Raw genomic sequence first — 56,382 nt, forward strand, 5'->3', positions numbered from 1 at the left:
ATCGAGCAGGCGCACCCCGTCAAGTTCCGCAGCTATTTCGCCGCCGAGCTGGAAAAGCTGCGCGAACTGGCGCGCGACGGCTTGCTCGTCATCGAGGAAGACTGGCTGACGGTGACGCCGAAAGGACGCTTGCTGATCCGCAATATCTGCATGGTCTTCGACCGCTACCTGACCCTGGCCCGGGCCAACGCCACGCCGGATGCGCCGCAGCCGCTGCGCTACTCGAAAACGGTGTAACGCCGCCCGATGAACGCCCTGAGCCTCCTGCCGCTGTTCATGGTCGGCCTGGCCGGCAGCGTGCACTGCATCGGCATGTGCGGCGGCATCGTCGGCGCCCTGTCGATCAGCGGCGGTGCACCGGCAGCGCCAGCGCGCCCCGTGATCGCCATCGCCGTGGCGCGCCCCGCATTGCAGACAACCTTGCAGGCGAACGTGCTGCGCGTGCTCGCCTACAACGGCGGGCGCATCGCCAGCTACATGCTGGCCGGCGCACTGGCCGGCAGCCTGGCGGGCGCGGGCATGCTGCACCTGGCTTCCCTGCAAGTGGCCGGCTACTGGCTGGCGAATCTGATGCTGGTGGCTTTGGGCCTGTACCTGATGGATGCCTGGCGCGGCCTGGCCCACCTGGAAGCGGCCGGCAACGTCGTCTGGCGCCGCGTGCGGCCCCTGCTGAAACCGCTGATGCCGATGGATACCCCGCTAAAAGCGCTGGCCGTGGGCGGCCTGTGGGGCTGGGTGCCGTGCGGCATGGTCTACAGCGCGCTGCTGACGGCCATGATGCAAGGCTCGGCCCTGAGCGGCGCGGCCGCCATGGGCGCCTTCGGCCTGGGCACCCTGCCCACCCTGCTGGGCATGGGCTTGCTGGGCACGCGGCTGCGCGCGCAGATGCAGCGCCGCCCCGTGCGCATCGCCAGCGGCTTGCTGGTGCTGGGTTTTGGCTTGCTGGGCCTGCTGCGCGCCGCGAATGGCGTCTCGCTGGGCTGGCTCGACGCCCTGTGCGTGACGGGCCATCCATGAAAAGACGCATGAAAACAAACCTATGAATGCTGTTCTACAACCATCCGCCTGCTTCCATTGCGGCTTGCCCGTGCCAGGCGGGTCGAACTGGAACGTCACCATCGACGACGTGCCGCGCGCCATGTGCTGCCCCGGCTGCGAAGCGGTGGCGCAAACCATCGTCGACATCGGCCAGAGCGCCTACTACCGCGACCGCGACGAATATGCCGTCAACGCGGCCGGCGCCGCCATGGTGCCGCCCGAACTGCGTTTGTACAGCAATGACGATGCGCAATTCGCGCGCGACGCCAGCAGTTGCGAAGCAACGCTCTCCGTCGAAGGCATCCGCTGCGCCGCCTGCGTCTGGCTGATCGAGCGCCAGCTGACGCGCCTGCCCGGCGTGCAGGCGGCCAGCCTGAACGTCGCCACGGAGCGCCTGTACGTGCGCTGGAGCCGCGCCGAGTGCGAGCCGGGCGACATCTTGCAAGCCGTGCGGCAAGTCGGCTACACGGCCTATCCGTACGACGCCGTGCGCCATGGCGAACGGCTGCAAAAGGCCAGCAAGACGCTGGGCCGCCAGCTGTTCGTGGCGGGCCTGTCGATGATGCAGGTCATGATGTACGTGGCGCCGTCCTACCTGGCGGCCGAAGACGGCACGCTGGACGAGAATATGGCCAGCCTGATGCGCTGGGCCAGCCTGCTCTTGACCTTGCCGGCCATCTGCTATTCGGCCATGCCGTTCTTCCAGGGCGCCTGGGCCAGCCTGCGCGCGCGCACCCTGGGCATGGACGTGCCCGTGGCGCTGGGCATCCTGGCAGCCTTCTTCGGCAGCCTGGTGGCGACGTTTACGGGCCGCGGCGAGGTGTATTACGACTCGGCCACGATGTTCATCTTCCTGCTGCTGTGCAGCCGCTATTTCGAGCTGCAGGCGCGCCGCAAGGCGGCCTCGGCGCTGGAACGGCTGCAGCACGCCTTGCCCGCGTCTGCCTCGCTGATGGCGGGCTTCCCAGACAACCGCGCCACCACCCTGGTGCCGGCCGGCAGCCTGGCCATCGGTGACGTGATTCTCGTCAAACCGGGCGAGGCGATCGCCGCCGACAGCGTCATCATCGAAGGCAACAGCGCGCTCGATTTATCGCTGCTGACGGGCGAGAGCGCGGCCCAGCGCAGGAAAATGGGCGAGCGGGTGCCGGGCGGGGCCATCAACGCCAGCGCGGCATTGATATTGCGCGTGCTCAAGCCGGCGCGCGAAAGTACCTTGTCCGATCTGCTGAAACTGATCGAGCGGGCCGGCAGCGGCAAGCCGCAGATCGCGCAGTGGGCCGACAAGGTCGCCGCCTGGTTCGTGCTGGGACTGCTGCTGTTCGCCGTCGCCGTGTTCGCCTTCTGGAGCTGGCATGATGCGGCGCAAGCGTGGCCCGTGGCGATTGCCGTGCTGGTCGTGTCCTGCCCCTGCGCGCTGTCTCTCGCCACGCCGACGGCGCTGGCGGCCGCCACCGACAGCCTGCTGCGGCGCGGCGTGCTGATCGTCCAGCCGCACGTGCTGGAAACCCTGCACCGCGCCACCCACATCGTCTTCGACAAGACGGGGACATTGACGCTGGGCCGGCCCGTGCTCAAGCAGATCGAGGGCCTGGACGGCATGACGGAAGACGCTTGCCTGCAGGTGGCCGCCGCGCTGGAAGCGGGCAGCGCCCATCCGCTGGCGCAGGCGATCCTGGCAGCAGCGGGAGAAACACCGCGCATGCTTGCGGAACAATTACAGGAAGTGCAGGGCCAGGGCCTGGAGGGTATCGTCGACGGCGTGCGCTACCGCCTGGGCAATGCGGCCTTTGTCGCCGCCGTTGCCGGCCCGCCGCTGGGCGACACGGCCGTCGGCATGCAGAGCATGACGCCGCTGTACCTGGGCACGCAGGGCCGGTGGCTGACGCGTTTCCTGCTCAGCGACGCGCTGCGCCCGGAAGCGCGCGACGTCGTCGCGTATTTCCACCGGCGCGGCAAGCAGGTCGTGCTGCTGAGCGGCGACCAGGAAGCGCTGACGCAAAGCGTGGCGGCGGAGCTGGGCATCGCCACGGCCTGCGGCGAGTGCCTGCCCGATGAAAAGCTCGACTTCGTGCAGCAATTGCAGGCGACGGGCGCCGTCGTGGCGATGGTCGGCGACGGCATCAACGACGCCGCCGTGCTGAGCGGCGCCGACGTCTCCTTCGCCATGGGTTCCGGCGCCGCGCTGGCGCAGGCGCACGCGGATACGGTGCTGCTGTCGAGCCAATTGGTTTCCGTGCTCGACACGGCGAAAACGGCGGCGCGCAGCATGCGCATCATCCGCGAAAACCTGGGCTGGGCCACGCTGTACAATCTGACGGCCATCCCGGCCGCCGCGCTGGGCTTTTTAAACCCCTGGCTGTCCGGCGTCGGCATGGCTGCCAGCTCGGCCGTCGTCATCGCCAACGCCCTGCGCCTGCGGAAAGCCTGAACATGGAAGCACTGTATCTCCTCATCCCCTTGAGCGTCGTGGTCGTCTTCATCGCGCTGTGGGTGTATTTCACGGCCTCGGACAGCGGCCAGTTCGACGACCTCGTCGGACCGGGCCTGCGCGTGCTGCAGGACGACGACACGCCGCCGGAAGCGGCCGCCCCGCCCGCGCCTCAGCGCGAATAGCCTTGCGACCCCGGCCGCGCATCGAAGCGCCGGCCCCACCACGGCAAGAACACGGTATTGCCGCCGCGCGCGCGGAACCACGGCTGTTCGTGGTCGACGGGCCGCACGACGGCCGGCGGCGCCACCACCACGGCAGTCGCGCTCTCGCTGTCGCTGCTGCCCGCCACCAGCACGGGCCGGCCCACGTGGTTCGCATGGGCGATGGCCAGTGCCACGTTCGTCAGCGCCGTGCCGGCGCCCGTCTCGCCCAGCAAGGCTGGCATGTTGAAAGTCTGCTTGTTGAAATCGAAGTCGGGCAATTGCTGCGTCAGGCTTTGCGCCAGCGGACCGAGGCGCTCCGACGAGGCAGGATAGCTGCTGCCCGCATCGTGGATGACGTAGCCGATGGCGTCGTCGTTCAATTGCGCGTTCCGGGCGGCAGCGTCGATGGCAGCGCTCCACGCCTGCACGGCGCGCGGGGACTGTCCCTTGCCGGCGGTGAAATCGGCGACCTTGCGTGTGGCGGGAAAGCCCAGCCAGGCCAGCGGCGCGCGCTCCGTCTTGTAGCCGGGACCGGCCAGCACAAGCAAGACCATGTTTTCATTGATCTGCTCATCCCTGGGCGGATAACTGGGCGCATCCCAGTTCATCACCCACACCGTCTTGTCGGGATTGGCCTGCAGGTAAGCCAGGCCCGCCGCCAGGGACGTAAAGCCCGCATTGGCGCCGCCCAGGGTCACGCGCACGTCGGGCGGCGTGGCCGTGGTCCAGGAATCGGGGAAATGGGAGTTGCCGATACTGAAGGTATCGACAATCTCCTCGCGCAAATATTCCGCCGCTTCCACGGGATCAAGCCGCCCGGCCGGTAGGGCATATTCAACATGGATGCCGGCCAATTCACGGCGCGTGGATTTATCAGTCAATGAATGGGCGTTGTAAAAATATTCTTCGTTCGAGAAATAAATATCATGAAACAACGTGATCAATTCCTCTACATACTTTTCATGATATCCATTGAATGTTTCCCGCCCCTTGTTGCCAGAAGCAATCATGCCGATCGATTGCACTTTACCAAAACGCACAGGATTCTCTTTCACTTTGCTATCGTCCTTGTTCGGCTTGGCCAGGCCCAGCGTCCACAGCAATTGCCATTCGGTCGGATAATCGCGCCGCTGCAGGGGATTGAGCCACTGCACACCCACCACCTGCGCCATGTACGGCTGCGCGGGCGCAGCAGGGATGACGGCGGCAACCGGTGCCGCGACCGGAACCTTGCTGGCGCAGGCCGAGGTCAGAAAAAGCACGCCAAGCGCCAGCAGGGCTGGCATCAACAATAATCGTTTCATCAGCAATCCTTCTTCAAGAGGAACGTCGACTGGCGGGGCCTGCAATACAGACCAGAGTGCAATACCAGACGCAAGACTGAAAACAAATATGCTCCAGCCCAGCCTGCGCGGAAGAGTAGCAATCAAGTTGCGCATCAGGAGGTCTCCGGGCGCTTGTACATGCGTTCATCCACAATTTCGTAAGGCATGGCGCCTGCGCTGCCATCGCTCTTAACCCAATCCAATAGTGGTATTTCCTTAAACTGCCCTGTATAAAAATACTCACCAAACAATTTGTTTGGATGGCTTTCATCCAGCCCCTTAGACAAACGCCAATCTGCCGCGATGCGCAGGTGTAGCATCGCCTCCTCACCGATATGACCCACCCCAATCGCCACGTCATATGCCAGCGCCTTTTCAGCGTGCCCAGGATTAGTCAGGATGGTGGAGTGGTCGGTCGCATGCGTGTCGCAGGTGGCCGCCAGCTGCCCCTGGATTTCCTGCTTGCGCCATTGCAAGTATTCCGGCGTGGCGGTGGACAGGTCGTCTTCCATCATCGCCTTGCCGTCAAGGCCGTCGAGCTTCCCGCGGCGGGCCTTCATGCGCAGGCGGGCGTGGTCTTCGTAGCGCAGTGCCGCCTCGGTATTGCGGTCGCCCTGCGGCGTGCCGCCCACGCTTGTATCGGCATACGGCTCGCCTTTCTGACGTGCCTTGCCCGCATGGCGATGCGTGCCGGGCGGATCGAGATTCTGGTCGAACTGCGGACTAGGTACGCCAAAGCGCACGGCCTGCGGTGTAAACACTTCCGGCAAGGCGGGCGCCGTCACGGGGATGCGCCAGTCGTCCGGCGGCACGGCATTGATGGGCGTCTTCAGCATCTTCATGAGGGCCGACATGGCGGAGGCCGTGCGCACGGTCCCCGCCTTTCCGGCCGCGCTGGTACTGGCGCGCACGCCCTTGTCCGGGTCGTATCTGGAGATCGGCGAACGGGGATGCCAGAAATCGGCGCTGCCCCGCGCGGGCTGGCGATAGTGATTGCTCCAATAGTCATAATCGCCGTGCTGGCCAACGGGAAAGCCTTGCGCAAACACCCGCTGGGTAAACACGCCGGCGCCGCGCGTGGCCTTGATCTCTTCGGCGCTCAGACCCAACCAGCCGATGCCCTGGATGGGCGTGGCGGAAATCACCTGGTCGTGCGGATTGCAATACAGGGTGACGCGGCCGCGCGTCGTGGGCTGCGGGCCGCAGGCATAGGCGGCCCGGTCTTTCTCCAGCGTGAAATCATGGCGCACGTTGGCGGCCATGTCCGCCAGCGCGGCAGACATGGGCGGCTCCGTGGCCTGGCCGCGCACGATGTCGAAAAACGCCGCCAGGGTCTTGCGGCGCGCCTCGCCGCTTTGCCGGCCCACATTGCCATCGACATCCCTGACCTGCCCCTGCAGCCAGCCTTCCGTGTCGTTTCTGCGCAACAGGCTGTAGGGCGGGTTGCACAAGACATAAGTATCGGCCACGCAACGGCCGCTTTTGCCCGCCGCATCCTGCACGTCGGCCATCTTATTGCCCAGAAACGCGGCCGCCATGCCCACCATATTGCCCTGGCTGTGGCAGACCAGGGTAATCGGCACGTCGGCCTGCTGCCGGCGGATGGCCGCCACCAGGTGCGCCAGGCGCAGCGCGGCCAGCACGAAGTAGGGACGCGGCGGGCAGGCATACACGATGCGGTCGTTGACGGGATTCAGATGCTCGATGTGGATGAACAGGAAGAGGGCGTCCGACAGACCCTCGCCCCACAGGTCAGGCAGGGAGGAGCAGCCATTGGCGAACGGGCCGCCGCCCCAGTAAGCGTGTTCGTTCAGGTAGACCGAATCGCCATATTGCTGCAATTCCCTGTCGCTGGCCTTGTAGCCCCAGCGGAACTGGATCACGGGCGAGAAATGCGCTTGCGGCCCGATGAAGGTGGCGGCCGTGTAGTCGGGATCGACATAGCCGTCATCGCTCAGTTCGCTCCGATAGCCCACCGGCGTCAGTTGCCCCGCCTGCGCCGTGGCATGCGCCATGTGCTCGTCGCAGCGCTTCATGCGCGTGTTCAGGCCCTTGCACAAGCCGGCTTCGGCGGCGCCGTACCACTCACCGTCGGAATTGACGCCATGCACGAAGATGACGATGCCCGGCGATGGCGCCTGCACCAGGCAAGCGAGCTTGCCGTGATCGAACAGTGTCGTGCCCTCGGCCTTGCCGACGACCAGGTCCACCGGGGCATCAAACGGGTCGCGGCGTTCGGGGTCTTCCATGGCGGGCCTTGGGCGTGTCTGGACAAGCCACTGTAAGTCATTGCTTCCATGCACGTTTTACGCCATGTCAAGCCAGCTGTTGCAGGGATCTTGCATGGCTTTTTTGACCGGAATATCACTTTATTTCGATGCCAGTTCGCTACGCTTATTTCATCCGGGGAATTTTGATCCACATCAAAGTTTTTTCGCGGTCAAACACTTACTCTCTGGCCACCATCATAAATAGTAATTCCAGGGAGAGTCTTTGTGGATCAATCGCTGAACTATAACTACAAGATCGTGAAGCAATTCGCGGTCGCTACTGTGGTATGGGGCATCATCGGCATGCTGGTAGGCGTTATCATCGCCGCTCAGCTGGCCTGGCCTGCCCTGAACCTCGACATACCATGGCTGACATACGGACGCTTGCGTCCGCTGCACACGAATGCGGTGATTTTCGCCTTCGGCATCTGCGGCCTGTTCGCCACCTCGTACTACGTGGTGCAACGCACCTGCCAGGTACGCCTGTTTTCCGACAAGCTGGCCGCCTTCACGTTCTGGGGCTGGCAAGCCGTGATCCTGTGCGCGGTCGTCAGCCTGCCCATGGGCCTGACCCGCGGCAAGGAATACGCCGAACTGGAATGGCCTATCGCCATCCTCATCGCCGTCGTCTGGATCGCCTACGCCATCGTCTTCTTCGGCACCTTGATCAAGCGCAAGGTCAAGCACATCTACGTGGCCAACTGGTTCTTCGGCGCCTACATCCTGGCCGTGACGATTTTGCACGTGGTCAATGGCGCCGTCATGCCAGCCTCGTTCACCAAGTCGTATTCCGCCTACGCGGGCGTGCAGGACGCCATGATCCAGTGGTGGTACGGCCATAACGCGGTGGGCTTCATCCTGACCGCCGGCTACCTGGGCATGGTCTACTACTTCATCCCGAAACAGGCCGAGCGCCCCGTGTACTCGTACCGTCTGTCGATCGTCCACTTCTGGGCGCTGATCTTCACCTACATGTGGGCGGGCCCGCATCACCTGCACTACACGGCCTTGCCTGACTGGACGCAATCGATCGGCATGGTCTTCTCGCTGGTCCTGCTGGCACCAAGCTGGGGCGGCATGATCAACGGCATCATGACCCTGTCGGGCGCCTGGCACAAGCTGCGCACCGACCCGATCCTGAAATTCATGATCGTTTCGCTGTCGTTCTACGGCATCGCCACCTTCGAAGGTCCGATGATGTCGATCAAAACCATCAACTCGCTGTCGCACTACACCGACTGGACCGTTGCCCACGTGCATGCGGGCGCCCTGGGCTGGGTGGGCTTCATCACCATGGGTTCGATCTATTATCTGCTGCCACGCCTGGCGGGCCGCACGCAGATGCACAGCACGCGCCTGGTCGACGTGCACTTCTGGGTGGCCACCATCGGCATCGTGCTGTACATCGCCGCAATGTGGATCGCCGGCGTGATGCAGGGCCTGATGTGGCGCGCGGTCAATCCGGACGGCACCCTGACCTACACCTTTGTCGAGAGCGTGAAAGCAACGTATCCGTACTACGTGGTGCGCGTGGCCGGTGGCCTGCTGTACCTGTCGGGTATGTGCATCATGGGCTACAACACCTGGATGACCTTGCGCGGCAGCAAACTCCCCGTCGCCCGCATTCCAGAACTGAACGCGGCGCACGCCTGATAGGAGCATAAGCAAATGAAATTTTCACATGCATGGATTGAGAGAAACCCCTGGCTGCTGATCGCCCTGGTCACGGTGGTGATCAGCATCGGCGGCGCCGTCGAGATCGTTCCCCTGTTCTTCCAGAAGAGCACGACGGAGCCGGTCGCCGGCCTGAAGCCGTACTCGCCGCTGCGCCTGGCGGGCCGCGACATCTACGTGCGCGAAGGCTGCTACAACTGCCACTCGCAGATGGTGCGTCCGCTGCGCGCGGAAACGGAACGCTATGGCCACTATTCGGTCGCCGGCGAGTTCGTGTATGACCGTCCGTTCCAGTGGGGTTCCAAGCGCACGGGGCCCGATCTGGCCCGCGTGGGCGCCCGCTACAGCGATGAATGGCACCGCACGCACTTGAACAACCCGCGCGACGTGGTGCCCGAGTCGAACATGCCGTCCTACCCCTGGCTGGCGAAGACCAAGCTGGTGCCTGACGACATCATGCCGAAGATGCGCGCCCTGAAACGCCTGGGCCAGCCGTACAGCGATGAAGAGATCGCCGCCGGCCCCGCGCAGCTGCAGGACAAGACGGAAGAAGACGCCCTGGTCGCCTATCTGCAGGGCCTCGGTACATTAATCAAAACAAGGAATTAGCATGGCAATCGAAAACCTGTTTGACAGCGCCAGCAGCGTCATGACGGTGGTTTCCTTTACGACGTTCGTGGGCATCCTGTGGTGGACTTTCAGCCGCAGCAATGGCGACTTCGACGCGGCGGCGCGCCTGCCGTTCGCCGACGACGCGCTCGACTATCCGGCCGAGGCCGAGATGAACCTGGCGAAGGAGCATAACCATGGCTGACTTTACCAATGGCTTCTGGAATATCTACGTCATCGTGCTGTCCCTGCTGGGCATCATCGGCTGCGGCGTGCTGCTGTACTCGCAGTCGAAAGTGAAAGTGGCCGCCGGCGCCCCCGCCGACGGCACCACGGGCCACGTGTGGGACGAGGACTTGAAGGAACTCAATACGCCGATGCCGCGTTGGTGGATGTGGTTGTTCTACATCACCATCGTCTTCGCGCTGGCCTACCTGTTTCTGTATCCGGGCCTGGGCAACTACGCCGGCAGCCTGGGCTGGAAATCCACGGGCCAGTACGAGGAAGAGCTGAAAAAGGCGGAAGCCGACTACGGTCCCCTGTTCAACAAGTACCTGAGCCAGGACTTGAAGACGGTGGCCGCCGATCCGCAGGCGCAAGCCATCGGCCAGCGCCTGTTCCTGACCTACTGCGCGCAATGCCACGGTTCGGATGCGCGCGGCAACAAGGGCTTCCCCAACCTGACGGACAAGGACTGGCTGTATGGCGGCGATCCCGACATCATCAAGACCACCATCATGCACGGCCGTAATGGGCAAATGCCGCCGATGGGCGCCGCGCTCGGTTCCGAAAAGGATGTCGAGAACGTGGCCCATTACGTGCTGAGCCTGTCCGGTTCCACCTCGGACCCCGTCAAATCCGTGCTGGGCAAAGCCAAGTTCGGCGCCTGCATGGCCTGTCACGGCGCCGATGCGAAGGGCAACCAGATGCTCGGTTCGCCTAACCTGACGGACAAGATCTGGCTGTACGGCGGCAGCGCCGATACCATCATGGAAACCGTGCGCAAGGGTCGCTCCAACACCATGCCGGCCTTCAGCGATTTCCTCGGCGAATCCAAGGTACACGTGCTGTCGGCGTATGTCTGGAGCCTGTCGAATCCCCAGACGCCCGTGAAATGATGTAATGGAACCTCAAGTCATCAAGATGTATGCGGCCCGCGAGCAAATCTACCCTCGCGAGGCCAAAGGACGCTACGCTACCTGGCGATGGGTATGCGTATGGCTTACCCAGCTCGCGTTCTACGGCTTGCCGTGGTTGACCTGGAATGGCAGGCAAGCCCTGCTGTTCGATTTGACCACGCGCAAGTTCTACATTTTCGGCGTCGTGCTGTGGCCCCAGGATTTCATCTATCTGGCGGCCCTGCTGATCATCTGTGCGTATTTGTTGTTCCTCGTCACGGCCATTGCCGGGCGGGTGTGGTGCGGGTTCTCTTGCCCGCAAACGGTATACACGGAAATCTTCCTGTGGGTCGAACGCCGCATCGAGGGCACGCGCAGCGCGCGCATGGCCCTCGACAAGCAGGGCCCCTCCGTGCGCAAGGCGTTCAAGAAGACGGCCAAGCACCTGGTATGGGGCGCCATCGCCCTGTGGACGGGCTTTACCTTTGTCGGCTACTTCACGCCGATCAAGGAACTGGCGCACGCGGTGACCACGCTCAATTTCGGTCCCTGGGAGTGGTTCTGGGTCTTGTTCTACAGCCTGGCAACCTACGGCAACGCGGGCTGGCTGCGCGAGCAGGTGTGCAAATACATGTGCCCCTACGCGCGCTTCCAGAGCGCCATGTTCGACCAGGACACCCTGATCATCACCTACGATGCCAAGCGCGGCGAACCACGCGGCGCCATGAGCAAGAAGGCCGGCAACAACGACAAGCTGGGCGATTGCATCGACTGCACCCTGTGCGTGCAGGTGTGTCCGACCGGCATCGATATCCGCAACGGCCTGCAGTATGAATGCATCGGCTGCGCCGCCTGCGTCGATGCCTGCAATACCGTGATGGACAAGGTCGACCGGCCGCGGGGACTGGTACGCTACAGTACCGACCATGCGATGGAAAACAACTTCAATTCGAAGCAGATACGCCAGCGCGCCATGCGCCCGCGCGTCTTGATCTACACTTCCATCCTGGCCCTGATCATCATCGCCGTGTGTACTTCGCTGGCGCTGCGCACGCCGCTGAAGATGGACGTGATCCGCGACCGCGGTTCGATGGGACGCGAAGTGGAAGACGGCATGATCGAAAACGTCTACCGCCTGCAGATCATGAACACCTCGGAGCAAAGCCAGCATTTCAAAATCAGCGCATCCGGCTTGCCGGGCCTGACCTTGCTGACGCGCGAAGAAGTGACCTTGCAGCCGACGGAAACGCTGGGCTGGCCGATCCGCCTGCGCGTGCCGCACGGCATCGGCGAGAAAGGCTCGAACAAGATTGCGATCGAATTGCAATCGCTGGACGACCCGTCGCTGCATGTGCGTGAAAGCGCGGTATTCATCGTGCCACGTTAACAAGGAAAGGCGGACGGGGACCGGGTGCCCTCGCCGCCGCCACGAAGTTGCAGGAAGGCCGGTCCCCGCATGGGGACTGGCCGTTTAAACAGGAGAAATAGCATGTCCGACAGTCTGAAACTGCAACCTCCCGTTGCCCCGTGGTACAAGCACCGCTGGCCATGGCTGCTGATGATCGGTCCCGGCCTGTCCGTGGTCGTCGGCAGTTTCATGGGCTATATTGCGTTTACGCAACCCGATGCGCTGGTGGTGGGCGATTATTACAAGCAGGGCAAGGCCATCAACCAGGATTTGAAGCGCGACACGATCGCCAGCGACCTGGCGATGGATACCAGCCTGGCGTATGACGTCGCTGCAGCGCGCCTCAGCGGTTCCGTGCACAGCTTCGGCAAGGCGTACCAGGGTCCGCTGCAGCTGCACCTGGCGCATGCGACGTTGCCGGAAAAGGATATCAAGCTGCTGGTGCAGCCCGATGCGGCCGGCAATTTTTCCGTGACGCTGCCGATGCTCGAGCGCAGCCGCTGGCAGGTGCTGGTGGAAAACGACAAGCGCGAGTGGCGCCTGTCCGGCATCTGGACCTGGCCGTTGCAGCGCAGCATCGCGCTGCACGCCGATGAAGAGCTGTAAGCCTTATTTGCAGACGTCGGTGCCGGCCGTAATAGCTTTTAACTTGGCCGGCTGCAAGATCTCGATCTCACGGTTGGAGACGCGCAGCCAGCCTTCCTTCTTGAATTTCGACAATAAGCGGCTGACGCTCTCGATGGTCAGGCCCAGGTAGTTGCCGATTTCCTCGCGCGACATGCGCAGCTGGAATTTGCTGCTCGAATAGCCGCGCGCCTCGTAGCGCGACGCCAGGTTGACGATGAAAGCGGCAAAACGCTGCGTCGCCTGCATATTGCCCAGCAACAGCATCACGCTTTGCTCGCGCGTGATTTCCTGGCTCATCATGCGGTGGAAATGACGCAGCAGGGTCGGCATGTTGCCCAGCAATTGTTCCAGGCTGGAAAACGGGATTTCACACACTTCACTATCTTCCAGGGCCACCGCATTACAGTGGTGGCGGTCGGCGCTGATGGCGTCCATGCCCAGCAGTTCACCCGCCATCTGGAAACCCGTCACCTGCTCTTCGCCGCCGGGATTGATCTGGTACGTCTTGAAGTGGCCCAGACGGATCGCGTACAGGTTCTGGAACGAGTCGCCGATGCGGAACAGCGAGGCGCCGCGCACGATCTTGCGGCGGCGGCCGATGATCTGGTCCAGTCTGTCCATGTCGCCCACATCGAGGCCCATCGGCAGGCACAATTGATGCATGCTGCAAGTCGAGCATCGCGCACGCAACGCCTCCACGTTCACGGTGGGCAAGGTTGGAGTGAGTAGCGCTTCAGTCATGTCGGTACCTTTTAGAAAATGCAACAACAAGTTTACTGCATACAGGGTTGCCGTGTGCCAATTTCACCGCAATTTCGCTGAATAAACGACGTTCCGACTTTAATTATATGGCAACATCGTCAAAAGGCCGTACGGGGCGGGCAATTTGCGCGGTGGCGCTTGCCAAGCTGGGGCATTGATAGGAAAATTCCTGACAGCATTATCTGCCGCCTGTGCCGCCCGGTACTGAAAAGGAAATCATGAAGCCTCTCGGCATCAAAGCAAAAGTCGCGCTGGCCACCAGCCTGACCTCGATCGCCATGATCGCGCTGGTCACGATGATCCAGGTGCAGCACATGCGCGACGATTTCACCCGAGTACTGCTGAGCCAGCAGTCGTCCCTGATCACCCGCACCGCCGCCGAACTCGACGACAAGCTGGCCATGCTGCTGCAGATCGTCACCCTGACGGCCAGGCAGCAGCCGCCGGAACTGATCGCCCAGCCCGCCCAGTTGCGCCAATACTATTCGCGCCGCTCGATGCTGGTGCTGTTCGACGACGTGCTGGTGCTCGACGCGCATGGCGCCGTCGTGGCCGACATGCCGGAAGTGGCGGGGCGCGCCGGCATCAATGTTGCCGAGCGCGAATACTTCCAGACCGTCCTGCGCACGCGCCAGCCCATGATCACGGAACCGATGCTGGGCAAATCGAGCGGCATGCCCATCGTGCAGATGGTAGCGCCCGTGCTGGCCGCCGATGGCCAGGTGGCCGGCGTGGTGATCGGCGTATTGCGCCTGTACAAGGACAACCTGCTGGGCCGTTTGCGCTCGGAAAAGATCGGCAAGAGCGGCTATTACTTCATCCTCACGCGCGGCGCCGTGCCGCGCTACGTGCTGCACCCGGACACCAGCCGTTTGCTGCAGCCGCGCCTGCCGAACGCCAACCTGACGACGACCCAGCTGCTGAAGGACGATGGCGAAGGCAGCATGGTCAGCACCAACAGCCGCGGCATTACGGCCGTCAACAGCTTCAAGCGCCTGAAATCGGTGAACTGGCTGCTGGCCGCCTCGCTGCCCATCGACGACGCCTTCGAACCGTTCGATGGCGTGCTGTACCGGCTGGTGCTGTGGAGCATCCTCGCCTCGCTGCTGGCCGCGGCAGTGCTGGGCTGGGTTACCGTGCGCCTGCTGTCGCCCCTGGTGCGCCTGCGCGATACCCTGCAGGCGCTGCGCACCAGCGGCAGCCGCTTCACCCCCGTACCCGTGCAGCAGCGCGACGAGATCGGCCAGCTGACGGAAGCCTTCAACGGCCTGATGAGCGAACGCGACCGGCTGCAGCAGGAGCTCGAAGCGCGCGCGGCGGAGCTGGAGCAGGAGCGCGACCGGGCCGAGGCGGCCAACCGCGCGAAGAGCGATTTCGTGGCCAACATGAGCCATGAAATCCGCACGCCCCTCAATGCCGTGCTGGGCATGGTGTATCTGCTGGGAAATACCAAGCTCGATACGGAACAGCGCAAGTATCTGACCATGGTGCGCGTGGCGGGCCAGTCGCTGCTGGGCATCCTCAACGACGTGCTCGATTATTCGAAGATCGAGGCGCGCCGCATGGAATTGTCGCCCGTCGAATTCGACCTCGACGAAGTCATGAACACGCTGGCCACGACGATGACGATGAATGCGGGCGAAAAGGAGCTGGAACTGGCCATTGCCGTCGAGCCCGACGTGCCGCGGCGCCTCGTGGGCGACGCCCAGCGGCTGCAGCAGATCCTCGTCAACCTGGCCGGCAACGCCATCAAGTTCACGGAGCAAGGCGAAGTGGTGGTGGCCGTCAGTCTGGCCGAGAAGGACAACGGCCGCGCCTGGCTGCGCTTTGAAGTGCGCGACACGGGCATCGGCATGACGGAACTGCAGCAACAGCAGCTGTTCGCCGCGTTTTCGCAGGGCGACCAGAGCATCACGCGGCGCTTCGGCGGCACGGGCCTGGGCCTGGCCATCAGCAAGCAGCTGATCCACATGATGGGCGGCGACATCGCCGTCGCCAGCAGCGAAGGCAAGGGCAGCCGCTTCTGGTTCAGCGTGCCGTTCGACATGCTGGCGCAGCCGGCCGAAACGCGGCGCACGCCCACCCTGGGCCAGCTGCGCCTGCTGGTGGCCGACGACAACCGCACCACGCGCGAGCTGATCGTCAAGCTGATCGAGGCATGGGGCTGGCTGGCCGACGAAGTGGATTCCGGCTTTGCCGCCATCGAGCTGTACCGCGAGCGCCTGGCGCAGCAGCAACCGTACGACGTGGTGCTGGCCGACTGGCACATGCCCGTGATGGACGGCCTGGCCACGGCCAAGGCCATCCGCCAGGCGGCGGCCGGCCAGCGCCAGCCCATCGTGGTGATGGTCAACGCCTTCGCCCGCAACCACCTGGAGGAAATCTCCAGCGCGGCCGAGGCCGACGTGGTGCTGATGAAGCCGATTACGGGCTCGAGCCTGTTCGATGCCCTGCACCAGGCGCTGATTGCCAAGCACGACGGCGGCGAGCAGCGCATCCTGCACCAGCCGCTGGGCACGGAACTGGCCGGCGTGCATTTCCTGCTGGTGGAAGACAATCATCTGAACCAGGCCGTGGCGCGCGGCATCCTCGAACACATGGGCGCCACCCTCGACGTGGTGGGCGACGGCTTGCAGGCGGTGGAACGGCTGCGCACGGAGGCGCTGCGCTACGACATCGTGCTGATGGACATGCAGATGCCCGTCATGGACGGCTTCAGCGCCACCCACATCATCCGCACGGAACTGCGCTTGAGCCTGCCCGTGATCGCCATGACGGCCGGCGTGCTGGCGTCCGAACGCGAACGCTGCATGACGGCCGGCATCAGCGACTTCATCGCCAAGCCCGTCGTGGTGGAAGAGATGATGGAAGTCATCCTGCGCCACCTGCCCAAGCGCCCGCCAGTGCAGGCGGCGGGGCCGGCGCCCGTCGCCGATGAGGAGGTCTTTTCCATGGCGCCGCTGATGCGCGTGATGGGGCGCGACGCGAAAGGGCGCGGCGTGCTGCGGCGCATGGTGGAAGATGCGTTGAACAAGGGCATGGCGCCCGTGCGCGACGCCGAAACGGCCTTGCAGGCGGGCCGCCACAGCGACGTGGCGCGCATCCTGCACAGCGTGCGCGGCTCCGTCGGCACCCTGGGCACGAAGCGCCTGATCCGCGCCGCCTTCGCCACCGAGGAAGCCATCGACGCGGGCCGCCTGGACGAGGTGCCGGCACTGCTGGCGCAGACGGCGCAGGAACTGGAACAGGCGCTGGCGGCGGCGGCGGATTGGTTGTCGCGCCTAAAAGATTAATTTATGCGGGTACGCCCAAAATCACGCTGGACGCCTTGAAAATCGCCGTCACATTGCTGCCGATCTCGATGCCCAGGTCGGTGCTGCTCTGGTTCGTGATGATGGCGGCAATCGTGCCGCCACGGGGCAAGTCCAGCACCACTTCCGTGTTGACGGCGCCCGTCTGCACGCGCGTCACCACACCGGTCAATTGATTGCGCGCCGAAAAGCGCGCGCCTGCGCTATCGGCCACGAGGATGATGGACGAGGCCTTGATCAGCGCAAACGCTTCCGCGCCCGGCACCAGGCCCAGGCTGGCGCTGCTGCCCTGCGTGACGATGGCCACGATATGCTGTCCGCCCGGCAATTCCAAGGTGACTTCGTCGTTGACGGCGCCCTGTTTCAGTTCAGCAACTTTACCGAGGAATTGATTGCGTGCCGTGGTTTTCATGGCCATTCTCCGTATGAGTAAAAGATCGTCGGCGATGCCTTCGGCCTGGCTGCCCAGCTGGCGCAGGTAGCGGGCATGCTCGCGCTCGATGATGCGGAAATTGTCGACTAGTTGGCGTCCCCGTGGCGTCAGCCGCGTGCCGCCGCCGCCCTTGCCGCCCGTCAAACGCTCGACCAGCGGTTCGCCGGCCAGGTTGTTCATGGCGTCGATGGCATCCCAGGCCGCCTTGTAGCTCATCTTGACGAGTTTGGCCGCCTGCGTGATGGAGCCGCACTCGGCGATGGCGCCCAGCAATTCCACCCTGCCGGCGCCGCCCAGGTTTTCTCCGCCCACCGTCATCCATACCGAGCCTTGCAGGCCGATGGCCGCTGCTTTATCCAATGCGTTCACCTAATGCCTTATTTTCTTCCATGCTGTCAATTTGTCCGTCACGCAAGTAAAGCACATGTTCGCCCAGGATGCGCGCATCTTCGGGATCATGTGTGATCAGGATCATGGGCACGTCCAGGCGCTGCTGCCACTGGCTCAGTTCCAGCCGCATTTTGACACGCAGGGCCGGATCGAGGGCGGCAAACGGCTCGTCGAGCAGCAACGCGGCCGGCTCAGCCACGAGCGCCCTCGCCAGCGCCACCCTTTGGCGCTGGCCACCGGACAACTCGTCGGGGAACTGGTGCGCCAGTTCCTGCAAGTGGAATGCATCGAGCCAATGCTCGACCTTCTGCAATTTTTCGCGCGCGCGCGGGTTGAACCAGCCGCGCGCCAGGCCGAAGCCCACGTTCTGGCGCACCGTCAGGTGCGGGAACAGGGCGTAATCCTGGAACAGGTAGGCGACATTGCGCTGCTGCGGCGGCAAGTTGATGCCGGCGGCCGAATCGAACAGGGTGCGCCCGTTCAGGCGGATATGCCCCGCGTCCGGTGTAAACAGTCCGGCAATGGCTTTCAGGGTCATGCTCTTGCCGGCGCCGGAGGGGCCATACACGGCGATGCGCTGGCTGCTGGACGTGCATTGCACATGCATGTCGAAGCGGCGTTTGCCGGAGCGCAAGGTGGCGCGGAGGTCGAGGTCGAGTTGCATGGGCGTCATCATCAGCGTCATTTGTGCGCGATGCGCCCGGGCGCCAGGCGGCCGGCCGACAGCAGCACCACGATACAGACCAGGGAGATAATCACGACCAGCGTATTGGCCACGTCGTCCTGGCCCGCCTGCACGGCTTCATACACGGCCACCGACAGGGTCTGCGTCTTGCCGGGAATGCTGCCGGCCACCATCAAGGTGGCGCCGAATTCACCGAGCGCGCGCACGAATCCCAGCAGTACGCCGGCCAGGATGCCGCGCCAGGCCAGCGGCAAGGTGACGCGGAAGAAAATCGCCATTTCCGGGATGCCCAGCACGCGGGCGGCCTGCTCCAGCTGGCCGTCGACCGCTTCGAAGGCGGCGCGCGCGGGCTTGAAGACGAGGGGAAAGGCGACGACTGTGGAGGCGATCACGGCGCCCTGCCACGTAAAGATCAGGTTGATGCCGAAGTTGTCCTGCAGCCAGATGCCCAGGGTGCCGCGCCGGCCCAGCAGCACCAGCAGGTAATAGCCGAGCACGGTAGGCGGCATCACCATCGGCAGGGTCAAGAGGGCATCGAGCAGTTCGCGCCCGGGAAAACGCGTGCGCGCCAGCAGATAGCCCGTTCCGATGCCGAGCAGCAAATTGAGCGCCGTGGCCCACGCCGCTACTTTGAGCGACAGGGCCAGCGCGGTCCAGGCGATATCCATGTGCAGTCGTTTTACTTTATGGCTTTTTAAACCCGTACTTGGCCAGGATGGCTTGCGCCGGCGCCGTTTGCAAATAGCTGACGAAGCGCTTCGCTTCGGCGGCATTGCCGCTGCCCTTGATGGTGGCGATCGGGTACAGCACGGGCGAGGCCAAAGGCACCTCCAGCACCACGCTGACCTTGTCTTTCATGATGGCCGCGTCGGTGGCGTAGACAAAGCCCGCATCGACTTCGCCGCGCGCCACGTAATCGAGCGACTGGCGCACGTTTTGCGTGCCGATGGCCTTGGGCTGCACGGCATCCCACAATTTCGCCTTCTTCAGCGCGCCTTCGGAATAGCGGCCGACGGGCACGCTGGCCGGGTTGGCGATGGCCACGCGGGTCACGCCCTTGTGCGTCAGGTCGGCCAGGCTCTTGATGCCCAGCTTGCTATCGTGCGGCACGATCAGCACCAGGCTGTTGCCGACGAAATCCATGCGGTCGGCCGGCAATACCAGGCCCTGCTTTTGCGCCGCATCCATGGTTTCCTGGTCGGCCGAGGCAAACACGTCCACGGGCGCGCCCTTGACGATCTGCTGCAGCAGCACGCCCGAGGCGGCGAAGTTCAGGGACACCTTGCTGCCAGGATACTGCGCCTCGTAGCCTTGCGCCGCATCCTTGAACGCGTTCGTCAGGCTGGCCGCGGCCGACACCACCACTTCGCCGGCAAAGGCGGAAGTGGCGGCGGTGGCGAGAAGAGCGGTGCCAAGCAGGCGGGCGAGGGAGGTGAGGCGCATGATCGTATCCTTGTAAAGTGAACGGTGAACAAGGAGCGTAATATACACTTATATATAGCGTTCTGCCACGGCACAGGTCAAGACAGCTGAACTTGCTTCACGCGAATCCTGGTGCAGGCTCAGGCGGCCACTTTCCCGCTGTCCAGCTCGTCGTCCTTGCGCCGCGCATAGCGCTGCGCGATCACGGCGCAGATCATCAGCTGGATCTGGTGGAACAGCATCAGCGGCAAAATCACCATGCCCAGCGAGTGCGTGGCAAACAAGACCTTGGCCATCGGCACGCCGCTGGCCAGGCTTTTCTTCGAGCCGCAGAAAACGATGGCGATCTCATCTTCCTTGTTAAAACCCAGGCGGCGGCTGATGAACGTCATCAGGCCCAGGACCAGCGCCAGCAGCACGATGCTGAACAGGCTCAGGGCGACCAGGGTTTCCACCGAGATCGTGTGCCACAGGCCTTCGCTGACGGCTTCGCTGAAGGCCGTGTAGACCACCAGCAAAATGGAACCCTGGTCGACGAATTTCAGCATGGCCTTGTGGCGGTCGACCCAGCGGCCTATCCAGCGGCGCAGGAACTGGCCGGCCAGGAAGGGCAGCAGCAGCTGCATGACAATCGACAATACCGCGTCGACCGACGACTTGCTTTCCGCTCCCTTGGCCACCAGCAAGCCCACCAGGATGGGGGCAAGAAAAATGCCGATGAAATTCGAGGCCGAGGCGCTGCAGATGGCGGCCGGCACATTGCCGCGCGCCATGGCCGTCAAGGCGATCGACGATTGCACGGTCGACGGCAGCGCGCACAGGAACAGGATGCCCACGTACAGCTCGGGCGTGAGGAAAGTCAGTGCCAGCGGGCGCAGGGCCAGCCCCAGCAGGGGGAACAAAATAAAGGTGCTGGCCAGCACCAGCAAGTGCAGGCGCCAGTGCATGACGCCGGCCACCACGGCTTCGCGCGACAGCTTGGCGCCGTGCAGGAAGAACAGGGCGCCGATGGCCACCGTGGTGATATTGCCGAAGACCACGGCCGTCTGGCCCGTGCAGGGCAGGAAACTGGCCAGCGCCACGGTGACGAGCAGGGCGATGGTGAAGTTGTCGGGTTTGAGATTGCGCAACAGGGCGGCGGGAAAGAATGAAGACATGCGGTAGCCTGGTAGCGGCCCAGCCGTGCAACACTGCGCCGTGGATGACAAAAAGCGCCGGAATCGGCGCCAGTGCTGGCTATTCTAACCCCATTGCCGAGCTATCTGCCTGGAAGCAGGCGTGGCTTGTGGACACAATGGCACAAAAAAATGCCCTGTCCGCAGACAGGGCAACCCGGAGTAAAGTACAGCGCGAGGAATTAACCGGCGGCTTTGACTTTCAGCTCGTTCTTGATTTCTTTCACGCCGCTCACGGAAGCGACGATCTGCACGACGCGGTCACCCGCTTCGGCGCTCGGCACGTCGCCCGACAGGACGACCACACCTTGCTGGGTTGCTACCTTGACTGGCAGGGCAGCGGCTTGCGCATCGGCGCTCAGGGCGGCCTTGGCCGACGAAGTGATGGTTTCATCAGGGACGGCAGCGGCGGCGTTGGCGGCCACGACGGTGTCAGCAGGAGCTTGTGCTTTTGGGGCGGAGTCAGCTGCATGCGAAGCGGTGATCGAGGCGCCCGACAGTACGATAGCGGCGACCAGGGTATTGAACAGTTTCGATGTTTGCATGGTAGTTCCTCTCAATGAAGTTAAAAGCTTCTTACTTGGCTATAGCAATAAACAGCAACACTTTGAAGCGTCACATCTACCCATACAGCAAGCACCGTGCCAGCTTTTAATTTTCCTTCAAAATCAACGACTTACATGCAAACTCGATTTTTCCAGCGCGTTTCCGCCGGATCCGGCGCGAAAAACCGGGCTTTTTGTCGCCTGACAGCGACAGCCTGTGGCAACAATGTCAATGTTTCAGTCTAAGCCGTTGATTTTTAACACTTTATTTTTGTCGCTAATCAGCGACAGGGTCGCCGTCAGCCCGGAACAGGGCCGGCGTCAGCTCGTATTTCTGCAGTAAACGGTAGAACTCCGTGCGGTTGCGGTCGGCCAGGCGGGCCGCGTCGGCCACGTTGCCATCCGTCAGGCGCAGCAACTGGATCAGGTAGTCGCGCTCGAAGCGCTGCTTGGCTTCGTTATAGCTGAGCGCTTCCAGCGACGGCACGCGCAGCGCCCGCTGCACCAGGGACAAGGGCACCAGCGGCGCCGTGGCCAGCGCGCACACCTGTTCGACCACATTGACCAGCTGGCGCACGTTGCCGGGCCAGGGCGCGGCCACCAGCGCCGTCAAGGCGTCGGGCGCGAAGCCGTTCAGCGGCTTGTCGTACTTGGCGGCCAGTTTCTGCAGGAAATGGTTCGCCAGCAAGGCGATATCTTCGCGGCGCTCGGCCAGCGGCGGCAGGGTCAAGGTCACGACGTTGAGGCGGTAATACAGGTCTTCGCGGAATTGCCCCTCAAGCATGGCCACATCGAGGTCGCGGTGCGTGGCGGACAGCAAGCGCACATCGACGGGCCGCGTCTGGTCGGCGCCCACGGGGCGCACGGCCCGCTCCTGCAGCACACGCAGCAATTTGACTTGCAGCGGCAAGGGCATGTCGCCGATCTCATCTAAAAACAGGGTGCCGCCATCGGCCGCCTGAAACAAGCCTTCGCGGTTGCCGACGGCGCCCGTAAACGCGCCTTTGACGTGACCGAACAGTTCCGATTCCAGCAACTGCTCGGGAATGGCGCCGCAATTGACGGCGATGAACGGCGCCTTGGCGCGGCGGCTGGCGTTGTGCAGCGCGCGCGCCAGCAATTCCTTGCCCGTGCCGCTGGGGCCGCGGATCAAAATGCTGGCGTCGGAACCGGCCACCAGCTTGGCTTCGGCCAGCAGCTCGGCCATCTGCGCGCTGCGGCTGATCAGTTCGGCACGCCAGCTCTCGTCCCCGGACGCGGGCGCCGGCATGACGGTGGACAAGTTGATGGCGTACGCCACCTTTTCCATCAGCAACTTGCCGTCGAACGGCTTCGTCAGGTAGGCAAACGCACCGCGTGCCGTCGCGTCGACGGCGTCGGGAATGGTGCCGTGCGCCGTCAGCAGAATGACGGGCAGGGCCGCGTGCTGGCGGCGGATTTCATCGAACAGGGCCAGGCCGTCGCGGCCCGGTAGTTGCACGTCGGTAATGACCAGGGCCGGCAATTCCACGGCCAGGCGCGCCAGCGCCGCTTCCGCGCTGCCCACGGCCGTCACGCGATAGTTGCCCGCCTTCAAGCGGATGGTGAGCAAACGCAGCAGGTCGGGATCGTCGTCGACCAATAAGATGTGGGCGTGCTCGCTCATTTCGGCGCTCCCGCGGCGGGGCGCACGGACAGGCTGCGCTCGATGTTTTTCAGTGCTTCCAGCTTTTCATTGAGCAAGTCGTTGCGGCGCTGGGCGTCGCGCAGCTGCGCATTGAGCTTGTCGATGCTCTCTTCCTGGCGGCGCAGTTCCGCGTACTGGCTGCCCAGCAATTGCGCCAGCGGCGCCAGCAATTGCGCGTCCTTGCCCGTGGCCGTGGCCAGCGGTTCCAGCAGCGCTTGCGCGCGGGCCAGGTCGCCGGGGCCGCGCACGGTCGATTGCAGCATGGCGCGGCGGACGGTGTTCTGCGGCGCCGTATCGGCCTTGGCCAGATCCAGTTGCGCCTTCACCAGTTCCGACGGCGTCATCAGGCGCAAGGCGCTTTGATACGCCAGCAGTTCGGTCAGCTGGGGATCGGCGACCACCACCACGCGGGGCGGCGTCTGCACCAGCACGGGCGTCTGTTTGGGAGGCTTGGCGGCGCAAGCGCCCAGCAGCAGCGCGCAGGCGGCCATGCCGGCCAGGGAAGTTCTCGTCATCATAAAGGCAGTTCTATCCGAAAATGCGCGCCAGCCTGGCGCGGTAAAAGAGTGACGCTGCCATCATGGGCGGCGATATATTCGCGCACGATGGACAGGCCGATGCCATTGCCGTTGCGCGCGCCGGCCACCTGGCGCACGCCCTGGTAAAACGGCTCGAAGATGCGTTCGGCATCCTCGGGCGCCACGCCGGCCCCCTCGTCGATGCAATCGATGCGCACGCGGCCGCCTTCACCGGACAGGGTAAACCGCACGGTGCCGCCTTCCGGGCTGAAGCGCACGGCATTCGACAGCAGGTTCGCCAGCACAGTTGCCAGCTTGTCGCGGTCGGCCTGCACGATCAAGGATTCGCCCTGCACCTCGACCGTCAAACGGCGCGCCAGCCATTGCAGGCGCTGCCCGGCCACCACATCTTGCAGCAAGACCAGCAAGTCCACCTTGCTGTGCGCCAGATGCTGGGCGTCAAAGGCGGCGGTATTGTAGCGCAGCAAGTCTTCGATCTGGGTTTGCAGCGAGGCCGTGTTTTGCTGCAGGATGCCGGCGATTTCGCGCTGGCTGTCGCTGAGCTTGCCGGCCACCTCGTCTTCCAGCAGGGCCACGCCTTCGCGCAGGGCCGCCAGCGGCGTCTTCAGCTCATGCGAGATGTGGCGCAGAAAACGTTCCTTGTCGGCATCGAGATCCGCCAGGCGCTGGCGCAGCCAGTCCAGCTGCTGGCCCAGGCGGCGCGTGTCGGCCGGGCCGCCGACGACGATGGGCTGGTCGTAGCGCTTGTCGCCCAGGCGCTCGATGGCCGTCTCGATGCGGCGCAGCGGGCGCGAGAGTAAAAAGCCGAAGCAGGTGGCCAGCAAGGCCGCCAGCAGCACGGCGCCGCCCACCAGCAGGCCCAGCAGGCGGCGCTGGCGTTCCAGCTCGGCCAGCAGGGCGTCGTTGCGGCTGCCGATTTCCGTCTTGCTTTCGCGCGCCAGGCTGTCATTGATCTGCGTCATGCGGGCAAACGCGCGGTACACGACGGCGTGGCCATCGCGCTTGCGGCGTTTACCCGCTTGCAAGACTTCCCACGCCGCTTGCGCCTGCACCGTCCACTCGTCGGCCAGCTGGGGGGCGAACTCGGGCGTGGCGCGGTTCAGCACTTGCAGCGCCGCCGCCGCTTCGTTGCGCGCCGCCGCGTAGCGCTCGCGGAAGACGGGGTCGTCCAGCACGAGGAATTGGCGCGCGCTGCGCTCCATGGCCAGGGTGCGTTCAGACAGGCGCTGCGACTGTTCCGTCAGGGCAATCGCCTGCGCCGCCGTCTCGCGCCCCAGGCGCGCCAGGTGCTCCAGGGTCAGCAAGGCTTGCACGGAAGTGGCCGTCAAAATGCCCGTCGTCAAAATGAAGGCGGCAAATAACAGTTGGCGAAAAGAAAGTCTGGACAAGGTGCGGCCTTCGCTACAGTCTGGTAAAAAACGCATGGTACGCGAAGCGCCGATTCGCAGACGCCAGCCACCCTGAAATGGCAAATTTGGCAACACTGTGGCTTTTCCGGCCGCCGGCAAGTCCCCGTCGGCGGCGCACGAATACTCCTAGTACAATAGGGAAAAACTTCACACAGGCATCAAAGTGGCCGCCGGCCCTGGCAATACGCCGCTTTGCCCCCAGATGTGATGCACGTCCACCGACCATCCGAACCATCTACCGCAGAGATCCCATACCGCATGAGCACATTTGAAAAAGTCAGCAGCAACTTCATTCCAGTCTTGCAGGCAACCATCGAGCAATATGTCGAGCCAGCAACGGGCATGCGCCATATCCACATGCATACCGAGCAGGCTGAAATGGTGTTCCTGGTGGCCTTTCCCACTGTGCCGGAAGTGAGCGACGGGCGCGCCCACATTCTGGAACACCTGGCCTTGTGCGGCTCGGCCCGCTACCCGGTGCGCGACCCGTTCTTCTCGATGCTGCGCCGCTCGACGGCCACCTTCATGAATGCGATGACCTACCCGGACCGCACCGTGTACCCGTTCGCCAGCACCGACCGCAAGGATTTCTTCAACCTGCTCGACGTGTACCTGGACGCGGCCTTCTTCCCGAATCTCGATTACCTGAATTTCCGCCAGGAAGGCTGGCGCCACGCATTCGAAGGCGACAAGCTGGTGTACCAGGGCATCGTCTTCAATGAAATGAAGGGCGCCTTCAACAGCCCCATGCGCGCGCTCGACAGCGGCATCGCCAGCGCCTTGCTCAAGGGCACGACGTACGAAGTGGAATCGGGCGGCGATCCGCTGAATATCCCCGAGCTGACGCACGATATGCTGAAAGAATTCCACGCCAGCCACTATCACCCTTCGCAAGCCGTGATCATGACCTCCGGCAATATCGAAGCGTCGGCCGTGCAGGAACAAGTCGCCGAGCGCGTGCTGTCCAAGCTCAGCGGTTTCAGCCCGCGCCGCCTGCCGCAGCTGGCGCCCGCGTGGACGGCGCCGCAGGAAAATGTGGTGAAAATTCCGTCGCAGGAAGCGCGCGACGATGAATTCGGCCTGCAATTTGCCTGGCTGATGGGCGAGTCGAGCGACCCCATCGCCTACTACCACGCGCATTTGCTGTCGCACGGCTTGCTGGGCGAATCGTCGGCGCCCGTCATGCGCGCCATGGAATCGGCCGGCTATGGCCGCCCATCGGACATGAATGGCCGCGACGCGGGCATCCGCCAGATGGTGTTCCACATCGGCATGGAAGGCTTGACGCAGGAACAGATCGCCGATGCGCACCAGCGCATCTGGACGGCCCTGGAAGAAACGGCGGAAGAGGGCATTCCCGCCGCCGTGCTGCACGCGGCCTTGCGCGATATCAAATACAGCCAGCGCGAAATCAGCAGCGGCCGCATGCCTTACGGCTTGGGCCGTTTGCTGCACGCCTTGCCGCTGGCCATGTACGACGGCAACGTGATGGATGCCTTCGACAATGCGGCGATTTTGGAAACGCTGGAGCAGCAGATCGAAGACCCGGCCTTCTTCAAGCAGCTGGTGCGCGAACTGATCGCCAATCCTACCCGCTTGACGACGCACGTGGTGCCCGATGCCGCCTATTTCACGGACCGCGCCGCGCAGGAAGACGCCAGGCTTGCCGCCCTGCAGGCAAAGCTGACGGATGCCGAGCGCGAGCACATCGTCGCCGAGTCGGCCGCGCTGGAAGCGCATCAGCAACTGCCATCGAATTCGGAAGTGCTGCCGCGCATCCGCCCGGGCGACGTCAGCGCCGCGCCGCGCCCGGCGCTGCCGATTCCGCCCGCCGTCGACGGCGCCGTGGCGTTCAGTATTGCCTCGAACGGCATCAGCTATGCCAACGTGCTGTACGACGTGTCGAGCCTGCCGGAAGCGTCGTGGCCATGGCTGCGCCTGTACACGGACCTGGCGCCGGAACTGGGCGTGGGCGACATGTCGTTCGATGACGCCAGCGCCTGGCGCCAGAGCATGGTGCCCTCGTTCCACATCGGCCTGGAAGCCATTCCCCGCCCGCAACAAGCGATGCGCGTGGAATTGTCGTTCTCGGCCAGCGGCTTGCGCGAAGAACATGCAGCGATCGCCGCCGTGCTGTCGGCCTGGATCGCCAAGCCACGCTTCGATGAAGAAGAGCGCCTGGCTTTCCTGATCGAAAGCCTGGTGCAGGACAAATTGAGCAGCCTGGCCGAATCGGGCAACCGCTACGCCATGCTGGCCTCGGCGGCACCGCTGTCACCGACGCGCCGCTTCGACGACATCGTCGGCGGCCCGGCAGCCTTGCCGTTCTACCGCCGTTTGCAGCAGCTGAGCAAGACGTCCGAGGGCTTGCAGGAAATCGCGCGCGAACTCGACACCCTGCACGCGCACATCATCGCCCAGCCGCCGACCGTGCTGTGCGCTGGCCTGGAACAGGATGGCATCATCCTGGCCCGTTTGCTGGAATTGCCGGCCGCCAGCAAAGATGCGGCCGCGCCAGCCGTTGCCGCCGCACCTGCCGCCTTGCCGCTGGCCAACACGGCCCTGCATGCGACGAGCCAGATCAACCATTGCTTCGTGTCCTGGGCCGTGCCCGGCGTGCACAATCCGGACGCTGCCGCCCTGGCCGTGGCCGCCGAACTGATGACCAACCAGGTGCTGCATACGGCCCTGCGCGAAAAAGGCGGTGCGTATGGCGGCAGCGCCAGCTATGCGGCCGGCGCCGGCACGTTCACGCTGAGCTCCTACCGCGATCCGCGCCTGGCCGGCACGTTCGCCGACTTCGGCACGACGCTGGACCAGATCCTCGATGGCGATTTCTCGCAGGAACAAGTGGAAGAAGCCATCATCTGCGTCATCAAGGGCCTCGACAAGCCGCATTCGCCGTACGCGGAAGCGCTGACGGCGTGGAACATGCAGCAGCGGGGCACGACGGAAGCCGTGCGCCAGCAGTTCCGCACCGGCGTGCTAAATTGCACCTTGAGCCAGATCAAGGACGTGACGCGCACCTGGCTGAAAAACGGCCAGCAAAGCCGCGCCGCGTTTGCGGGCAACACGACGCAAGACCTGGCCGGGCTGGAAGTGGTCGATTTGCTGGCGCTGGCCAGCTAAGCACGCTGTACCGGATTCAATACCGCAACTATTGCGGTATTGAATTCGCTTCCATGTACATCAATTCCCATTGATGCCCATCGAGGTCCTGGAAACTGTGGCCATACATGAAGCCGAAATCGATCGGCTCCTTGTAGATGCTGCCGCCCGCCTGCACGGCTTTCGCCACCAGCTCATCGACTTCGCCCCGGCTCTCGGCCGACAAACACACGAGCACTTCCGTCGCCACCGTGGTATCGCACAGCTGCTTGGGCGTGAATTGCTTGAATTTGTCGTGCGTCAATAACATCACGAAGATATCGTCGGCGACGATCATGCACGTCGCCGTTTCATCCGTGAAATGGGCATTGAAACTGAAGCCCAGCGCCGTGAAAAACGCCACGGAACGTTCGAGCGACTGGACGGGCAGATTGACAAAGATTTTGCGGGCCATCATGTCTCCTTGTAGGTCGTATGAGTACATCGTGCCCGCCGATTCTACACCGGCTTTTTACCCGCCCGCGCGTCCCACGGTCTTCGGCGCGTAGCCGAAATGGCGGCTGAAGGCGGCGCTGAAATTGGCCGGATGCCGATAACCGGTCTGCCAGCCCGCCTGCGCCACCTGGCAACCATTTTCCAACAGTAACTTTGCCCGCTGCATGCGCAGCGCCAGCAGGGTGCGCTGGGGGCTGTCGTTGTAGCGGTAGCGCCATCCCTGCTTGAGCTTGAACAAGCTCAGGCCCGCCTGCGCACACAGGTAATCGAGCGTGAGTGCCTGCGCCATCTGCTCCTGCATCAGCGCGTGGACGCGCTCCAATTTGATGATGTCGGCCTCGGACCAGCGCGGCACAAGAACGGGCGCCGGCCGCAGTCCTCGCAACTGTTCCGCCAGGATACTCAGCACGCCGATATGCACGGCCAGCGGGTCCGTCGCGCGCAGCAGGGCGCGCGCGTGCTGGGCGACAGCTGCCGTGGTGGCCGCATGCGCCAGCTGGCGCGCGCCGCCGTGGGGCAGCAGGGATGCCAAGCCCTCGGGCCAGTAGCGCGCCAGCGCATCCTCGTCGACCAGCACGCGCAATTGCGCCGCCCGTTGCTGCGCCTCGAAACGGCGCTCGCCGCTGACGTGGTGAAACGCCGTCATCGTCGTGTGGCCGCCCTGGAAACGCAATTGCCCGCCATCGCGCGTGGCGTAGGCGGACGCGCCTTCCAGGCCGATGGTAATGACCATGCCGCCCGCGTCGTCATGCTGCGATTGCTCGACGAGCGCCAGGCGCGGGCGGTAATCGGAATGCACGAGCAGCACGCCCTGGTCGACTTGCCGCTGGTCGGCGCGGCACTCTTTCAACCCCGGGTCCAGCTGGCGCCGCACCCAGCCTGCCGCTGCCCTGTCCTGTTCCATCATCGCTCCTCCCCGTTTTCCCGCGCGCCGTCCCGCATACGAAAAACGCCGCCGCGCATACAAATGCAAATGATAATTATTCTCATTGTTACATAAAATGACGTTGATGCCCACTTCGCCGAAAGGAAGATCATGTCATTCGATACGCAACACGCTTTGCAGCCGTACTGGGACCTGGCCGTCGCCCCCGTCCAGGCCGATGGACTGGCCGCCGCCCTGGAACTGGGTATTTTCGAGGTGCTGGCCACGCCGCACACGGCGGCGCAACTGGCCGAGGCCCTGTCGCTGCATGCGCCGCACACGGCCCTGCTGCTGGAATTGCTCTGGAGCATGCAAGTGCTGCAGCGCGACGGGGCCGACGCGGGTGCAGATGCAAGCGATCAGCGCTACCGCTGCGCGGCGGCCACCGTGCAGTATTTCTGCCGCGACTCCGTGGCCTTTTGCGGCGACGCCTGGCTGTACCGGCTGCACGCGCTGCGCCATTTCGCCACGCAATTGCACACGCTGGTGCGCGACGGCGGAAAAGCGGCGCCGTACAGCACGGCGAGCGGGGTCAACTGGGCCGCCGCCGCGCAGCAGCAGATCGGCCAGGAGCAACGCGCCGTCACCATGCGCGCCGCCCTGTCCGTGATGCAGCGCATCGCGCCGTTTGCGGACGGCAACACGCCGCTGCGCCTGCTCGACGCGGGCGGCGGCCCGGGCTGGGTGGCCATTGCGCTGGCGCAAGCCCATGCGGGCGTGCAGGGCTGCGTTTTCGACTGGCCGGAAACGGTGGCCGTGGCGGCCGCGAACATCGCCCATGCGCAACTATCTGAGCGCCTGGAGACCCTGGGCGGCGACCTGGACTGCGACGACATCGGCAGCGGTTACGACCTCATCTGGTGCTCGTCCGTGCTGCATTTCGTGCCTGACATGGCGGCGGCCTTGCGCAAGATGCAGGCGGCATTAAAACCCGGTGGCGTGCTCGTCTGCGTGCAGGCGGAAATCGCCCCGGCAGCCGGCGACGCGGCGCGCGTGCTGCCGTATTACTTGCCGATGCGCATGCTGGGCCGCGCCGTCACGCGCCAGGGAGAACTGGCGCAGCTGCTGCGCGACACGGGCTGGCGGCAAGTGGAACAATACAGTGCCAGCGATTTCCCCATGGCGCCCGTGCAAGTGCTGATTGCTCGCGCCTAACAATTATCATTTAATAATTATCTTTTTTATAGCAAAAGGGGACGCAAATGCGCTAAGCTGTGCCGGCATTGATCGATGTCATCCGCAGCACTGTGCTGCCTTCACAGGGAACCCATCATGAGTCAAGCTATTGCAGGGAAAGTCGTCGTCATCACCGGTGCCAGCAGCGGCCTGGGCGAAGCCACCGCGCGCCATCTGGCCGCATTGGGCGCCTGCGTCGTACTCGGTGCGCGCCGCATGGATTTGCTCAATGCCATCGCCGAGGAAATCACGGCGGCCGGCGGCCAGGCCGCCATTGCCCGGACCGACGTCACCCGGCCCGAGGATCTGCAGCGCCTGGTCGAAACGGCCCTGGCCGTGTTCGGCAAAGTCGACGTGCTGATCAACAATGCGGGACTGATGGCCATCGCGCCGATGAGCGCCTTGAAAGTCGACGAGTGGAACAGCATGATCGATATCAACATCAAAGGCGTACTGAACGGCATCGCCGCCGTCCTGCCATATTTTCAGGCGCAAAACAGCGGCCACTTCATCAATATCTCGTCGGTGGCGGGACAAAAAGTCTTCAGCCCCGGCGGCACCGTCTACAGCGGCACCAAGTTTGCCGTCAGCGCCATTTCGGAAGGCTTGCGCCACGAGCTGGCGGCCAGCGGCGGCACCATCCGCACCACCGTCATTTTGCCAGGCGCCGTGGATACGGAGTTGAGCCAGGGCAGCAGCCACGCCGACAGCGCCAAGGCCGTCAAAGAGTTCTATCAGATCGCCATTCCCGCCGCGTCGGTGGCACGCGCCATCGCGTATGCGATCGAGCAGCCGGCCGACGTGGATATCAATGAAATCGTGCTGCGCCCGACGGCGCAGGCGTTTTAAGCGGCATCCTGTTGCAGCGACTCGATGATCAGGGCCGCCAGGCGCTCGACGGGCGGCCTGGACACGCTTGAGGCGCGCAGCAGTTCCAGCGACAGCGGGGGCAGGGCGGGCAAGCCTGCTTCCACGTGATCGAGCGCGCGCACGGTCGAGGGCAAGCCCAGGCCCGTGCGCACCGTCACGCCCAACCCGGCGGCGGCCGCCGCCCATAGTCCCGCCAGGCTGGGACTGGTAAACGCTGTGCGCCAGGCGATGCCGGCCCCATCGAGCGCCTGCGTGGCGCAGCGCTGGAACAGGCATTCGCGGTCGAACGTAATGAGCGGCAACGGCTCGCCCGACCCGGGCCGCCAGGCCAGGCTGGACGAGGCGATCCAGCGCATGGACGGTTGGGCAATATGCTGGCGCTGCAGCGGCGGATAGGCGGCCACGTCGGCGATGCAGGCGCCGCCCCACAGCAGGGCCAGGTCCAGCTGGCCCATGGCCAGCCCTTCCATCAGGGCCGTGTTGCGCGCCACGTGCGCTTCGATGCGCACTTTCGGATGCGCGCGGGCAAAACGCCCCAGCACGTCGGGCAGCAAGGCTTCGCCAAAATCTTCCTGCAAGCCGAGCCTGATCCAGCCTTCCAGTTCCGCGCCGCGCAAGGCAACGGCCGCCTCGTCATTGAGTTCCAGCAACCGGCGCGCATAGCCGAGCAGCACTTCGCCGGCCGGCGTCAGCGCCAGCCCCCGGCCATCCTTGCGGAACAGGGGCATGCCCGCCTGCTCCTCGAGTTTTTTCAGCTGCGCGCTGACGGCCGAGGTGGAGCGGCCCACCTTGTCGGCCGCGCGGGCAAAGCTGCCCAGCTCGATGCCGGCCACATAGCTGCGCAAGAAGGCGATGTCGAAATTGAGCTGGTGCATGGCGTGATGTTAATCGTCCTGTTTTATGGGATGGTTCAGCGTAAATTATCTGATATTCAGAATGATCGTAGCGCGCCACACTGCCAGGGTCAACCACTATCCTCTCCCTGCCATGACTACCAGCTGCCAAGCCATTCCTGTTCCTGTCCCCGTCACCGCGCCCGCGCCGGGCGACGCCCACCGCTGGAAAGTGCTGGCCGTCGGCGTGGCGGCCAACGCCAGTTTTTCCGCCGCCGCCAACGGCATGCCCACGACGGCCATCTGGCTGCGCAGCGGCTATCACCTGAGCAATACCGAACTGGGCGTGGCGCTGGGCGCCATGGGCCTGGGCGTGGCCCTGACCGAATTGCCATGGGGCATGGCCACCGACCGCTGGGGCGACCGGCCCGTGCTGCTGACGGGCTTGCTGGGCACCATGCTGGCGCTGCTGGTCCTGCTGCTGTGGATGACGCCCGCTGGCGGGTCCGTGCCGCCGTTATGGGCGCTGGCGGCCGGGCTGGCGGCAGTCGGCGTGCTGGGCGGCAGCGTGAACGGCGCCAGCGGCCGCGCCGTGATGCGCTGGTTCGGCGCGGGCGAACGGGGTTTCGCCATGAGCATCCGCCAGACGGCCGTGCCGCTGGGCGGCGGCCTCGGCGCCCTGATTTTGCCCAGCCTGGCATCGCGCTACGGCTTTGTCCCCGTGTTTGGCGCCCTGGCCCTCGTATGCGGCCTGTCGGCGTTTTTGACGTGGCGCTGGATGCATGAGCCCGATTTCTCTGCCGAGGCCGCCACGGGGCCGCAGAACGCGCTGACGAGCCTGTTTGAGGTCAAGCCGCCACCGCCGTTGCAGAATCGCAAGGTCTGGCGCATGGTGGCCGCCATCGGCTTGCTGTGCGTGCCGCAGTTTGCCGTGCTCAGCTATGCCACCGTGTTCCTGCACGACCATGGCCGCCTGGGCCTGGCGGCCATCACGGCCGTGATGGTGGCCCTGCAAATGGGTGCCATGGTGATGCGCATCTGGAGCGGACGCCACACGGACCGCCACGCGAACCGGCCGAGCTACCTGCGCGGCTCGGCCCTGGTGGCGCTGGCGTCATTCATTTTGCTGGGATGCATCGCCTGGCTGCCGGCGCCGGGCTGGCTGCTGATGGCCTCCGTGGTGCTCGCCGGCATCGCCGTGTCCGCCTGGCATGGCGTGGCCTACACGGAACTGGCGACCCGCGCTGGCGCCGCCAATGCGGGCACGGCCCTGGGCATGGCGAACACGGCCGTCTACGTGGGGCTGTTCCTCACGCCGGTCACCCTGCCGCACGTGCTGGCGGCCAGCAGCTGGCCCGTCGTGTGGTGGCTGGCGGGGCTGGTGGCGCTGCTGACCTGGCCGCTGTTTCCGAAGGATTAGGACAGCACCGTGATCCGATAGACGCAGCGCATCGCATTGGCCAGCACGTGCTGTTCGCGCACGATGCTGGCGCTTGGCCCCACCACTTCCTGGAACAGCTGCAGTTCGGAGCGGCAAAAGCCCTGGCAGGTGCGCGCGGCGGCGCAGATGGGGCAGTGGTCTTCGATCAGCAGCCAGTCGTCGCCATCCGCTTCCACGCGCGCCATATAGCCCTCTTCATCACGCACGGCGGCCAGCTGCCGCAAGCGCGTGGGCAAGTCCGGCGCCGAGCATGCGAGCGCATACGCGCTGCGGCTTTCCTCTTCGCGCTGCGTGATCAATTTGTCCAGTCCCGCTTCGCCGAACAGCTGGCGCACCGAGCCGATCAGCTTGATCGTCAGCTGCGCATGCGTGTCGGGAAAGCGCGCATTGCCCGCTTCCGTCAAGACCCAGTTCTGGCGCGGCCGTCCGGCACCCGCCTGCGCTTCCTGGCGCCCCTCGATCAGGCCCGCCGCCACCAGCTTTTGCACTTGCTGGCGCGCCGCCTCGCCCGTCATGTCCAGGGTCTTGGCCAGGGTCGCCGTGGAGACGGGTCCCTTGGTCTTGATGAAATACAGGATGCGCTCCGTCGTTTGCGGCGCCTCGCTATTATCCAAACGTTTACTTGTGTAATTCATTTCGCTCAACTATCATGGGGCCAGTTAACCAACTAATTGCTTGCATAATAGGCCGGTAGCTCCCCGCTGTCGAGGAGTTTCCACGTCCGCATGCTGGCAAGGTACTCTTTTGACAGGATTTTCCCATGCAACTGTCTCACTCGATCTGGCTGTTTCACGCCATCCTCGCCACCGGCCTGGCCGCCTGGCTGACTTTGGCCGCCATCAACAACCTGCACGCCTTCCACGGCTCCGTCTGGGCCATCGGCAACACCATGCGCATGGACCCGCTGCGCCAGGACCCCACCATCCAGACGCCGCTGCTGCGCCGCGCCCTCACTTCCCTGCTGCTGCACCGCCTGGCCTTGTTCACGGTGCTGGCGCTGCAACTGCTGGCCGCCATCGCCGCCTGGACGGGCGTGGCGCTGTTGTTCGGCGGCGGCCTGGCCGCCGGCTTGCCCTGGCTGAACCTGGCCTTGTGCGCCATGGCCGCCTTTTTGCTGCTGATGCACCTGGGCGGCCTGTGGTTCGGCTACTGGATCGCGCAGGAAGGCTTGCAGACGACGCACCTGGTGCTGCTGCTGTGGACCATAGCCCTGTTTGTACTCTTCAACGCGCAGCGGACCTGACCAGCCTCCGCTGCGCCTCTTCTTTTTTCCCTTTTACTGCTGTAAAGGACTTCATCATGAACACGAAAATCGTCGGCGCCTCCGCGCTGGCCATCACCCTGGCCGTCGCGGGCGCCGCGCTGTATCCGCGCGCTGCATCACAAGCCGCTACGCATGCGGCCGATGCCGCCGCCTACCCCGCCACCAAGGTGGCGCTGGTGCCCGTCGTGCTGGGCACGCAAGAACGGTTTTTTGCCGGCGTGGGCGAACTGGAAGCGGCGCGGCAAGTACAGGTGGCGGCCGAAACGGGCGGCCGGATCACGCAGATCCGCTTCGAATCGGGCCAGCAGGTGGCCGCTGGCGCCGTGCTGGTACAGCTCAATGACGCCCAAGAACAGGCAATGCTGCTGCGCCAGCGCGCGCAGCTGAAAAACGCGGAAAGCAGCCATGCCCGCACGGCGCAGATGGTCAAGGACAAGGCGGCCACGCAGGAGCAGCTCGACACTGCCCTGGCCGCGCGCGACGCGGCCCTGGGCGACGTGCGCCAGACGGAGGCGCTGATCGCGCAAAAGACCATCCGCGCGCCGTTCGCGGGGCAGCTGGGCATCCGCAAGGTACACGCGGGGCAATACCTGAACGCGGCCGACACGGTGGCCAGCCTGATCGACACGAAATCCTTGCTGGTGAACTTCGCCCTCGATGAACAGAGCAGTGCCAAGCTGGCGCCGGGCCAGGCCGTGCAAGTGCTGGTGGACGCGTATCCTGGCGACGTTTTTACGGCGAAGATCAATGCCATCGACCCGCTGATCGCCCGCTCGCGCATGGTGCAGGTGCAGGCGGCGCTGACCAATCCGCGCGGCGCCCTGAAAGCGGGCATGTACGCGAACGTGCGGGTAGCCCGCGAGGCCGGGCAGCAGCTGACGGTGCCGGAAACGGCCGTGACTTACAGCGCGTATGGCGACACGGTGTTTGTGGCGCAGCAGGAGGGCAAGCAGCCGCTGACCGTCAAGCGCGTGGGCGTGAAACTGGGCGAGCGGGCGGGGGGCCGCGTGGCCATTATCGACGGCTTGCGCGAAGGGCAGCGCGTGGTCGCCTCGGGCCAGCTGAAACTGGCCGACGGCATGGCCGTGCAAGCCGTGGCCAATACCCTGGACGAGGCGAAACGCGCCGCGCCCAAGGCCGGCTCGTAAAAGGAGCACACGATGAAATTTACCGATCTATTTGTACGCCGCCCCGTGCTGGCGCTGGTGATCAGCACCTTGATTCTGATGCTGGGCGTGATCGCCATCCTGCAGCTGCCGATCCGCCAGTATCCGATGCTCGAATCATCGACCATCACCGTGAAAACCACGTATCCGGGCGCCTCGGCGGAACTGATGCAGGGGTTTGTCACGCAGCCGATTGCGCAAGCCGTGTCGTCGGTGGAAGGCATCGATTACCTGACATCGTCGTCGGTGCAGGGCAGCAGCACGGTCACCGTGCGTATGGAACTGAACCGCGATTCCACGCAAGCGTTGACGGAAGTCATGGCCAAGGTCAACCAGGTGCGCTATAAATTGCCTGAAGGCGCTTTTGACCCCGTGATCGAGCGTTCGGCCGGCGATTCCTCGGCCGTCGCCTACGTGGGCTTTGCCAGCGAGAGCGTCTCGGCGCCCGCGCTGACCGATTACCTGGCGCGCGTGGTGCAGCCGATGTTCGCCACCATCGACGGCGTGGCCAAGGTCGACGTGTATGGCGGCCAGCAGCTGGCCATGCGTTTGTGGATCGACCCGGCGAAACTGGCGGCGCGCGGCCTGACGGCGGCCGACGTGGCCGACGCCGTGCGGCGCAACAACTACCAGGCGGCACCGGGCAAGGTGAAGGGGCAGTTCGTCGTCTCCAACATCAGCGTCAACACGGACCTGACCAGCGTGGAACAATTCCGCGACATGGTCATCACCAAGGGCGGCGATGCAAAGGACGGCGCGGCCCTCGTGCGGCTGAAGGACGTGGGCACGGTGGAACTGGGCGCGGCCGCCACGGAAACGAGCGGCATCATGGATGGCGTGCCGGCCGTGTACCTTGGCCTGTCGCCCACGCCGGGCGGCAACCCGCTGGTGATCGTCGACGGCATCAAAAAACTGCTGCCCGAGATCCAGAAAACCCTGCCGCCGGGCGTGAAAGTGGAGCTGGCGTTCGAGACGGCGCGCTTCATCCAGTCGTCCATCGAGGAGGTGGCGCACACCTTGCTCGAAGCATTACTCATCGTCGTCATCGTCATCTATCTGTGCATGGGTTCCCTGCGCTCCGTGCTGATTCCCGTCGTGACGATACCGCTGTCGATGCTGGGCGCGGCGGCGCTGATGCTGGCCTTCGGCTTCAGCATCAATCTGCTCACTTTGCTGGCGATGGTGCTGGCCGTGGGACTGGTGGTCGACGACGCCATCGTCGTGGTGGAAAACGTGCACCGGCATATCGAGGAAGGCAAGACGCCCGTGGCGGCCGCGCTGGTCGGTGCGCGCGAAGTGGCCGGCCCCGTGATCGCCATGACGATCACGCTGGCGGCCGTGTATGCGCCGATCGGCATGATGGGGGGTCTCACGGGCGCGCTGTTCAAGGAATTCGCGCTGACCCTGGCCGGCGCCGTGGTGGTGTCGGGCGTGGTGGCGCTGACCTTGTCGCCCGTGATGAGCTCATTGCTGCTGCAGCCGAAACAGTCGGAAGGGCGCATGGCGCGCGCCGCCGAGCATTTCTTCGAGGGTTTAACCTCGCGCTATGCGCGCCTGCTGGACCGCTCCTTGCACCACCGCTGGCTGAGCGCCGGTTTCGCCGCGCTGGTGATGGTGAGTCTGCCGTTTTTGTACCTGCTGCCGCAGCGCGAACTGGCGCCGGCGGAAGACCAGGCCAGCGTCTTGACGGCGATCAAGGCGCCGCAGCACGCCAACCTCGATTACGTCGAACGTTTTTCCTACAAGCTCGATGACATCTACAAGAACATCCCCGAAACGGATTCGCGCTGGATCATCAACGGCGGCGAAGGTCCGGCGTCGAGCATCGGCGGCATCAACCTGACGCCGTGGGCCGAACGCGCGCGCAACGCGGCCGTCATCCAGGCCGAACTCCAGCACGCCGTGGGCGACGTGGAAGGCACCAGCATCTTCGCCTTCCAGCTGGCGCCCCTGCCAGGATCGAGCGGCGGCTTGCCCGTGCAGATGGTCTTGCGCAGCGCGCAGGATTACGCCACCCTGTTCCGCACCATGGAAGACGTCAAGCAGCGCGCGCGCGACAGCGGCCTGTTTGCCGTCGTCGACAGCGACCTCGATTACAACAACCCCGTGGTCAAAGTGCGCGTGGACCGCTCGAAAGCCAACAGCCTGGGCATCCGCATGCAGGACATCGGCGAATCGCTGGCCGTGCTGGTGGGCGAGAATTATCTGAACCGCTTCGGCATGGATGGCCGCGCCTATGACGTCATCGCGCAAAGCCCGCGCGAACAGCGACTCACGGCGCAAGCCCTGACGCAGCAGTACGTGCGCGCCGACGATGGCAGCCTGCTGCCGCTGTCCGCCGTCGTCTCGGTAACGGAACAGATCGAGCCGAACATGCTGACGCAGTTCAACCAGCAGAATGCGGCCACCTTCCAGGGCGTGCCGGCGCCGGGCGTGACCCTGGGCGACGCCGTCGCCTTCCTCGATGGCGTGGCCAAGACCCTGCCGCCCGGCTTCAGCTACGACTGGCAATCGGACGCGCGCCAGTTCGCCACGGAGGGCAATGCCCTGCTGCTGGCCTTCCTGGCGGCCGTCGTCGTCATCTACCTGGTGCTGGCGGCGCAGTACGAAAGCCTGACGGACCCTTTGATCATCCTGATCACGGTACCGCTGTCGATTTGCGGCGCACTGATTCCGCTGGCGCTGGGCTACGCCACCGTCAACATCTACACGCAAATCGGCCTCGTGACCCTGATCGGCTTGATCAGCAAGCACGGCATCCTGATGGTGGAGTTTGCCAACGAATTGCAGGTGCATGAACGGCTCGACCGCATCACGGCCATCCGCAAGGCGGCGCAGATCCGCTTGCGCCCGATTCTGATGACGACGGCCGCCATGGTGGTGGGCCTGGTGCCGCTGCTGTTCGCCTCGGGCGCGGGCGCCAACAGCCGCTTCGGCCTCGGTGTGGTGATCGTCTCGGGCATGTTGATCGGCACCTTCTTTACCCTGTTCGTGCTGCCCACCGTGTACACCTTTCTGGCCCGCCGCCACACGGCCGACCATGCCACGCCGCGCGCCCGCGATTTGTCGCAGGCGCTGAAGGAATCCCCATGAAAAATTACCGCTATCTCGTCGTCCTTTTCCCCGTGCTGGCCGGCTGCGCCGTCAGCCCCGCTTATGTCACGCCGGGCACGCCCGCCATCGCCCTGGCCAGCCCCCAGCAAGCGCAGTTTGCGCCAGCTCAAACGGCGGCCAAGGATGCCGCCTGGTGGACGTTTTTCGACGATGCGCGGCTGTCGCAGCTGATCGCCAGCGCCCTCGAACACAACCTTGATATCGCGCAAGCGCAAGCGAATCTGCTGGCCGCGCGCGCCATCTTCGACGAGCGCCGCCTCGATGAACTACCTGCCGTCACGGGCCAGGCTGGGTGGCAGCGCACGGTGCAGCAAGACACTCCCGGTAGCCGCGCCGCCAGCACGAATACGCGCGTGGGATTCGACGCGCAATGGGAGATCGACCTGTTCGGCCGCCTGGCGCATATTTCCCGCTCGGCGCAGGCGCGCGCCGACGCCGCGCAGGCGGACTTGCGGCAAGTGCAGCTGACGATCGCCGCCGAGGTGGCGCGCAATTACTACGAGGCGCTGGGCTACCAGCAAAACCTGGCGCTGACGCAGGCGCAGATACAGAGCTGGCGCGATACGGTGGCATTGACCGACGCGCGCATCCGCGCCGGCAGCGGCTTGCCGGAAGAACGCCACAACGCGCTGGCCAACCTGGCGCGCAGCGAGGCGGCCTTGCCGCCCCTGCAGGCGGGGTTACGGCAGGCGCAGTACCGGCTCGATGTGCTGAGCGGGCAAGCGCCTGGCGCCATCGCGCTGGCGACCACACCGCGCCAGCAGGCGCCGCTGGCGGGCCAGCTGCCCCTCGGTGACGTGAACCGGCTGATCAAGCAGCGGCCCGACGTGGTGCGCGCCGAGCGCCTGCTGGCCGCCTCCAGCGAAGACGTGGGTGCCGCCACGGCCGACCTGTATCCGCGCCTGAGCCTGGGCGGCTTTTTAGGCTTCTTCGCCCTGCGCGGCAGCGGTGTGTTCGACGGCGGCGCGCGCGCCTTTGAGGTGGCTCCCTCCGTCAGCTATCCGGCCTTCCGCCTGGGCAGCGTGAAGGCGCGCTTGCGCGGCACCCAGGCCGAGGCGCAGGGCGCGCTGGCGCGCTATGAGCAGACGATGTTATTGGCGCAGGAAGACGTGGAAAATGCCGTCACGCAGCTGGCGGAAAACCAGACGCGCTTGGCCTCCCTGCTGGAATCGGCGCGCCATGGCAACGCGGCCCTCGGCATCGCCACGACGCGCTACCAGGGCGGTGCCGGCAGCTATCAGGCCGTGCTGGAAAACCAGCGCGCCTTGTTCGATATCCGGCGCGAAGCGCTGCAGGCGGAAACGGCGTCCTACATCGATGCGATCGCCCTGTACAAGGCGCTGGGATGGGGGCAAACTATGTAGCATTTTTCGATCAGGAGGAAATGCGATGTTCACGCAAGGCAGCTGGCACAATCCACCGGAAAACTGGTCCGCCGACGGCGCGCAATTGCGCGTGACGACGGATGCGAACACGGATTTCTGGCGCAAGACCTCGTATGGTTTTATCCGCGACAGCGGCCACTTTTTCGGCACGGAAGTCGACGGCGATTTCACGGCGCAGCTGCACGTGGCGGCGCAGTATTCCGCGCTGTATGACCAGGCCGGCATGATGGTGCGCATCGACGAGCAGAACTGGATCAAATGCGGCGTCGAATTTTCCGACGGCCAGCTGTTATTGAGCTCCGTATTGACGCAGGACAAATCCGACTGGGCCGTCAGCATCGCCCCGGCCATGCCCGATGGTTTCTGGCTGCGCGTGACGGTGGCGCAAGGCGTGATCCGCGTCCAGTATTCGACCGATGGCCAGCGCTGGCCGCTGCTGCGCCTGGCGCCATTTCCCGAGGCCGGCAGCTACCGCGTCGGACCCATGTGCTGCACGCCGGAACGGGGTGGCCTGGAGGTGGCGTTTTCCCGGTTTTCCATCGCTCCGGCGCAGCAAAAAGGCTTGCATGATTTGAGTTAAATTAAACCACCCACGTTTCGTGCAGATGGCGCCACAGCAGGCTGCCATCCGGTGTTTTGTCATACACGACGGTCGACAACCGCTCGGTGTTTTCTGCGCCGGGCATGGCTTGGAACTCGCGGTAAGAGACGGTAGCGCCGGCAGCGCTTTCCTGTATCAGAACGAGATCCGAAATGCGCATCTGCAAGCCCGGACGGCTGCCGCCGGCGGCGCGGAAAAACGCCGCCAGGCCGGCGCCATCGAGCTGCTTGCCGCACGGCGCCACCATCGTGAAACCGGGCGAAAAACGCGCGAGCAAACCGGCGCAATGTTCGGGTGCCGTGGCTTCGCCGGCGAGCCACTCGCGGATCAGCACATGCGTGGATAAGACGTCGTCAAAATAAGGATTTGTAGCGTTCATTTTTTGCTTGCTCCATGGTGATGTAAAAGGTCGAGAACGGCGCGGTTGTCGATGCGCAGGCACAGCGCCAGCGGCAGCACGCACGAGACGGCGGCCAGGGCAAAACACCAGTGAAACACCTGTGCCGCGCGCGCATGCTGGGCGGGGTCGTCCAGCGTCGAAATTCCCTGCGCCGCCAGCAAGCCGTTGAGCAGTACGCTCAGCAGCGCCACGCCCAGGCAAAAGCCCAGCTGGCGGTTGATATTCCACACGGCGCTGGCCTGGCTCAGCTGCCCATCCGGCGTGCGCAAAAACGCCGTGCTTTGCGCCGTGCTGCTGCACAAGCCGCCGCCAAAACCCATGACGGCATACGCGCCGGCCAGCCAGAACAATTGACCCGCCGAGTCCACCCGCAGCAGCATCAGCATGCCCGCCGCCTGCAGCAGCGCGCCAGCGATGAACAGCGGCTGCGGCCCCACGCGGCGATAGCTTTTGCCCGTGAGCGAAATGGCGCCAAACGAGGCCAGCGCCCACGGCAGCATCAGCGCGCCCGCCGTCGATGCCGGCATGCCCAGCACGCCCTGCAAATACAGCATGGCCAGCAGGCTCACGCCCATGAAGATGCCCGGCACCAGCAGATACATCAGCATGGCAATGCGCAGCAGCGGCTCGGCGGCCAGGCGCAGGTTGAGCAGCGGCGTGGACTTGCGCAGCGCGCCGCGCACATAGCCCCAGGCGCAGGCGGCGCCCAGCGCCAGCACGCCGGCGCCGGCCAGCAGCTCGCCCGGCGTGCCGAGCATGGTCAAGCCAAGCAACAGCAGCAAAATCGCCGTGCTGCCCGCCAGCAGGCCGCCCACGTCGAGGCGGGGGACGGCCGCGCGCGGTGCGTCGGGACGCAGCCAGCAGGCGGCCAGCAACAGCGCCAGCGCCGCGAACGGCACGTTCAAGTAAAAAATCCAGCGCCACGACAGGCTGTCGACGATGACGCCGCCCAGCGCGGGCGACAGGGCCGGCGCCAGCAAGCCCACCAGCATGATGACGGAGGACAGGCCAGGACGCTCGGCAGGCTGATACAGCTGGTAGGTCATGCTTTGCCCCAGCGGGATCAGCAAGCCGCCACCGAGGCCCTGCACGCAGCGCCAGGCGATCAGCGCCTCGATCGACGGCGCCAGGCCGGCGCCGATGCTCGCGCATAAAAAAGTTAGCAACGATGCCATGAACACGGTTTTGCTGCCATAATAGGCAGCCAGCCAGGCGCTGGCGGGGATGACGATGGTCAAGCCGAGGATGTAGGCGGTGCTGATCCAGGCCAGCTGCGCCACCGAGGCGTGCAGGGCATGGCCGATGTCGGGGTAGGCGACGCTGGTGATGAACATGTTGATCAGGTCGACGAAAAAACCCAGCAGATAGATGGCCGCCACCTTTTTGCGATAGTCCATGGTGCTCCGAATGGCAAACGGCCAGCTTAAGCTTTCATCGCCATTTGCGTAACGGGCCAGCCCCGATTACACTGTCAAATAAAATTTGACAAACCTCCGACACCCGCATGTTTACTTACTCTTATCATGATCAGTCTTGACCGCCTGGGTATTTTCATCGCCATCGTCGACGCCGGTTCGCTGACGGCGGCCGCCGCCGTGCTGGGCCAGAGCAAGGCCGTCGTCAGTTTTAATTTGAAACAGCTGGAGGCGGAGCTGGGCGTGTCGCTGCTCACGCGCAGCACGCGCAGTCTGGCGCTGACGGACGTGGGGCGGCGCTTTTACGAGGATTGCCAGCGCGTGCTCAGCGAAGCCCACGGCGCCATCGAGACGGCGCGCCAGGGCCAGCAAGGCTTGCGCGGCACCCTGCGCCTGACCACCACCGTCGAATACGGAAGCCGCACGGTGATTCCCGCGCTGATCGCCTTCGCCGCCGCCCACCCGCAGCTGCAGATCCAGCATTCGTCGTCGTCTTCGCACGAAGACCTGATCTCGGGCCGCTACGACCTGGCCATCCGCATGGGTTCCCTCAACGATTCGAGCTACCGCGCCGCGCTGATCGAGCCGTATGCCATCTGGCCCGTCGCCTCGCCCGCCTACCTGGCCAGCCTGCCCGGCAGGGACATCGCCACCTTGGACGACTTGCAGCGCGCGCGCTGGCTGGCGCACAGCCGCCTGGCCTCGCCGCTGCGCTGGGACGTGCACACGCCCGACGGCCCGGCCGCCTTTGCCGCGCAGGACGACGCCGCCATCCATTCCGACTCCGCCTCGGCCCTGCTGGGCTTTGCGCTGGGCGGCTGCGGCGTGGCCCTGCTGCCGCAGTGGCTGGTGGAAGGGGAGGTGCGCGCGGGACGCCTGCGCCGCCTGCTGCCCGGCGTCGTCTTCCCGGAGCAGGGCGTGTATGCCGTGTATCCGAACACCCAGCATATTGCGGAAAAGGTGCGCGCCTTTATCGACTTTTTGCGCGCGTTCGTGGGAACGCCGGGCTGAGGTTTCACTTCGTCAATACTTGATAAACACAACGATTTCCAAGGGGCAAACGGGCGCCCCTTTCGGTGTGCGCGGCCTACACTGAAAGGACGTTGTTCATCGAATGGAGACCATCATGGCACATACATTGGCAGCAGTTTTCGCCGTGCGCGACATGGCCGAGCGCGCCCGGCACGACCTGATCACGGCGGGCTTCCCCGGCGCCAGCATCCGCCTGCACGATGCGGGGAGCGACGACTTTTCCGCCACGGAAAATATCCGCCGCGACGACAGCGACAGCCTGCTCGACAGCATCAAGCATTTCTTTACGGACCTGTTCGGCAGCCATGCCGACCGCCACATCTATGCGGAAGCCGTGCGGCGCGGGCATGTCGTGCTGACGCTGGAGGGAGCGAGCGACGCCGATCTCCAGCGCGCCACCGACCTCGTCGAACGCTACGCACCGCTCGACATCGATGCGCATGCCGAGCACTGGCGCGCCGGCGGCTGGCAAGGCGCGCCGCAAGATGACAGCGCGCGGCGTCAGGGCGCCAGCATGCAGTCAAGCGCCCCATCGCAGCAGGGCACGCCCAGCGGCAACCTGAACGAAGCGGCGGCCGTATCGCAGCAATTTGCGGGCGGCATGGCCCCGCCGCCTTCCGGCACGGGCGCCAACGTGCGCCGCTATCCAGGCGCGGAGAACCTGCCCGGCACCAGCTACGACGACGAGCAGTACTACCGCAGCCACTGGAGCACCACCTATGTCGCCACCGGCGCGCGCTTCGAGGACTACGATCCCGCCTACCGCTATGGCCATTCGATGGCCAACAGCGACAGCTACCGGGGCCGCCCATGGGACGAGGTGGAAGCGGACCTGCGTTCCACGTGGGAGCACACGTATCCCCAGTCGGCGTGGGACAACTTCAAGGCGGCCATCAAGCATGGCTGGGAACGCGTGACGTCCTGACGCGCGCCGATAAGGTTGCTGCCCTCAGCGCCCCTCGTGCGTGAGCTTGAGGAAGTGGTTCAGGATGTGGAAGTGGTCTTCGAAGAATTGCTCTTCCATGGCCGGCAGCGAGGCCACGGGTACCCATTGCGCCAGCGCCGCATCGTCGGCCGCCGTCACGGCCGGCAGCTGGCGCGTCTTCAGGTCGAAATAATGCGCATGCGTGATGGTGCGCCCGCGCTGGCTGCGGTCCGGATGGTCGAACACGGCCACGCCGACCAGCGCCTCGACGAGGGTGGGCGCCAGCACGCCCAGCTGGGTCTCTTCCGCCAGCTCGCGCAGGGCGCCCTGCAGCAGGCGTTCGCGCGGCTCCAGGAAGCCGCCCGGCAAGGCCCACAGGCCCTTGCCCGGATAGCCGCCACGGCGCACCAGCAGCACGTGGCCGCCCGTCTGCACCAGCGCGTCCACGGTCGTGAAGATGGGCGGATACGGCGCCGTGCGCCAGCGCGCCTTGTAGGCTTCGATGGCGCGGTATTCCTGCACCAGCGGCGCGTACCACGGCAGCAAGGTCCACGCTTTGACATACTGGCCGATGGCCCCCGGCAGCAGCTGCGCCACGGCGCTCAGCGACACGTCGACGTCTTCCGCCTCGAACAGCACGTTGCGGATAGCCGTCGCGCCGATCGGTGCGCCGGGATCGATCTCCAGATTCAATAGCTGCCAATGCGGGAAGTGGTGCAGGTAATAGCTGGTGGCGTCCTTGAAGCAGGCCACCAGGGTGACGCGCTGCGCCGCGGGCACGGCGCCCGCCACGGCGCGCCGCACGGCATCGGCCCACAGGCCATCGTCGTAGTAATCGCGCACGGCCACGTAATGCACGCGCGCGCGCTGCGCCTCGGGTAACGTTGCGGCGATCATGGCGGCCCGCTCCTGCCACGTAAACGGGTTTTTGGGACTGCGCGCATGGAAGGCGGAACCGAGCACCACCACCACTTGCGCGGCCGTCGCCAGCGCCTTCTGCAGCAAGCCCGCATGGCCATTGTGAAAAGGCTGGAAGCGGCCGATCAGGATGGCCGCGTCGGCGGAATAGGATAAGGTCATGCGTCGTCTCCGGTGGGGTAGTGGGCGGCGATCGGCAATTGACGCCCGCTGCCAAAGGCGCGCGAACGCACGCGGATGATGGGCGCCGCCTGGCGCCGTTTGTACTCGCTGCGGGCGACCATGCCGAGGATGCGCGTCACGAGAACCCGCCCCTCGTCCGTCTCGCGCAGCTGGTCGACCAGGGTCAGCGCCTGCGCGCTTTCGGCCGCCGGCAAACGCCGTCCCTCGATATGCCACTTTAAAATTTCATCGAGCACCGGGTATGGCGGCAAGCTGTCCGTGTCGCGCTGGCCGGGCGCCAGTTCCGCCGACGGCGGTTTCTCGAGCACGGCGACGGGGATCAGTTCGCGCCCGGCGCTGGCGTTGAGGTGGCGCGACAGGGCGAAGACCTCGGTTTTATACAGGTCGCCGATCAAGCCCAGCCCCCCGTTCGTGTCGCCGTACAGGGTGCAGTAGCCCACCGAGATTTCGCTCTTGTTGCCGGTGGTGAGCAGCAGGGCGCCGAACGCGTTCGAGTACTCCATCAGGATCGTGCCGCGCACGCGCGCCTGCAGGTTTTCCAGCGGCAGCCCCTGCAGCTTGCCGTCGAAGGCCAGGGCATAGCCGGCTTCGTACTGCGCCACGATGTCGCGGATGGGATGCGTAGTCAGGGCGATGCCGAGGTTGGCGCACAGGGCGACGGAATCGGTGACGGAGCCGGCGCTGGAAAATACGGACGGCATGGTGATCGCCACCACATTGTCGGCACCGAGCGCCTCGACGGCCAGGGCCAGGGTCAGCGCCGAATCGATGCCGCCCGAGCAGCCGACGACGACTTTGCTAAAACGGCAGCGGCGCGCGTAGTCGCGCAAGCCGAGCACGATCTGGCGCCGCGCAAACTCCACGGCGGGGATACCGTCCGGGTCCGGCACGGGGAAGGGCTGGCCATCGGATTGCGCGAAACGCCCATCGGCAAAACGCAGCAATTGGAAAGCCTCGACGAAGCGGGCCGCCTCGAATTGCAGGCCGTCGCCGGGCGAGATGGCGAACGAGGCGCCGTCGAACACGAGCTGGTCCTGGCCGCCCACCTGGTTGACGAACAGCAGGGGCAGATTCACGCGCTGGCAGGCGGCGCCAAACACGGCGTGGCGCTGCGCGCGCTTGCCGATGTCGGACGGGCTGGCGTTGATGCTGACGACCAGGTCGGGACGCGCCGCGTGCAGGGCCTCAAACGGGTTGACGGCGTAGGCGCGGCCATCGTCGTTCCAGCCATCCTCGCAAATCATGAAGCCCACCTTGCAGCCGGCGATAGTCAAGGTGCAGGCGCCGGGTGGACCGGGCTCGAAATGGCGGCCCTCGTCGAAGATGCCATACGTCGGCAGCAGCTGCTTGTAGTATTCGGCGACGATATGCCCGTCGCGGATGGCCAGCAAGGCGTTGTACAGGGGCTTGCCGACGCCGGGATTCGGGCGCGCCGTGCCGATGACGGTGACGAGTTCCGGCCAGCGCGTCGATGCTTCCAGCAGCTGATTCAGTGCCTGCTGCAGGCCGCGCAGGAAGGCGGCATCCTCGAACAGGTCGCCCGGGTAATACGCGCACAGCGACAGTTCCGGGCATACGAGCAAGTCGGCCCCATCGCTGCTGGCGCGGGCCATGCGCGCGGTGATGGCGGCGACATTGGCGTCGAAGTCGCCCACGGTGGGGTTGAGCTGGGCAAGGGCGATGGTCAGCATGGCGATCCTTCAATTGGTTACGCATAATTGTGGCACTTGAGACCACTATCCTGCCTGAAAAATTTTCAGAGCGTACTGATGCAATCGTGCAAGCCTGCCGATCCTGCCGCTACAAAGTTTTGAGCCAGGCCCGCAAGCGGGTGCGCGCATTCGCATACGGCGACGACGTATTGAACTGGATCATGCGCCCCATCGTGTAATGCGTGTACCAGGGCTGGCCATACAATTGCGCGTCGTCATGGCTTTCAATCAGCGCCAGCAACTGGTTCTTCGCCTGTGCCAGACGCTGCAGCAAGTCGTCCATGCTGAGGTCAGCATAGTCGGCATAGAAGCGCTGCGCCAGAGCGCCGAGAGCGTTCCACGTGAAACCTTCGGCGGGAAAGGCGATATCCTCGATGCGTTTGCCCTCACGCAGCTGCGCATGCCAGTGCAAAACCAGCTCATTCCAGCCCACCAGGTAGGCGAGCAAATCGCACACGCTCATGCGCGTGCCTTTCACCTGTCCCTCCAGCACGGGATCGCGCGCCAAGGCCGGCGGCACGCGCGCCAGCTCCTGCGCCAGTTTCACGTACGTGGTGGTAATCGCCTCGACCAGTTCCTGCTTGCTGGTCGGGATCGCCATCACGCCGCCTTCACGACAGGCAAGCCGGCCGCCTGCCAGTCGTCGTAGCCGCTGCCGAGGCGGCGCGCAGGCAAGCCGTGCTGGCGCAGGGCCGCGACCGCCTGCACGGACAGCACGCAATACGGGCCGCGGCAGTAGGCGGCGATCTCCGCGTTCGCGGGCAACTCGCCCAGGCGGCGCTGCAAGTCATCAAACGGAATATTGATCGCCCCGGGCAAGTGGCCGGCGGCAAATTCCTGCGCTGGCCGCACGTCGAGCACGGTGATGCTGGCTTCCTGCATGCGTTCCAGCAACTCATCGCCCGTGATGGCTTCCACGTGGTCGCCCCGGCCCAGCGCCTGCAATTCGCTGCGCTGGTGCTGCGCATACAGCTCCAGCGCATCGAGCAACTGCATCACAGGGCCGCTGCCCAGGCGGTACAGCACGCGCTTGCCGTCGCGCCGCGCCTGCACGAAACCGGCGCGCCGCAGCTGCTGCAAATGCTGCGAGGTGTTCGCCACGGACAGGCCCGTCAACTCCACCAGCTGCTCCACCGCATATTCGCCGTGCGCGATCTGTTCGAGCAGGCGCAAGCGCGGCGCGCTGCCTAAAATATGGGCAAATCCGGCGGAACCGGCAAGCAATTCGATATCAGCATTTTTCATTGACACGATGCTAGCACCCTTATAACATTCAAGCAATCAATTGAATGTTATAAGGGAGACACGATGCAAATACTCTGGCTTGATGCGCTGGCGATCGGCGTGGGCGCGACGGCGGTGATGGATGTGTGGGCGGTGGCATTAAAACGTTTCTGGTGCATACCCTCGCTGAACTTTGCCATGGTGGGGCGCTGGCTCGGCCATCTGCCGCGCGGCACTTTGCGCCACGTCAACATCGCCCAGGCGGCACCCGTGCGCGATGAAGCGATCCTGGGCTGGACGGCCCATTACGTCATCGGCGTGCTGTTTGCGGCCGTGCTGCTGGCGCTGGTGGGACAGGACTGGGTGCAAGGGCCGACGTTCGCGCCGGCCCTGCTGGCGGGCCTGGTGAGCGTGGCCGCGCCGTTTTGCATCTTGCAGCCGGGCATGGGCGCCGGCCTGGCCGCCAGCAAGACGCCGCATCCGAACGCCGCCCGCCTGCGCAGCCTGATGGCCCACACGGCGTTCGGCATCGGCCTGTACCTGGCGGCGCTGCTGTGGTCGACCGTGCGCTGACTTCTGCCGGCTAGCTCGTCAGCGGCGGCACGGGCGCGGCCACAGGGGCCGGTACCGCGGCCGACATGGCCGGCGTCTCCGGCTGCGCCGGCACGGTGCTCAACACCATGGTGCTGGGCTTGGCGATCGCGATATGCGCCTCGTCCAGGCGCTTGAGCAGCTCGAACAGCAGGGCGCTGCGGATGCCCGACGTCAGGCGCGGCGACGAGGCATAGCCGGTGGCGTTGAACAGCAACAAGCCATTGTCGATACCGTCGAGCTGCACGTTGGGCGCCGGCGTGTCGAGCACGTCGGGATTGTCGACAAATGCGGACAGGATCAGCGCGCGCGCCGCCTGCGCATCCGTGCCCAGCGGCAGCGGCAGCTTGACTTGCACCAGGCCCAGCGGATTGGCCAGGGTGACGTTGCGCACCGTCTTGGTGATGAATTCCGAGTTCGGCACGATCACCGTGGAACGGTCGCCCAACTGGATTTCCGTGGCGCGCACATTGATGCGGCGAATGTCCCCCTCCACGCCGCCCAGGGACACCCAGTCGCCCACTTTCACAGGGCGCTCGGCCAATAGAATCAGGCCGGAAACGAAGTTCTGCACCACGGCCTGCAAGCCGAAACCGATACCCACCGACAAGGCCGACGCAACCCACGCGATGCGTTCCAGGCCGATGCCGGCCGCCGACAGGGCCAGCGCCACGGCCAGCACGCCGCCGATATAGCCGAACAGGGTAATGAACGACACTTGCATGCCGGAATCGAGATTGGTGGTCGGCAAATAACTGTTTTGCAGCCAGCGCTTGAACAGGCCCAGCGCAACGAAGCCGACGACCAGCACCAGCAGGGCCTGGATCAGGGCGGATGGGCGGATCGCCACCTCGCCGATGGCCAGGCCATCCTGCAGCTTGCCGACGCGCTGGAACAGCTCGCCCGGCCCTTCACCGAACGGCGCCAGCAGCAGCATCAGGGCCAGCAGTACGACGATGGCACGGCCGATGCCCGACAGCAACACGGCCGCCTGGTCGCGCGCCTTGGGCGTGGCCAGCACGGGGTTGACGGCGTCCGGCGGCGGCGGCGTGGAAGCCAGCAGCATGCAGATATCGTCGACCAGCACCGTCAGCAAATAGGTGCTGCCCACCACCACGATGACCCAGGCGATTTGCTTGGCAACAAAACTGCCGAAGGCCACATAGCCGACCAGCAAGCTGATGACGCTCGACGCCAGCGCCAGCCACAGCAGCACAGTGACGCAGCGCAGCCAGAACGGCGTGAGCAGGGTGGCGGGGTCGGCCTCGCGCAACAGGCGCCAGCAGCGCTCGGCGCGCATCAAGCCATAGGCGATGGTCGTGCTCATCACCAGGGCGACGATGCAATTGACGGCCACGGCCGTCGACAGGCCCGCATTGATGACGATGGTGACGCGCTCCGTCGCCCACACGAGCACGACGATAAAGGAAAACATCGACGGAAAATGGCGCAAGCGGTGCGCCAGCGCGTCGGGCAAGGGCAGCAAACGCCACGACACGCGCCACGGCGACAGCAGCGCGTGACCGAGGCCCGCCGTGAAACCGGCAAAACAGATGATGCCGATCAAGCTGCTGAGGAAAGTCGACGTCTTTTCGGACAGGCCGCCTTCCCAGCGCAAGCCCATGGCCAGCAATTCCGCCACCAGCCCCGGCGTGGCGGCCGCCAGCACCAGCACGGCCAGCGCATGCAGCGAGCGGCGCAAGCGGCCATGCGGCACGCGCGTGGCCGTGATCACCAGCAGATAGCGCGACGCCCAGATGCTGGCGCCGATCACGGCCACGATGCCGGCCAGCAAGCCGCCCCAGGCCGACCACGGCGTGGCGCTGGCCGCATTCGCCAATTCCAGCTCCAGCGCCCGCAGGCGCTGCAGATTCTGCGGCAATTCCGCATGCAGCTGTTTCCAGAAAGAACCAGCCAAAATCGACGCCGTACGCTCGCCCAGGCGCGCCTGCAACTGCGCGCGGCGCGCCGTCGACACCTGTTCCGACGCTTGCGTCGCTTCCACGGCCAACAGGCGCGCCAGTTTCACCTGCGCGTCGAGGGCGCTGCTGGTGCGGTCCAGCTGGCTGCGCTGCGCTGCCACGTCGGGGGCGTCTTTCGTGCCCGCTGCCGGCTTGCCCAGCTCGGCCAGCCGCGCCTGCACGCTCGACAGCGTAGGCGTGAGCGCCTCGGCCACCTTGTCCGCCTCGGCGCTGGCCGCCAGCGCATCGGCGCGCATCTGCGACAGGGTCGCGTCATCGAGTTCCGCCTCGCCATCGAGCGCCTTCTGGATGGCCGTGATCTGCTTGCGCAAGCCGTCGAGGCGCTGGTCGGCCGTGGCGGCATCGTCGACGGGCTGCGACCAGGCGGGCGGCGCAGCCAGCGAGCACGCCAGCAGCAGGGTCAATAGCAGCGGCAGCAGGAAGGGGAAACAACGGAGACGGAAAGAAGTCATGCGGACCTATGGCAGAAAATGAGAAAAACGGCCGGATTGGCAGCGGCGCCGGTCATGGCGTGCGGCCCGGCGGGTGCCTGCCAATATAGCGGAAAACACGCGCAAGCCGCAGGATAAGCGGAACTGGCGTGTGCCACGGGGAGAAACTAGGCATATTGCCCTATGGAAATATCGAACAAAAAGGTCTAGGATCGTCGTCCGCTTGGCGGCGCGGCACCCATCTGCACGCCGCCGACCTTTTTACCATTCCCTCCGTATCGAGACAGCCATGAAGTTTTTATCCCACCTGACCATCGGCACACGCCTTGCCGTGGGCTTTGGCGCCATCGGCGCCATGCTGATCATCATCTCTTGCCTGGGCATTGCCATGCTGGGCAAGATCAACCAGGGCACCGGCCATATCGTGCATGACAGCATGCCGAAGATCGCGCTCGCCAACAGCGTGTCGGCCAACATCAACGACATCGCCATTGCCCTGCGCAACATGATGCTCAGCGCCGATCCGGCCGACCAGCGCAAGCAGACCGACGCCATCCTGGCCGCGCGCCAGGCGGCGGCCGGCAATCTCGGCAAGCTCGCCAGCATGCTCGATTCCGAGCGCGAACGGGCCTTGCTGGCGAAGATGAACGACGCCAACACCCGCTACGCGCAGGGGCAGGAAGCCTTGCTTGAACTGATCAGGAACGGTACGCCGGACGACAGCAGCGCCTACCTGTACGGCCAGCTGCGCCCCGTATTACTTATCTACAAACAATTGATTGCCGAACAAATCAGCTTGCAAAACACCCTGGCCACCACGGCGGGCGACAACGCCAATGCCACTTATGCCAATACGCGCACCTTGCTGATCGGCATGTCGCTGGCGGCGCTGGCCATCGCGGCGGCATTGGCGTACGGCATCACGCGCTCCATCACCGGCCCCGTCGCCACGGCGCTGCAGGTGGCCAACACGGTGGCCGCGGGCGATTTGCGCAGCCGGATCACCGTGCAGTCGAGCGATGAAATGGGGCAACTATTGCAAGCGCTCAAGCGCATGAACGACAACCTGGCGCACACGGTGGGCACGGTGCGTGCCGGCACGGAAACGATCGCCTCGGCCTCGTCCGAAGTGGCGGCGGGCAGCCTGGACCTGTCTGCGCGCACGGAGCAGCAAGCCAGTTCGCTGGAAGAGACGGCCTCGTCCATGGAAGAGCTGACCTCGACCGTCAAGCAGAATGCCGACAATGCGCGCCAGGCGCACGTGCTGGCCGACACGGCCTCCGGCGTGGCGCAGCGCGGCGGCGCCGTCATCGCGCAAGTGGTGGCGACGATGCGCCAAATCGACGCCGCGTCAAACAAGATTGCCGACATCATCGGCGTCATCGACGGCATCGCCTTCCAGACCAACATTCTGGCCTTGAACGCGGCCGTGGAAGCGGCCCGCGCGGGCGAGCAGGGCCGCGGCTTTGCCGTGGTGGCCACGGAAGTGCGCAGCCTGGCGCACCGCTCGGCGGCGGCGGCCAAGGAAATCAAGACCCTGATCGACGATTCGACCCAAAGCGTGGCGGCCGGCAGCGAGCTCGTGCATCAGGCCGGCAGCACCATGCACGACCTGGTCGACAGCGTGCGCCGCGTTACCGACATCATGGAAGAGATCACCTCGGCCAGCGCGGAACAGACGGCCGGCATCGAGCAAATCAACCAGGCCATCAGCGAGATGGACAACGTCACCCAGCAAAACGCGGCCCTGGTGGAAGAATCGGCCGCCGCCGCGGCCGCCATGCAGGAGCAGGCGGCTACTCTGGCGCAGGTGGTGAGCGCCTTCAAACTGGAAGCCGGCGCGTCGGCAAGCAAGCCGGCAATCGCCGCGACAACCGTACCGCGCCAGCAAGCCGTCACCCTGCGCGTGCCGGCCGCCAAAAAAGCTGCACCGGCAGCAACGGCGTCATCCGACTGGGAAGAGTTCTAAGACAGCAACGCCACAGGCGCCTCTCGGCGCCTGTGGTGTCATGCAGCATCGGCTGCTTCCTGTGACACGACTTGATTCATGTCAAACAATTAAATTTGACACGGCGCGGCTAGGCCGAGATTTCTCTTCGGATGATCTCCGCGCCGGCACTGAGCGCTTGCAATTTGCCTCTTGCCACGCCACGCGACAAGGGCGCCATGCCGCAGTTGGTGCTCGGGTAGAGTTTGTCGGCATCGACAAAGCGCAGCGCCTTGCGCAGGGTGTCGGCCACTTCCTCCGGCGTTTCAATGGTATTGCTGGCCACGTCGATGGCGCCGACCATCACTTTTTTGCCGCGTATGAGTTCAATCAGATCGATGGGCACGCGCGAGTTGTGGCATTCCAGCGAGATGATGTCGATATTCGATTGCTGCAGCTTGGGGAACGATTCCTCATATTGACGCCATTCGGACCCCAGCGTATTTTTCCAGTCCGTATTGGCCTTGATGCCGTAACCATAGCAGATATGCACGGCCGTTTCGCATTTGAGCCCTTCGATCGCCCGCTCCAGGGTGGCGATGCCCCAGTCATTGACTTCATCGAAGAACACATTGAATGCGGGTTCGTCAAACTGGATGATGTCGACGCCGGCCGCCTCCAGTTCCCGCGCTTCCTGATTGAGGATCTTGGCAAATTCCCAGGCCAGTTTTTCGCGGCTTTTATAGTGGCTGTCATACAGCGTATCGATCATCGTCATCGGACCTGGCAGCGCCCATTTGATCGGCTGCGTGGTTTGCTGGCGTAAAAATCTGGCGTCGTCGACAAACACCGGCTTCGGGCGGCTCACGGCGCCCACGACGGTCGGCACGCTCGCATCGTAGCGGTCACGAATCCGGACGGTCTCGCGTTTGTCGAAATCGACGCCGCTCAGATGCTCGATAAACGTGGTGACAAAATGCTGGCGGGTCTGCTCGCCATCGCTGACGATATCGATGCCTGCCTGCTGCTGTTCCTGCAGCGACAAGCGCAAGGCATCCTGTTTTCCCTCGATCAATTCCTCGTCCTGTAATTTCCAGGGCGACCAGAGTTTTTCAGGCTGCGCCAGCCAGGAAGGTTTGGGCAAGCTGCCGGCGGTGGAAGTAGGTAACAATTTTTTCATGATGGTGATTTCGTGTATTGTGATTAATCAACGAGCGTGGCGGCAGCCCATTGTTCAAGAATATGCTTGTAGGGCTTGATGAAGTGCTCTTCCGTATATTTGCCCTGCTTGACAGCCAGCTGGCTGCGCTCTTCCCGGTCATAGACAATTTGCGTCAGTGAATAATCCTGATTCTTCAGGCTGGGCTGATAGCATTTCCCTGCCGCGGCATTGGCGTTGTAAATCTCGGGCCGATAAATCTTCTGGAATGTTTCCATCGTGCTGATGGTGGCGATCAGCTCCAGATTGCTGTAGTCGGCCAGCAGGTCGCCGATAAAGTAAAACGCCAGCGGGGCGGCACTGTCTGGCGGCATGAAATAGCGCACTTGCATGCCCATTTTCTCGAAATAGGCATCCGTCGAGGAGAACTCATTTTGCTGATACTCGACTCCCAGGATGGGATGCTGATTTTCCGTGCGCTGATAGGTCTTGCTGCTCGAAGCGCTGAGGCAAATGACCGGCAGCTTGCTGAAGCGCTCTTGATAAGCATCGGATCTGACAAAGTGCTTGAACAGCTTGCCATGAAAATCGCCGAAATCCTCTGGTGCGCTGAATGTGGCTTGATTATTGTTGTGTTCTGGCAGCAGCACGCTGAAGTCGTAATCGCGCACGTAAGAGGAGAAGTTATTCCCCGCGATGCCATCGATGCGTTGTCCGGTTTTTTTATCGATGATATTCGGCTTCAATATCTCGATCAGCGGGATGTTGCCGCCTTTGACATCGATATTCAACTCGACGGAAATGATTTCGAGCTCGACAGAATAACGGTCTGCCTTCGGGTTGTCCCAATGCGCCAGGCTGTTGAAGCGGCTGTCGATCATTTTCAGGGTGTTGCGCAAGTTCTCCTGGCGGCTCTTTCCCCTGGCCAGATTGGCAAAGTTGGTCGTCAGGCGCGTATTGTCCGATGGATGATAGTTTTCATCGAAAACAATGCTCTTGATGCTGAATACAAAGTCGTTGCTCATGGTGATCTGCTGTCCTGATTTCTGCGAAAAGGTGAAT

General features: G+C 64.5%; 49 protein-coding genes (1 of these 49 only partly in view). 24 read left to right on the forward strand and 25 right to left on the reverse strand.

Features of this window, described 5'->3' with window-relative positions; all coding sequences use genetic code 11:
• The 4 genes in view from hemN to ccoS are tightly spaced (at most 22 nt apart) and all read left to right on the forward strand, a layout consistent with a single transcriptional unit that may run on beyond the window.
• On the forward strand, positions 1–237 hold the 3' portion of the coding sequence (gene hemN / locus AC07X6_RS15040; RefSeq protein WP_474293718.1) for an oxygen-independent coproporphyrinogen III oxidase. The gene continues 1,212 nt to the left of window position 1, outside the view; only the last 237 of its 1,449 coding nucleotides appear in the window; its start codon lies off the left edge, out of view; it ends in the stop codon at positions 235–237.
• A 9-nt stretch (positions 238–246) separates the two neighbouring features.
• Complete coding sequence (locus AC07X6_RS15045; RefSeq protein WP_494791485.1) at positions 247–1,017, forward strand: sulfite exporter TauE/SafE family protein; 771 nt, start codon at positions 247–249, stop codon at positions 1,015–1,017.
• Positions 1,018–1,039: 22 nt separating this feature from the next.
• The gene (locus AC07X6_RS15050) at positions 1,040–3,469 is read left to right on the forward strand and encodes a heavy metal translocating P-type ATPase (protein ID WP_494791486.1); all 2,430 of its coding nucleotides are present in this window, start codon (positions 1,040–1,042) and stop codon (positions 3,467–3,469) included.
• A gap of 2 nt (positions 3,470–3,471) precedes the next feature.
• On the forward strand, positions 3,472–3,654 hold the full coding sequence (gene ccoS / locus AC07X6_RS15055; RefSeq protein WP_100875003.1) for a cbb3-type cytochrome oxidase assembly protein CcoS: 183 nt from the start codon (positions 3,472–3,474) through the stop codon (positions 3,652–3,654).
• Here the strand turns inward: ccoS and AC07X6_RS15060 are convergent.
• Positions 3,642–5,114: a virulence factor gene (locus AC07X6_RS15060; RefSeq protein WP_494791487.1), complete on the reverse strand. Its 1,473-nt coding sequence runs from the start codon at positions 5,112–5,114 to the stop codon at positions 3,642–3,644. The genes ccoS and AC07X6_RS15060 overlap by 13 nt on opposite strands.
• Positions 5,114–7,249, reverse strand: a complete 2,136-nt coding sequence (locus AC07X6_RS15065; protein ID WP_494791488.1) for a T6SS effector phospholipase Tle3 domain-containing protein — start codon at positions 7,247–7,249, stop codon at positions 5,114–5,116. Before AC07X6_RS15065 ends, AC07X6_RS15060 begins: the two co-directional genes overlap by 1 nt.
• Before the next feature lie 246 nt (positions 7,250–7,495).
• Here AC07X6_RS15065 and ccoN point away from each other — a divergent pair, with 246 nt between their 5' ends.
• From ccoN to AC07X6_RS15095, 6 genes are all read left to right on the forward strand, one after another.
• Positions 7,496–8,923, forward strand: a complete 1,428-nt coding sequence (ccoN, locus tag AC07X6_RS15070; protein ID WP_046681775.1) for a cytochrome-c oxidase, cbb3-type subunit I — start codon at positions 7,496–7,498, stop codon at positions 8,921–8,923.
• Between the two features lie 15 nt (positions 8,924–8,938).
• Positions 8,939–9,553 (forward strand): cytochrome-c oxidase, cbb3-type subunit II, encoded by a 615-nt coding sequence (gene ccoO / locus AC07X6_RS15075; RefSeq protein ID WP_070278467.1) that lies wholly within the window; start codon positions 8,939–8,941, stop codon positions 9,551–9,553.
• A gap of 1 nt (position 9,554) precedes the next feature.
• Positions 9,555–9,758 carry a cbb3-type cytochrome oxidase subunit 3 gene (locus AC07X6_RS15080; protein ID WP_230540048.1) on the forward strand — a complete coding sequence of 68 codons (204 nt, stop codon included), beginning with the start codon at positions 9,555–9,557 and terminating at the stop codon, positions 9,756–9,758.
• Positions 9,751–10,671 carry a cytochrome-c oxidase, cbb3-type subunit III gene (ccoP, locus tag AC07X6_RS15085; protein WP_474293726.1) on the forward strand — a complete coding sequence of 307 codons (921 nt, stop codon included), beginning with the start codon at positions 9,751–9,753 and terminating at the stop codon, positions 10,669–10,671. The genes AC07X6_RS15080 and ccoP overlap by 8 nt, the downstream gene beginning before the upstream one ends.
• 4 nt (positions 10,672–10,675) lie before the next feature.
• Positions 10,676–12,058, forward strand: coding sequence for a cytochrome c oxidase accessory protein CcoG (gene ccoG, locus AC07X6_RS15090; RefSeq protein WP_494791489.1), 1,383 nt, complete (start codon positions 10,676–10,678; stop codon positions 12,056–12,058).
• Between the two features lie 102 nt (positions 12,059–12,160).
• On the forward strand, positions 12,161–12,685 hold the full coding sequence (locus tag AC07X6_RS15095; RefSeq protein ID WP_494791490.1) for a FixH family protein: 525 nt from the start codon (positions 12,161–12,163) through the stop codon (positions 12,683–12,685).
• 3 nt (positions 12,686–12,688) lie between these two features.
• Here AC07X6_RS15095 and fnr read toward each other — a convergent pair whose 3' ends face one another.
• Positions 12,689–13,447 carry a fumarate/nitrate reduction transcriptional regulator Fnr gene (fnr, locus tag AC07X6_RS15100; RefSeq protein ID WP_046681780.1) on the reverse strand — a complete coding sequence of 253 codons (759 nt, stop codon included), beginning with the start codon at positions 13,445–13,447 and terminating at the stop codon, positions 12,689–12,691.
• Between the two features lie 239 nt (positions 13,448–13,686).
• Between fnr and AC07X6_RS15105 the strand changes: the two genes are divergently transcribed.
• Positions 13,687–16,761: a response regulator gene (locus AC07X6_RS15105; RefSeq protein ID WP_494791491.1), complete on the forward strand. Its 3,075-nt coding sequence runs from the start codon at positions 13,687–13,689 to the stop codon at positions 16,759–16,761.
• Between the two features lies 1 nt (position 16,762).
• On the opposite strand, the gene AC07X6_RS15110 is transcribed toward AC07X6_RS15105, so the two are convergent.
• The 9 genes from AC07X6_RS15110 to AC07X6_RS15150 form a co-directional block, all read right to left on the reverse strand.
• The gene (locus tag AC07X6_RS15110; RefSeq protein ID WP_494791560.1) at positions 16,763–17,530 is read right to left on the reverse strand and encodes a TOBE domain-containing protein; all 768 of its coding nucleotides are present in this window, start codon (positions 17,528–17,530) and stop codon (positions 16,763–16,765) included.
• A 34-nt stretch (positions 17,531–17,564) separates the two neighbouring features.
• Positions 17,565–18,266 carry a sulfate/molybdate ABC transporter ATP-binding protein gene (locus tag AC07X6_RS15115; RefSeq protein ID WP_494791492.1) on the reverse strand — a complete coding sequence of 234 codons (702 nt, stop codon included), beginning with the start codon at positions 18,264–18,266 and terminating at the stop codon, positions 17,565–17,567.
• 17 nt (positions 18,267–18,283) lie between these two features.
• The gene (modB, locus tag AC07X6_RS15120; RefSeq protein WP_494791493.1) at positions 18,284–18,955 is read right to left on the reverse strand and encodes a molybdate ABC transporter permease subunit; all 672 of its coding nucleotides are present in this window, start codon (positions 18,953–18,955) and stop codon (positions 18,284–18,286) included.
• Between the two features lie 16 nt (positions 18,956–18,971).
• Entirely contained in the window at positions 18,972–19,730 is a 759-nt protein-coding gene (gene modA / locus AC07X6_RS15125) for a molybdate ABC transporter substrate-binding protein (protein WP_494791494.1), read from the reverse strand.
• A 119-nt stretch (positions 19,731–19,849) separates the two neighbouring features.
• Positions 19,850–20,866 (reverse strand): bile acid:sodium symporter family protein, encoded by a 1,017-nt coding sequence (locus tag AC07X6_RS15130; protein WP_230540056.1) that lies wholly within the window; start codon positions 20,864–20,866, stop codon positions 19,850–19,852.
• Between the two features lie 200 nt (positions 20,867–21,066).
• A complete protein-coding gene (locus AC07X6_RS15135) occupies positions 21,067–21,429 on the reverse strand; it encodes a BON domain-containing protein (RefSeq protein ID WP_034752546.1) in 363 nt (120 codons plus the stop codon).
• Between the two features lie 277 nt (positions 21,430–21,706).
• Complete coding sequence (locus AC07X6_RS15140) at positions 21,707–23,074, reverse strand: sigma 54-interacting transcriptional regulator (RefSeq protein ID WP_494791495.1); 1,368 nt, start codon at positions 23,072–23,074, stop codon at positions 21,707–21,709.
• Positions 23,071–23,613, reverse strand: a complete 543-nt coding sequence (locus AC07X6_RS15145) for a hypothetical protein (RefSeq protein WP_494791496.1) — start codon at positions 23,611–23,613, stop codon at positions 23,071–23,073. The genes AC07X6_RS15140 and AC07X6_RS15145 overlap by 4 nt, the downstream gene beginning before the upstream one ends.
• Positions 23,610–25,022 carry a HAMP domain-containing sensor histidine kinase gene (locus AC07X6_RS15150; RefSeq protein ID WP_494791497.1) on the reverse strand — a complete coding sequence of 471 codons (1,413 nt, stop codon included), beginning with the start codon at positions 25,020–25,022 and terminating at the stop codon, positions 23,610–23,612. The genes AC07X6_RS15145 and AC07X6_RS15150 overlap by 4 nt, the downstream gene beginning before the upstream one ends.
• Positions 25,023–25,301: 279 nt before the next feature.
• Between AC07X6_RS15150 and AC07X6_RS15155 the strand changes: the two genes are divergently transcribed.
• The gene (locus AC07X6_RS15155; RefSeq protein ID WP_494791498.1) at positions 25,302–28,172 is read left to right on the forward strand and encodes an insulinase family protein; all 2,871 of its coding nucleotides are present in this window, start codon (positions 25,302–25,304) and stop codon (positions 28,170–28,172) included.
• A 28-nt stretch (positions 28,173–28,200) separates the two neighbouring features.
• Here the strand turns inward: AC07X6_RS15155 and AC07X6_RS15160 are convergent, their stop codons facing one another.
• Both AC07X6_RS15160 and AC07X6_RS15165 read right to left on the reverse strand, forming a co-directional pair.
• Entirely contained in the window at positions 28,201–28,605 is a 405-nt protein-coding gene (locus AC07X6_RS15160) for a VOC family protein (protein WP_494791499.1), read from the reverse strand.
• A gap of 57 nt (positions 28,606–28,662) precedes the next feature.
• A complete protein-coding gene (locus tag AC07X6_RS15165; RefSeq protein ID WP_494791500.1) occupies positions 28,663–29,553 on the reverse strand; it encodes a helix-turn-helix domain-containing protein in 891 nt (296 codons plus the stop codon).
• Between the two features lie 129 nt (positions 29,554–29,682).
• Here AC07X6_RS15165 and AC07X6_RS15170 point away from each other — a divergent pair, with 129 nt between their 5' ends.
• Both AC07X6_RS15170 and AC07X6_RS15175 read left to right on the forward strand, forming a co-directional pair.
• Positions 29,683–30,726: a methyltransferase domain-containing protein gene (locus AC07X6_RS15170; protein WP_230540063.1), complete on the forward strand. Its 1,044-nt coding sequence runs from the start codon at positions 29,683–29,685 to the stop codon at positions 30,724–30,726.
• Between the two features lie 117 nt (positions 30,727–30,843).
• Entirely contained in the window at positions 30,844–31,596 is a 753-nt protein-coding gene (locus AC07X6_RS15175) for an SDR family oxidoreductase (protein WP_230540064.1), read from the forward strand.
• Here AC07X6_RS15175 and AC07X6_RS15180 read toward each other — a convergent pair.
• Complete coding sequence (locus tag AC07X6_RS15180) at positions 31,593–32,492, reverse strand: LysR substrate-binding domain-containing protein (protein WP_474293757.1); 900 nt, start codon at positions 32,490–32,492, stop codon at positions 31,593–31,595. The genes AC07X6_RS15175 and AC07X6_RS15180 overlap by 4 nt on opposite strands.
• A gap of 112 nt (positions 32,493–32,604) precedes the next feature.
• Between AC07X6_RS15180 and AC07X6_RS15185 the strand changes: the two genes are divergently transcribed.
• Positions 32,605–33,870, forward strand: a complete 1,266-nt coding sequence (locus tag AC07X6_RS15185) for an MFS transporter (RefSeq protein WP_494791501.1) — start codon at positions 32,605–32,607, stop codon at positions 33,868–33,870.
• On the opposite strand, the gene AC07X6_RS15190 is transcribed toward AC07X6_RS15185, so the two are convergent.
• Positions 33,867–34,526, reverse strand: coding sequence for a helix-turn-helix transcriptional regulator (locus AC07X6_RS15190; RefSeq protein WP_494791502.1), 660 nt, complete (start codon positions 34,524–34,526; stop codon positions 33,867–33,869). The two genes, AC07X6_RS15185 and AC07X6_RS15190, sit on opposite strands and share 4 nt — an antisense overlap.
• A gap of 125 nt (positions 34,527–34,651) precedes the next feature.
• Here AC07X6_RS15190 and AC07X6_RS15195 point away from each other — a divergent pair, with 125 nt between their 5' ends.
• The 5 genes from AC07X6_RS15195 to AC07X6_RS15215 are packed head-to-tail and all read left to right on the forward strand — an operon-like array spanning position 34,652 to position 41,400.
• The gene (locus tag AC07X6_RS15195) at positions 34,652–35,134 is read left to right on the forward strand and encodes a DUF2165 family protein (protein WP_494791503.1); all 483 of its coding nucleotides are present in this window, start codon (positions 34,652–34,654) and stop codon (positions 35,132–35,134) included.
• A gap of 56 nt (positions 35,135–35,190) precedes the next feature.
• A complete protein-coding gene (locus tag AC07X6_RS15200; protein ID WP_494791504.1) occupies positions 35,191–36,303 on the forward strand; it encodes an efflux RND transporter periplasmic adaptor subunit in 1,113 nt (370 codons plus the stop codon).
• A gap of 12 nt (positions 36,304–36,315) precedes the next feature.
• Complete coding sequence (locus AC07X6_RS15205) at positions 36,316–39,414, forward strand: MexW/MexI family multidrug efflux RND transporter permease subunit (protein WP_494791505.1); 3,099 nt, start codon at positions 36,316–36,318, stop codon at positions 39,412–39,414.
• The gene (locus tag AC07X6_RS15210) at positions 39,411–40,799 is read left to right on the forward strand and encodes an efflux transporter outer membrane subunit (RefSeq protein WP_494791506.1); all 1,389 of its coding nucleotides are present in this window, start codon (positions 39,411–39,413) and stop codon (positions 40,797–40,799) included. The genes AC07X6_RS15205 and AC07X6_RS15210 overlap by 4 nt, the downstream gene beginning before the upstream one ends.
• A gap of 25 nt (positions 40,800–40,824) precedes the next feature.
• On the forward strand, positions 40,825–41,400 hold the full coding sequence (locus AC07X6_RS15215; RefSeq protein ID WP_494791507.1) for a DUF1349 domain-containing protein: 576 nt from the start codon (positions 40,825–40,827) through the stop codon (positions 41,398–41,400).
• A 1-nt stretch (position 41,401) separates the two neighbouring features.
• Here the strand turns inward: AC07X6_RS15215 and AC07X6_RS15220 are convergent, their stop codons facing one another.
• The gene (locus AC07X6_RS15220) at positions 41,402–41,800 is read right to left on the reverse strand and encodes a DUF4440 domain-containing protein (protein WP_494791508.1); all 399 of its coding nucleotides are present in this window, start codon (positions 41,798–41,800) and stop codon (positions 41,402–41,404) included.
• Entirely contained in the window at positions 41,797–43,218 is a 1,422-nt protein-coding gene (locus AC07X6_RS15225) for an MFS transporter (RefSeq protein WP_494791509.1), read from the reverse strand. The genes AC07X6_RS15220 and AC07X6_RS15225 overlap by 4 nt, the downstream gene beginning before the upstream one ends.
• A 126-nt stretch (positions 43,219–43,344) precedes the next feature.
• Between AC07X6_RS15225 and AC07X6_RS15230 the strand changes: the two genes are divergently transcribed.
• Both AC07X6_RS15230 and AC07X6_RS15235 read left to right on the forward strand, forming a co-directional pair.
• Positions 43,345–44,247, forward strand: coding sequence for a LysR family transcriptional regulator (locus AC07X6_RS15230; protein ID WP_494791510.1), 903 nt, complete (start codon positions 43,345–43,347; stop codon positions 44,245–44,247).
• A gap of 115 nt (positions 44,248–44,362) precedes the next feature.
• Entirely contained in the window at positions 44,363–45,193 is an 831-nt protein-coding gene (locus AC07X6_RS15235; RefSeq protein ID WP_494791511.1) for a hypothetical protein, read from the forward strand.
• Between the two features lie 24 nt (positions 45,194–45,217).
• Here the strand turns inward: AC07X6_RS15235 and AC07X6_RS15240 are convergent, their stop codons facing one another.
• The 4 genes from AC07X6_RS15240 to AC07X6_RS15255 all read right to left on the reverse strand — a co-directional run bounded on the left by AC07X6_RS15240 (position 45,218) and on the right by AC07X6_RS15255 (position 49,251).
• On the reverse strand, positions 45,218–46,273 hold the full coding sequence (locus tag AC07X6_RS15240) for a bifunctional nicotinamide-nucleotide adenylyltransferase/Nudix hydroxylase (RefSeq protein WP_494791512.1): 1,056 nt from the start codon (positions 46,271–46,273) through the stop codon (positions 45,218–45,220).
• The gene (locus AC07X6_RS15245) at positions 46,270–47,985 is read right to left on the reverse strand and encodes an NAD+ synthase (protein ID WP_494791513.1); all 1,716 of its coding nucleotides are present in this window, start codon (positions 47,983–47,985) and stop codon (positions 46,270–46,272) included. Before AC07X6_RS15245 ends, AC07X6_RS15240 begins: the two co-directional genes overlap by 4 nt.
• 109 nt (positions 47,986–48,094) lie before the next feature.
• Positions 48,095–48,607 carry a ClbS/DfsB family four-helix bundle protein gene (locus tag AC07X6_RS15250; protein ID WP_494791514.1) on the reverse strand — a complete coding sequence of 171 codons (513 nt, stop codon included), beginning with the start codon at positions 48,605–48,607 and terminating at the stop codon, positions 48,095–48,097.
• Positions 48,607–49,251: an ArsR/SmtB family transcription factor gene (locus tag AC07X6_RS15255; RefSeq protein WP_494791515.1), complete on the reverse strand. Its 645-nt coding sequence runs from the start codon at positions 49,249–49,251 to the stop codon at positions 48,607–48,609. The genes AC07X6_RS15250 and AC07X6_RS15255 overlap by 1 nt, the downstream gene beginning before the upstream one ends.
• A gap of 63 nt (positions 49,252–49,314) precedes the next feature.
• Between AC07X6_RS15255 and AC07X6_RS15260 the strand changes: the two genes are divergently transcribed.
• A complete protein-coding gene (locus tag AC07X6_RS15260) occupies positions 49,315–49,803 on the forward strand; it encodes a DUF2938 domain-containing protein (protein ID WP_494791516.1) in 489 nt (162 codons plus the stop codon).
• A gap of 10 nt (positions 49,804–49,813) precedes the next feature.
• On the opposite strand, the gene AC07X6_RS15265 is transcribed toward AC07X6_RS15260, so the two are convergent.
• Positions 49,814–52,255 carry a DUF3772 domain-containing protein gene (locus AC07X6_RS15265; RefSeq protein ID WP_494791517.1) on the reverse strand — a complete coding sequence of 814 codons (2,442 nt, stop codon included), beginning with the start codon at positions 52,253–52,255 and terminating at the stop codon, positions 49,814–49,816.
• A 268-nt stretch (positions 52,256–52,523) separates the two neighbouring features.
• Here AC07X6_RS15265 and AC07X6_RS15270 point away from each other — a divergent pair, with 268 nt between their 5' ends.
• Positions 52,524–54,203 (forward strand): methyl-accepting chemotaxis protein, encoded by a 1,680-nt coding sequence (locus tag AC07X6_RS15270; RefSeq protein WP_494791518.1) that lies wholly within the window; start codon positions 52,524–52,526, stop codon positions 54,201–54,203.
• A gap of 109 nt (positions 54,204–54,312) precedes the next feature.
• On the opposite strand, the gene AC07X6_RS15275 is transcribed toward AC07X6_RS15270, so the two are convergent.
• The gene (locus AC07X6_RS15275) at positions 54,313–55,341 is read right to left on the reverse strand and encodes a methionine synthase (protein ID WP_494791519.1); all 1,029 of its coding nucleotides are present in this window, start codon (positions 55,339–55,341) and stop codon (positions 54,313–54,315) included.
• 23 nt (positions 55,342–55,364) lie between these two features.
• The gene (locus AC07X6_RS15280) at positions 55,365–56,345 is read right to left on the reverse strand and encodes a DUF1852 domain-containing protein (RefSeq protein ID WP_494791520.1); all 981 of its coding nucleotides are present in this window, start codon (positions 56,343–56,345) and stop codon (positions 55,365–55,367) included.
• Between the last annotated feature and the right edge of the window lie 37 nt (positions 56,346–56,382).

The organism is Janthinobacterium sp. GW460-12-1-14-LB5 (assembly GCF_059423585.1).

What these genes read in the sequence shown, in the direction of transcription:
- AC07X6_RS15155 (WP_494791498.1), top strand. Translation starts at nt 25,302, where the DNA reads ATGAGCACATTTGAAAAAGTCAGCAGCAACTTCATTCCAGTCTTGCAG.
- AC07X6_RS15200 (WP_494791504.1), top strand. Translation starts at nt 35,191, where the DNA reads ATGAACACGAAAATCGTCGGCGCCTCCGCGCTGGCCATCACCCTGGCC.
- AC07X6_RS15235 (WP_494791511.1), top strand. Translation starts at nt 44,363, where the DNA reads ATGGCACATACATTGGCAGCAGTTTTCGCCGTGCGCGACATGGCCGAG.
- ccoS (WP_100875003.1), top strand. Translation starts at nt 3,472, where the DNA reads ATGGAAGCACTGTATCTCCTCATCCCCTTGAGCGTCGTGGTCGTCTTC.
- AC07X6_RS15080 (WP_230540048.1), top strand. Translation starts at nt 9,555, where the DNA reads ATGGCAATCGAAAACCTGTTTGACAGCGCCAGCAGCGTCATGACGGTG.
- AC07X6_RS15115 (WP_494791492.1), bottom strand. Translation starts at nt 18,266, where the DNA reads ATGCAACTCGACCTCGACCTCCGCGCCACCTTGCGCTCCGGCAAACGC.
- AC07X6_RS15255 (WP_494791515.1), bottom strand. Translation starts at nt 49,251, where the DNA reads ATGAAAAATGCTGATATCGAATTGCTTGCCGGTTCCGCCGGATTTGCC.
- AC07X6_RS15140 (WP_494791495.1), bottom strand. Translation starts at nt 23,074, where the DNA reads ATGAGCGAGCACGCCCACATCTTATTGGTCGACGACGATCCCGACCTG.
- AC07X6_RS15275 (WP_494791519.1), bottom strand. Translation starts at nt 55,341, where the DNA reads ATGAAAAAATTGTTACCTACTTCCACCGCCGGCAGCTTGCCCAAACCT.
- AC07X6_RS15225 (WP_494791509.1), bottom strand. Translation starts at nt 43,218, where the DNA reads ATGGACTATCGCAAAAAGGTGGCGGCCATCTATCTGCTGGGTTTTTTC.
- AC07X6_RS15110 (WP_494791560.1), bottom strand. Translation starts at nt 17,530, where the DNA reads ATGACGGTGGGCGGAGAAAACCTGGGCGGCGCCGGCAGGGTGGAATTG.
- AC07X6_RS15245 (WP_494791513.1), bottom strand. Translation starts at nt 47,985, where the DNA reads ATGCTGACCATCGCCCTTGCCCAGCTCAACCCCACCGTGGGCGACTTC.
- AC07X6_RS15215 (WP_494791507.1), top strand. Translation starts at nt 40,825, where the DNA reads ATGTTCACGCAAGGCAGCTGGCACAATCCACCGGAAAACTGGTCCGCC.
- ccoG (WP_494791489.1), top strand. Translation starts at nt 10,676, where the DNA reads ATGGAACCTCAAGTCATCAAGATGTATGCGGCCCGCGAGCAAATCTAC.
- AC07X6_RS15045 (WP_494791485.1), top strand. Translation starts at nt 247, where the DNA reads ATGAACGCCCTGAGCCTCCTGCCGCTGTTCATGGTCGGCCTGGCCGGC.
- AC07X6_RS15190 (WP_494791502.1), bottom strand. Translation starts at nt 34,526, where the DNA reads ATGAATTACACAAGTAAACGTTTGGATAATAGCGAGGCGCCGCAAACG.
- modA (WP_494791494.1), bottom strand. Translation starts at nt 19,730, where the DNA reads ATGCGCCTCACCTCCCTCGCCCGCCTGCTTGGCACCGCTCTTCTCGCC.
- AC07X6_RS15185 (WP_494791501.1), top strand. Translation starts at nt 32,605, where the DNA reads ATGACTACCAGCTGCCAAGCCATTCCTGTTCCTGTCCCCGTCACCGCG.
- ccoO (WP_070278467.1), top strand. Translation starts at nt 8,939, where the DNA reads ATGAAATTTTCACATGCATGGATTGAGAGAAACCCCTGGCTGCTGATC.
- fnr (WP_046681780.1), bottom strand. Translation starts at nt 13,447, where the DNA reads ATGACTGAAGCGCTACTCACTCCAACCTTGCCCACCGTGAACGTGGAG.
- AC07X6_RS15270 (WP_494791518.1), top strand. Translation starts at nt 52,524, where the DNA reads ATGAAGTTTTTATCCCACCTGACCATCGGCACACGCCTTGCCGTGGGC.
- AC07X6_RS15170 (WP_230540063.1), top strand. Translation starts at nt 29,683, where the DNA reads ATGTCATTCGATACGCAACACGCTTTGCAGCCGTACTGGGACCTGGCC.
- AC07X6_RS15240 (WP_494791512.1), bottom strand. Translation starts at nt 46,273, where the DNA reads ATGACCTTATCCTATTCCGCCGACGCGGCCATCCTGATCGGCCGCTTC.
- AC07X6_RS15165 (WP_494791500.1), bottom strand. Translation starts at nt 29,553, where the DNA reads ATGATGGAACAGGACAGGGCAGCGGCAGGCTGGGTGCGGCGCCAGCTG.
- AC07X6_RS15130 (WP_230540056.1), bottom strand. Translation starts at nt 20,866, where the DNA reads ATGTCTTCATTCTTTCCCGCCGCCCTGTTGCGCAATCTCAAACCCGAC.
- AC07X6_RS15065 (WP_494791488.1), bottom strand. Translation starts at nt 7,249, where the DNA reads ATGGAAGACCCCGAACGCCGCGACCCGTTTGATGCCCCGGTGGACCTG.
- AC07X6_RS15050 (WP_494791486.1), top strand. Translation starts at nt 1,040, where the DNA reads ATGAATGCTGTTCTACAACCATCCGCCTGCTTCCATTGCGGCTTGCCC.
- AC07X6_RS15180 (WP_474293757.1), bottom strand. Translation starts at nt 32,492, where the DNA reads ATGCACCAGCTCAATTTCGACATCGCCTTCTTGCGCAGCTATGTGGCC.
- AC07X6_RS15160 (WP_494791499.1), bottom strand. Translation starts at nt 28,605, where the DNA reads ATGGCCCGCAAAATCTTTGTCAATCTGCCCGTCCAGTCGCTCGAACGT.
- AC07X6_RS15095 (WP_494791490.1), top strand. Translation starts at nt 12,161, where the DNA reads ATGTCCGACAGTCTGAAACTGCAACCTCCCGTTGCCCCGTGGTACAAG.
- AC07X6_RS15135 (WP_034752546.1), bottom strand. Translation starts at nt 21,429, where the DNA reads ATGCAAACATCGAAACTGTTCAATACCCTGGTCGCCGCTATCGTACTG.
- AC07X6_RS15175 (WP_230540064.1), top strand. Translation starts at nt 30,844, where the DNA reads ATGAGTCAAGCTATTGCAGGGAAAGTCGTCGTCATCACCGGTGCCAGC.
- AC07X6_RS15280 (WP_494791520.1), bottom strand. Translation starts at nt 56,345, where the DNA reads ATGAGCAACGACTTTGTATTCAGCATCAAGAGCATTGTTTTCGATGAA.
- AC07X6_RS15145 (WP_494791496.1), bottom strand. Translation starts at nt 23,613, where the DNA reads ATGATGACGAGAACTTCCCTGGCCGGCATGGCCGCCTGCGCGCTGCTG.
- AC07X6_RS15230 (WP_494791510.1), top strand. Translation starts at nt 43,345, where the DNA reads ATGATCAGTCTTGACCGCCTGGGTATTTTCATCGCCATCGTCGACGCC.
- AC07X6_RS15265 (WP_494791517.1), bottom strand. Translation starts at nt 52,255, where the DNA reads ATGACTTCTTTCCGTCTCCGTTGTTTCCCCTTCCTGCTGCCGCTGCTA.
- AC07X6_RS15220 (WP_494791508.1), bottom strand. Translation starts at nt 41,800, where the DNA reads ATGAACGCTACAAATCCTTATTTTGACGACGTCTTATCCACGCATGTG.
- modB (WP_494791493.1), bottom strand. Translation starts at nt 18,955, where the DNA reads ATGGATATCGCCTGGACCGCGCTGGCCCTGTCGCTCAAAGTAGCGGCG.
- AC07X6_RS15260 (WP_494791516.1), top strand. Translation starts at nt 49,315, where the DNA reads ATGCAAATACTCTGGCTTGATGCGCTGGCGATCGGCGTGGGCGCGACG.
- AC07X6_RS15250 (WP_494791514.1), bottom strand. Translation starts at nt 48,607, where the DNA reads ATGGCGATCCCGACCAGCAAGCAGGAACTGGTCGAGGCGATTACCACC.
- AC07X6_RS15205 (WP_494791505.1), top strand. Translation starts at nt 36,316, where the DNA reads ATGAAATTTACCGATCTATTTGTACGCCGCCCCGTGCTGGCGCTGGTG.
- AC07X6_RS15105 (WP_494791491.1), top strand. Translation starts at nt 13,687, where the DNA reads ATGAAGCCTCTCGGCATCAAAGCAAAAGTCGCGCTGGCCACCAGCCTG.
- ccoP (WP_474293726.1), top strand. Translation starts at nt 9,751, where the DNA reads ATGGCTGACTTTACCAATGGCTTCTGGAATATCTACGTCATCGTGCTG.
- AC07X6_RS15060 (WP_494791487.1), bottom strand. Translation starts at nt 5,114, where the DNA reads ATGCGCAACTTGATTGCTACTCTTCCGCGCAGGCTGGGCTGGAGCATA.
- AC07X6_RS15195 (WP_494791503.1), top strand. Translation starts at nt 34,652, where the DNA reads ATGCAACTGTCTCACTCGATCTGGCTGTTTCACGCCATCCTCGCCACC.
- AC07X6_RS15210 (WP_494791506.1), top strand. Translation starts at nt 39,411, where the DNA reads ATGAAAAATTACCGCTATCTCGTCGTCCTTTTCCCCGTGCTGGCCGGC.